This is a genomic window from Virgisporangium aliadipatigenens (genome assembly GCF_016863615.1).
Classification (GTDB): Bacteria; Actinomycetota; Actinomycetes; order Mycobacteriales; family Micromonosporaceae; genus Virgisporangium; species Virgisporangium aliadipatigenens.
In genome coordinates, this window is the sequence record NZ_BOPF01000018.1 from 114,369 (window position 1) to 169,486 (window position 55,118).

Below are 55,118 nucleotides of genomic sequence, written 5' to 3' on the forward strand. Positions count from 1 at the left end.
GTCACGATGTCGTACAGCGCGGAGACCTGGTCCAGGCGCAGCGGTGCGGAGAGCCGGGGCACGGCCTCGACGCTGGTCGGCCCGGCCGGCCCGAGCGTGATGACGATCGCCGTCGGCAGCACGATGATGCGCGCGTCGCCGGCATGGTTCGCCGCGGCGATGCGCATCAGGCGCTCCTGCGTCTCGCTGACCGCGGTGCCGGCGAGGTTCAGCGCCCGGCCGACCTCCACCACGAACGCGTGCAACGCCGCGGCGTCCGGCTCGGCCACTGGCAGCTCCGTCCCATCGCGTCCACTGTGGAGAGTGCACTGTGGAGGGTCGCCGACGGCGTGCCGTCCCGCATCATCCCTTCCGGATGAGCGCCCGCCACGGCGCGGATCCTCCGGCGCGGGCGAGGCGATCGCACCCGAGCGGCGGCATGCTCCCGTCACCGACGACGAAGGAGGTCTCATGTCGAAGACGCAGCCGTGGGGCGGCGGGCGGTTCATGGTGCTGATGGCCGGCACGGCGATGGTCGGCGCGGCGGCCGTGGTCGGCCTGACCGGGCTGGCGCTGGGCGGGGCGGCGATCGTGTCCGGGATCCGCCGGCGGGTGGAACGGATGGAGGTTCCGCCGCGCGAACTGGCGCACCGGCAGTGGCAGCACGCCCGCAGCGCGCTCTCCTCGGGCGCCCGCGCCTGGCACAGCAGCACCGTGGCCCGTCAGGACGGCAACGCGGTGCCCGCCGGCACGAGCACGTGACGACCGGTACGGGGGAGCCCACGACGGGTTCCCCCGCGCCGCGTCAGCCGACCCTGCTCCAGGCCTGCCTGCCCGTCGTCGTGCTGGTCGGCCTGCTGGTGCTGGCGATCGTGCGCTTCGGGGCCGACGCGACGGACGGGCCGATCCAGGTCGCGCTGCTGCTCAGCGCCGCGTTCGCGGGACTGGTGGCGCTGCGCGACGGGCACACCGTCGCGGCCGTCGCGGACGCGGCGATCGGCGGCGTCACCACGGCGGTCGCGGCGATCTTCATCCTGCTCGCCGTCGGCGGCCTCATCGGCACCTGGAACATGGCCGGCACCATTCCGACGATCGTGTACTGGGGCATCGGGCTGCTCGGGCCCACCTGGTTCTACCTCGCCTCGGCGGTCATCTGCGGGCTGGTGGGACTGGTGACGGGCAGCTCGTGGACGACGGCCGGCACGCTCGGCGTCGCCTTCGTCGCCATGGCGAACGTCCTGGGCCTGTCCGCGGCCGTCGCCGCCGGAGCGGTCATCTGCGGCGCCTACTTCGGCGACAAGATGACGCCGCTGTCGGAGACCACGATCCTGGTGCCGAAGCTGGTCGGCGGCGGGCTCACCGTCGGCGCCCACCTGCGCAACATGATCTGGACGGCCGGCCCGGCGTTCGGGATCAGCCTCGTCGCGTTCCTGATCCTCGGGCTGCGCGCCGAGCCGAACGGGGCGGTACCGACGGACGACGCCCAGCGCGCGCTGGCCTCGGTGTTCCACATCTCCTGGGTGAACCTGCTGCCGCTGGCGCTGCTGGCGGCGTTCGCGCTGCTGCGGGTGCCGCCGTTCCTGGCGATCCTCGGCTCGGCCGTCTTCGCCGGGGTGCTGGCGCCCTTCACCCAGGGGCCGGCGGTACGCGCCTTCGTCGACGAGCCGGACGCGTCGGCGTTCGCGACCGGCGTGGACGCGATCTTCACCGCCATGGCCACCGGGTTCGTCAGCGACTCCGGCAACGACAAGGTCGACGTGCTCTTCTCCCGGGGCGGGATGACCAGCCTGCTCACCACGATCTGGCTGATCCTGGGGGCGCTGTCGTTCGCGGCGGTCTGCGAGCACGCCGGCTTTCTCGCGCGGCTGCTCGCGCCGGTGGTGGGCTGGGCGCGCAACCGCGGCCGGCTGGTTCTCGCCGCCACCACCGCCGGCATCGGCCTGAACGTCGTCGCCGGCGACCAGTACGTCGCCGACGTGCTGCCGGCGCGGATGTTCCGGGCGGAGTTCGCCCGGCGCGGGCTCGCGCCCGAGGTGCTGTCCCGTTCGGTCGAGGACTCCGGCACGGTCACCTCGGTGCTGGTGCCCTGGAACACCTGCGGCGCCTACATCTCCGGGGTGCTCGGCGTGGCCACCGGCGCCTACCTGCCCTACTGCTTCTTCAACCTGGTGAGCCCGGTGCTCAACGTGGTGTTCGGCTTCATCGGCTTCAAGACGCCGCACGCCGCCGGACCCGAATCCGGGCCCGACGGCTGACGGTTCGCTCAGCCGAGGGTGCGCACGTACACCTGGCTCGGGTCGAAGCCCGCGGTGACGGCCGCGTAGACCAGGGTCCGGCCGTCGCTGCTGAGCTGGGTCGGCTGCACGCGCTCCGGGTCGACGGCCACGCGGACCTGCCCGCTGCGCCGGTCGCGCACCTTCACCACGCCGGTGCCCTCCACGAACGACACGTACCGGCCGTCGTCGCTCACGTCGGGAGCGGCCAGGCCGATGCCCTGCGCGTAGGTGGTGACCGCCTCGGTGGTGCCGCCCCGCACGTCGCGCAGGTAAACGCCGCCCAGCCGGTCGAACGGCGACTCCTCGGACTGGAACACGATGTACCGGCCGTCGGCGCTCATCCGGGGCATGAAGGACTCGCCGGCGAGGATCGGGCCGCCGTCCGTGGTGACCGAGACCCGCAGCAGTTCACCGGTGGTCAGGTCGGCGCGGTACACGTCGGTGAACCCGTCGGTGTCGGTCGGCACCAGGGACTGCGCCGTCTCGAAGGCCAGGTAGCGGCCGTCGCCGCTGAGCTGCGGGTTGCCCGGGTCCCGGGTGAAGCCGGGCAGCGGCACGGCGCGGTTCTCGCCCGTGGCGCTGTCGAAGACGACGAACCGGGTGACGCCCCGGGTGAGGCTGTAGTCCACGTAGAACAGGGAGCGCCCGTCGTCGGTCACCCGCGGTTCGGCGGCGTTCGCACCGACCGCGACGGTGTAGCGCACGGCGCCGGTGGCCGCGTCGTAGACGGCGAAGCCATCGGTGGAGCCGACGACGAAGTGCGTGCCGTTCGGGCTGAACCACGCGTGGTCGCCGGAGTCGTCGCCGATCGCCGAGGGCAACGCCCGCACCTGCCCGGTGCGCAGGTCGCGCAGGAAGACGCGGTTCCTGAAGTCGTCGGCGCCGGCCGTCAGGTTGGTGGCCTTCGACTCGAACACCACGTACCGGCCGTCGCCGCTCATCGCCGGGTTGCCGGCGCTCTCGTCGGCCGGCGCGCCGGTGCTCGACTCGGACACCCGGATCTCGGTCGGGGCGGCCCGATCGGCGGCTCCGGCGGGCAGGGTGAGCACCGCCACCAGTCCGCAGGCGGTCATTCCGGCGAGCGCGCCGACGGTTCGGACGATGGTTCGTCTCCGCATGGTTCATTCGACTTTCGTTCGAGGGATCCGCGCGGTGGGCCGCACGGGACGACGTCGAATGAACGCGGGTACGCCGGTGTGCCGCTGTGCCCCGACAGGCAGAGCGCCTTACCCGAACGTCACTTGATGGTGATGTCGGGGACGCCGTTCACGCAGCCGGCCTCGATCTTCACGTGCCGGTTGCCGGACTTGAACATCACGTGCACCTTCTGCCCGGGGCCGCGCTGCACGTTCTGGGTCTCGTAGTCGGCGTCCGGCTCCCAGGAGACCACGTAGGCGCCGGAGGCGGTGCACTCGAACACGGCGCTGCCGCCGGTGGTGTCCGCCGTGCGCCGCGCCGGCGGCGGGGCGGTGCCCGGCGTGGCCGGGGCGGTGGGGCCGGCGCCGCCCGTGGGCCCGTTCGTGGCGCCGGCGGGTGGCGCGACGGGTGCGCCGGGACTCGCGCCTCCCGGACCCGACGGGCCGGCCGATCCGCCGCCGTTCGCCGCCGCCGACGCGCCACCGGAACCGCCACCGGCCGTCGGCCCCGCCTGCGCCGGCTCGACGCCGCTCTGCACGCCGCGCCCGGGCTCCGCGTGGCCGGGGCCCGGCGGCGGCCATCCGGAGCGCCGCAGCGCCACCAGGAACAGGCCGGTCACCATGAGCGCGACCACCAGCGCCAGCACGGTGAGGCGGCGCCGGCGGGAGGCCGCCACGTCGACCGTCGGACCCGTCGGTTCGGCGTCCGACGCAGCGCCGCCCGCCCCGGTGGCGAGACCGGTCGGCGCGGCGGCGAGACCGGCGGCCGGTCGGGGTGCCGCGGTGTCCGACCCGGCCGCCTGGGCGTCACGCGCGGCGGCGCTCAGGAACGCGGCCGCCTCGGCGGCGGTCGGCCGGTCCTCCGGATCCTTCGCGAGGCACCGCCGGCACAGCTGCGCGATCTCCTCCGGAACGCCCTCGACGGCCGGCAGCGGCTTCGGCTTCACGTACGCGTGCGCCCGCAGCATCTGCGTGGTGGTCTGCACCGACCACGGCGTGCGCCCGGTGAGCATCCGGTAGAGCAGCAGCCCGAGGGCGTACACGTCGGAGCCGGCGACGACGACGCCGTCCTCGAGGCGTTCGGGGGCGAGGTAGGCGGGGGTGCCGTACATGAGGCCGTCCCCGTCGGTCTCGTCCGGCTCGCCGACCGCCGCGGCGATGCCGAAGTCGACGAGTTTGGCCCCGCCGGGCGTGACGATCACGTTGCCCGGCTTGACGTCGCGGTGCACGAGACCGCGCGCGTGGGCGGCGGCCAGTCCGGCGGCCACGTCGGCGCAGATGCGCATCGCGTCGGCGGGGCCGACCGGGCCGTCGTCCAGCACCTCCGTCAGCGTCGGGCCGTCGACGAGTTCCATCACCACGTAGGGGAGCGGCTCGCCGGAGGGGTCGGCCGCCTCGCCGTAGTCGTGCACGGCCGCGACGTTGGGGTGCGACAGCGCCGCCGCGGCCCGCGCCTCGGCCTGCACCCGGGCCCGCGCGGCGGCGTCGACGTGCTGGCCCGGCGCGAGCACCTTGATCGCCACCGCCCGGTTGAGCACGTCGTCGTGCGCCCGCCACACGACGGACATGCCGCCCTGGCCGAGGCGGTCGAGTATGCGGTACCTCCCGGAGAGTGACGCCAGCCCATCCACGGCCCCAGTCTGCCCGACGTCGATCGATGCCGCGCGACGTGGTCGGCCGGGTCCCGTTCGGGCACCGGCATAATGGCGAACATGATCGGTGATCAGCGGTGCCGCCTGCGCTACCACGGCGACGACCTGGACCTGGCCGGCCGGACGGAGGCGCTGCGGGCCCTCGCGGCGGTGCTGCGGGGGAGTTCCGGCGAGGCGCCGCTGGCCAACGGCACGATCGTGCAGGCCGTCACCGGCGGCGCCCTCACCGTGGCGCTGGAGGCCGGCCCGACGCTGCGCCTGACCGGCTCGGCGGCGGCCCTGGAGCCGTTCTGGGCGGCCCTGGAGACCACCGCCGAGCAGGCCGAGACGGCGACGGATCGCACCGGCGCGGAGCCGCACGTCCACGTCGGCCCGCTGGTCGTGACGGCGGAGTGGCCGGTCGACCCGCTGGCCGACGTCTGACCTACCTCAGCTGAGCACGACCGTGGAGATGCTGCGGGCGCCGACGTTCACCCGCACCTGACCGCCGTTGACCGTGGTGGCCTGCGCCGCCGCGTTGGCGGTGCGCGAGGTCAGGTAGTGCTCGGCCCGCGTGACGGTCTGCGGCACCTGGATCACCGCATTGTCGACCGCGTTGGCCGACCGGTTGAGGATCACCAGCGTGGTCTTCCCGCCGCCCCGGTAGGCGGTCACCTCAAGCGGTGCGGCCTTGGCGCTCTTGGCCAGCGCGACCCGCTGATACCCCGGTCGCACGTACTTCGCGTACTGCGAGAAGGCGTAGCCGCGCTTGAGCGGCGCCCCGGCCGTGGTGCCGTAGGCCGCCTCGCCGTCGCCGATGAACGAGTAGTAGCGCTTGCCGTACCACCAGATGTAGGCGCTCCAGTTCGCCTCCATCGACCGGTGCACCGTGCGCATGATGTCGTCGAGCGTCTCGTTCCAGGCGGCCAGGTTGCTCGGGTCGCCCCAGATGGCCGAGCCGTTGCCGTCGGCCGCGTGCAGGTTCCACTCGGTCATCCACACCGGCTTGTTGTGCTGGGCCGCCAACGGGTAGGGAGCCAGCCGGCCGGCGGACTCGGTGCCGTACAGGTGGCCGCCGATGTAGCCGACGTTCGCGCGGGCGGCCGCGTCGTTCAGGGTCGGGTCGGTGTAGGTGTAGTTGAGGTTCACCGCCTCGGCGACCATGAGCCGGGTGTTCTGCACCGCCGCGCCGTTGTTGCGCACGAACGTCGCCAGTTCGGTGCCGCTCCAGTCCATGGAGTCGTAGTCGGGGTGCCAGTCCGGCTCGTTCTGCACCGAGGTGACGTCGATCGGCACGCCCTGGCCGCGCATGTACTGCACGTAGCTGTTGAGGTGGCCGGCGTAGTCGTCGTAGTAGTCGGTGCGCAGCTTGCCGCCGCCGGTGCGGCTGTTGTTCGTCTTCCACGCCGCCGGCGCGGTCCACGGGGAGGCCAGGATCTTCACGCCGGAGCCGGCGGACTTCGCCGTCTTCAGGGCGTTCACGTGGGTCGACCACTCGCCGGAGACCGGTGAGACGCCGGTGCGCACGATCGACAGCCCGAGCTGGTTCGGGCCCATGCCGACCAGGGTCTGCGTCTCGGCCGTCGACCAGGTGCCGCCCCAGATCGCCGTCGCCGCGCCGAAGCCGTCGATCGTCTGGTAGGTGCTGGCGGCGTTCACCGTGATGTCCGGTGTGCCGGCCGGCGTGGAGGGGCCGGGGGACGAGGGGCCCGGCGAGGACGGTGCGGGGGAGGAGGGGCCGGCGGTGGCGGGCGCGCCGGTGCACGTGGTGCCGTTCAGCGCGAAGCTCGCCGGCTTGGGGTTGCTGCCGTTCTGGGAGCCGTTGAAGCCGAACTCGACGCTGCTTCCGGTGCCGATCGCGCCGTTGTAGGCCGCGTTGGTGACGGTGACGTTCGCGCCGGACTGCGTGTGCGTGCCGTTCCAGAGCTGGGTGACGGTCTGCCCGGCGGTGAACGACCAGGTGAGGTTCCAGCCGTTGACCGGGTCGCCGAGGTTGGTGATTCTGACGGCGGCGCCGAAGCCGCCCTGCCACTCGTTGCTGACGGTGTAGTCGACGCGGCAGCCGGCGGCGGCCTGCGCCGCGCTCATGTTCACCGCCGCGGCGAGGCCCGCGGTCACAGTGGCGACGGCCAGTCCGGCCACCAGCCGACGTCGGTGCTGATGCAGCTTCATGGACTCTCCCGGGGGTGTGCGAGTCGGGCGAGAGTCGCAAGGAAGCACAGCGCTTTCAAGCCGCGGCTGTGCGCGCGGGCCATTCGCGCTGCTCGATGATGAAAGGTTTTTCGGCGCGGAAAAGTGTTATGCGCGCGCGGTGCCGTTCACGCGGAGGCTCCTCCGTATCGACGCAGGCCGAGGCGCCAACACAACCGGGCCAGACCGGCGAGCGCCGCGGCCAGCGCGGCCTCCGCGGCGAGGGTCACCCACCCGGAGCGGTCGGTCAGCAGTTCCGCGGGAACGGTGACCGCGAAACCGACCGGCACGACGACCGTGAGCCCGGTCCGCAGCCAGCCGGGGTAGATACCGATCGGCCACCGGCCGGCCTGGAAGACGCCGTCGAACGTCTCCACGAAACTGTCCACCCGCACGAACCAGAACGCCGACGTGGCGAGAATCAACAGGAACGAGTACAGAATCACCACGGCGAACAGCAGCCCGGCGGCGAAGCCGAGCACCGCGAGCGCACCCGGCCGCGGGGTGAGCCGGCTCGCGCCGACGCCGAGCACCACCGCACCGACGAGAACGTCCACCGCCTGCCAGAACCGGACGGCCCGGATGCTGATCAGCAGCTGCGCGTCGACCGGCTTCGCGAGCACGAAGTCGAGCCTGCCGTCGGCGACCTCCTCCATGAACCGCACCAGGTTCGGCTTGACCACAGATTCCAGAACGCCGCCGATGATCGTGAACACGCCCAGCACCACGAGCAGTTCGGGCCTGCTCCAGCCGCGCAGCTCGTCGACCTGCGCGTAGACCAGGGCCAGCACCACCAGCCCGGTCCCGGTGGCGAGCGCCGACTGGAAGAGCTGCAGGAAGAAGTTCATCCGGTACTGCATCTCGTACATGGCGACCACCCGCAGGTGCAGGGCGATGAGGCGGAGCGCGCGCATCAGTTGCCCACCGCCGAGTACCGACGAACGGCGCCGCGCCACGCCAGGGCCAACAGCCCGGCCGTGGCGGCGATCCAGGCGGCCTGCGTGGCGAGCCCGAGCAGCAGCGCGCGGGTGCCGAGGTCGCCCACGAGCACCTCGATCGGGAAGCCGAACGTCCACTTGAACGGCAGCCAGCCCGCCACATCCCGAACCCAGGACGGCATCAGCGACATCGGCACGAGGCGGCCGGAGAGCATCAGTTCGGCGACCATGTAGATCTCGAACAGCGCGCCCACCCGGGTCGTCCAGAACGTCACCATGCCGATCAGCCACTGCAACAGCGACCGGATCAGGTAGGCGCCCACGATCGCGACCACGAAGACGAGGACCTCGACCGCCTCCGGACGCAGGGTCGGGCGGAACAGCAGCGCCAGCGCGGCGGCGATCGGCAGCCACATGACGAACCACACGACCTTCGAGCCGGCGAAGTACGCCAGGTCGTAGTGCACCGGGTGGCGCGGGCGCAACAGGCTGGCCGACATCTGCCCGGTGCGGATCCGCCACTCGAACCCGTACGGCGTGAAGACCACGTTCATGCTGCGCACCAGGGTCCACACGATGAAGTAGGCGGCCAGCGTGCCGGACGTCCAGCCGCCGACGGAGCCGCCGTTCTCCTTCGCCACGGCGGTCCACACGGCCAGGTACACGACCGGTTCGGTGAGAAACCCGACCAGCACCATGGCGTTGCGCATCCGGTACTGGAGCTGCTGCTGCACCGCCATCCGCGCCTGCACCCGGTACAGGTCGAGAAGCGCCGGCATGCTCATTGCTGCCCGCTCAGCCGGGGGCCCCGCCTCGTGGCGGTGCCCTCCTTCCGCTCCGCTTCGCTGCGCTCCCTCCGGGCCCTGCCCGGCGCCCCCGGCACGCTCATGGCGCCTTGTGCCCGGCGGCGAGGAGCAGCTCGATGATGTCCTCGACCGGTGGATCCTCGACGGTCAGGTCCAGCACGGTGTGTTCGGCCAGCAGCCGCGCGGTCACCTGCGGCGTGGTCTCCTTCGGCACCCGCAGCGTCACCCGGTCGCCGTCGCGGGAGCGCACCTCGCCGTAGCCCGACAGGTCGGCGGCGCCGTCGGCGAGGGTGACGCCCAGTTCCTTGTAGGCGGCGAGGCGGCCGCCCAGGGCGGCGAGGTCGCCGTCGAAGAGGATGCGGCCGTGGTCGATGACGATGACCCGCCGGCACAGGGCCTCCACGTCGGCCATGTAGTGACTGGTCAGCAGGACGCTCGAGCCGTGGCGGCGGTTGTGCTCGCCGATGAACTCGCGGATCCGCTTCTGCATCGTGATGTCCAGGCCGAGCGTGGGTTCGTCGAGGAAGAGCATCTGCGGGCGGTGCAGGAGGGCGCCGGCGAGTTCGACCTTCATCCGTTCGCCGAGGGAGAGGTTACGCACCGGCTTGGTGATCAACGCGCCGAGGTCGAGCAGGTCGACGAGTTCGTCGCGGGTGCTGCGGAACTCGGCGGGCGGGATCCGGTAGACGGCCCGGTTGAGCTCGAACGAGTCGGCCGCCGGCGTGTCCCACTGCAACTGGTTGCGGTTGCCCATCACCAGTGAGATCCGGCTCAGGTAGTCGGGCCTGCGCCGGTGCGGCGTCTCGCCGAGGACGCGCACCTGCCCGCCGGTCGGGTGCAGGAGTCCGGCGAGCATCTTCAGCGTGGTGGTCTTGCCGGCGCCGTTGGGGCCGAGGAAGCCGACGACCTCACCCGCGCCGATCTCGAACGTGATCCCGTCGACCGCGTGCACCTGCCGGTATTCCCGGTGGAACAGGCTGCGCACCGAGGCCCGCAGCCCGGTCTCCCGCTCCGGCACCTTGAACGTCCGGCGCAGATCGACGACCTCGACCGCGGCATCCCCCATGACGGCTCCCCCCGAACGGCGAAGCCGCCAGTCTGCCGGGTCCGAAATCGGCGCGCCACCGCGAATTTGTATCTACGTCGATGAGTACCAGGTGGAGTCGTCCGCCGCGTGGAAGCCGAGCGACTCGTACAGCGGCCGGCCCAGGCGCGACGCGGTGAGCGTGACCGGCACCTCCGGCAGCTGGGCGAGGGAGCCGAGCATGACGGCCCGCCCGACGCCCCGCGAACGGAACGCCGGCGGCGTGCCCACCCAGTAGTAGCTGCCGAAGCCGCCGTCGACGACGGTGACGCAGGCCCCGGCGACCTCCCCGTCGAGGCGCGCGACGAAGACGTCCACGCCGGGCTCAGCGATGAGGGCCGGCGGGAAGAGTTCGCCGTCGCGGTGCGGCAGGAAGCGGTTCAGCTCGAAGCCGGCGATCACCGCCCGTTCGGCGGCGTGCAGGTCCTTCTCGTCCGTCGCGCGGAGCACCTCCATCGCCGGTGCGGCGACCGGGCCGGGCGGGCGCAGCATCACCGGCATCCGCCAGTGGCGCAGGCCGAGGTGGCCCAGTTCGGTGGCGCTGAACGGATCCTCGATGTCCACCGGGCCGGTCGCCGCCGCGACCAGGCCGTCGATCTCGGCCACCGCGGCGGCGTCCAGGCCCGGTTCCTGGATCAGGATCCGCAGGCCGGCGCGCGCGTCACCGGCGACCGCGAGGTACCCCGGTCGGTGGATCACCTCGTGTCCGCGGGAACGCCCGGTCGCGGCCCAGAACGCGGCGGAGTTGCGGGCCTGGCGCCGGGGCGCCTCCGCGAGCGGCTCAGTGGACATGGCTCCCCGTTCCCTCGATGACCTTCATGATGCTCGACGGCACTCTTCGGGGGCACGGCCGGGCGTGACATCGACCCACGACAGACCGGTGCGGCGTACCGTCACGGCATGGCCGCGCACCCGCCCGACGCCGAACCGGTCGCGGTGGCGAGGTCGTCCGCGGTCGATCCGTTCCCGGTGCAGTTCCCGATCGTGGCACTGGTCGCCTCGGCCGGTGGGCTCGACGCGTTGATCCGGGTGCTCGCGCCGTTGCCGGCCGACCTGCCCGCCGCCGTCCTCGTGGCGTTGCACCAGGACCCGGCCCGGCCCAGCCAGCTGCGGCCGATCCTCGCGCGGAACACCCGGCTGCCCGTCGAGGTGGCCGTCGACCGGGCCGAGATCCGACCGGGGCGGGTCCTGATCATCCCGCCCGCGCGGCACCTGCTGGTGACGGCCGACGCCCGCATCGGCCTGATCGACACGGGTGCCGTGCCGCCGGCCCGGCCCTCCGCCGACCTGCTGCTCGTCACCCTCGCGGTGATCTGCGGCAGGCGCGCGCTCGCCGTCGTCCTCACCGGCATGGGCCACGACGGCCAGGCCGGGGTGCGCGCCGTCGCGCACTGCGGCGGCACGGTCCTGGCCCAGGACCGGGTCACGTCGAAGTTCTACGCGATGCCGTCGGCGGCCATCGCCACCACCAACGTGCAGCGGGTGCTCGCCCTCGACGACATCGCCGGCGCGATCGTCGACCACGTCATGCCGTCCTGACCGGCCCGCGGGCCGCTCGCCTCAGGCGTCGGGCGCTGGTGGCCGGACGAACCCGGCCACGGCGCTGACCACCGCCGCCCGCCGGCTCGCGACGTCGTCGAACCCGAACTCCGGCTGCAGCGCCTTCAGCGACCATGCGGCGCTCTCCCAGCTGATCACGATGCCGATCACCATGGCCATCAGCTCCGCCGCCGGGATGTCCGAACGGATGCGGCCCTCCTGCTGCGCCCGCGTGATCGCGACGAGCCGGTCGCGGTATCCGGCGACCTCGGGCTCGTAGGCCTGCTCCCGTTCCAGTCCGGCCCACAGGTAGAGGCGCCGCACGTGCGGCCACTTCTCCAGGCGGTCGAACAGGTCGCCGGCGTAGCCGATCAGGTGCTCCTCGCCGAAGGTGATCGAGGCCGCCACCTCCAGGAACACCTGGGCGTGCACGAGGTCGAACAGCTCTTCCTTGGTGCCGAAGTGCATGTAGATCGAACGCTTGTTGGCGGCGGCGTTCTCGGCGATGCGGTCGACCCGGGCACCGGCCAGGCCGTAGCGCGCGAACTCGTCGATGGCCGCCTTCATCAGGCGCCGCTTGGTGTCCGTGGCGTCGGGTGGCATGCGTCCGATCGTACATAACTATCTAGGGGTTTACATCGCCGGGTGCCGCCTGTATGAATGTATCCAGTTAGTTACCTAGCTCGAAGGGGCACATCCATGAGCCGCGCATGGTTCATCACCGGCACGTCCTCCGGCCTCGGCCGGCAACTCACCGAACAGCTGCTCGCCCGGGGCGACCGGGTCGCCGCCACCGCACGCCGCACCGAGGCCCTCGACGACCTCGCGGCCCGCTACGGCGACCGGCTCTGGCGGGCCCGCCTCGACGTCACCGACACGGCGCAGCTGCGCGCGGTCGTCGACCGGGCGTTCACCGAACTGGGCCGCGTCGACGTCGTCGTCTCCAACGCCGGCTACGGACTCTTCGGCGCGCCCGAGGAGCTCACCGACGCGCAGATCGACCGGCAACTCGCCACCAACCTGACCGGCTCGATCCAACTGGCCCGCGCCGCCACCCCGCACCTGCGCCGGCAGGGCGGCGGACGGTTCATCCAGATCGCCAGCATCGGCGGGCAGATCGCCTTCCCGGGCATGAGCCTCTACCACGCCACCAAGTGGGGGATCGAGGGGTTCTGGGAGTCCTCGGCTCCGGAGATCGCGCCCTTCGGCATCCAGGTGACGATCGTCGAGCCCGGGATGACCGCCACCAACTTCGGCGGCGGTGCGGTGCTCGGCCCGCCGCTGCCCGAGTACGCCGACGGGGCCTCCGGACACCTGCACCGCATGGCGGCCGGCGAGGTGCCGCCGTTCGACACGCCCGGCGACCCCGTACGGATCGCGGCGGCCATCATCGCCTCCGCCGACAAGCCCGAGGCGCCGTTGCGGCTGACGCTCGGCTCCGACGCCTACGCGCTGGCCACCGTCGCCCTGCGCAACCGGCTCGAGGCCATCGAGGCCGGCCGCGAACTCGCCCACTCCACCGACTTCTGAGAAAGGGGACTCCCATGTTCGACTTCACCGGCAAGAACGTCCTGATCACCGGCGCCTCCGGCGCGCTCGGCACCACCCTCGCCGTGCAGTTCGCCGGTGCCGGCGCGAACGTCGTCGCCGCCGCCCGCAGCCGCTACGACGAGGTCGCCGAGAAGGCCGGCCCCAACAGCATCGGCGTGCGGCTCGACGTCACCAGCGAGGCCGAGTGGGCCGCCGCGACGGCGCGCGCCGAGGAGCGCTTCGGCCCGCTGGACATACTCGTCAACAACGCCGCCTACCTGCGCCTCGGCAACACCGAGAGCATCCCGCTGGAGGAGTTCCGGCGGGTGATCGACACCAACCTCACCGGCACGCTGCTGGGCATCCGCGCGGTGGCCCCGTCGATGCGCGCGGCCGGCGGCGGCGCCATCGTCGTCGTGAACTCCATCGCCGGGCTCACCGCCGCGCCCGAACTCGTCGCCTACAGCAGCAGCAAGTGGGCCCTGCGCGGGCTGATGCGCGCCGCCGCCAAGGGGCTGGCCCGCGACAACATCCGGGTCAACGCGGTGCACCCGGGCATCATCGAGACGCCGCTGGCCTACGCGCCCGACGGCAGCCCGATCGTGCCGGTCGACAACCTCGCCGTGCCGCGCAACGCCGCGCCGGAGGAGATCGCCGACTTCATCATGTTCGCCGCGTCCGAACAGGCCCGCTTCGCCACCGGCACCGAGATCGTCGCCGACGGCGGCTACGGGCTCGGCCCGCTGGACTGACGCACCGGCGGCTCCGCGCCCCGCGCCGACGGCTTCTCAGGCCGCGACGCGGGGCTTCGCCAGTTCCTGGATCAGCTCGGGGAGCACCCGTTCGGCGTCCGCGTTGTCCACCTGGCAGGTGCCGGCCGCGAGGTGACCGCCGCCGCCGTAGCGCAGCATGACGGAGCCGATGTCCACCGGCGAGGAACGGTCCACAATGGACTTCCCGACCGCGAAGACCGTGTTCTGCTTGTCCTTGCCCCACAGCGCGTGGATCGAGACGCGGGTCTGCGGGAAGAGCGCGTACACCATGAACCGGTTGCCGGCGTAGATGATGTCCTCGTCGCGCAGGTCCACCACGACCACGTCGTCGTGCACGGTGCTGACCCGCTGCAACTGGGCGATGAACGGCTCGGTGTGCGCGTGGAACAGCTCCGAGCGCTCCCGCACGTCCTTCATCGCCAGGATCTCCTCGACGCTCTCCAACTGGTGGCAGGCGTGGATGAGCTTCATCATCAGGTCGAAGTTGGAGATGGTGAAGTCCTGGAAGCGGCCCAGACCGGTGCGGCTGTCCATCAGGAAGTTCAGCAGGGTCCAGCCGGTCGGGTCGAGGATCTCCTCCACCGTGTACTGCGCCGAGTCGGCCTTGTCGACCGCCTCCATCAGTTCGTCCGGCACGTTGGTGAAGAAGTCCTTGCCGCCGAACTCGTTGTAGATGACGCGGGCCGCCGACGGGGCCGACGCGTCGATGATGTGGTTCGGCTGCGGCCCGACGCGCACCGTCTCGGAGTGGTGGTGGTCGAACACCATGTGTGCCCCGGGCACGTACGGCAGGTTGGTGATGATGTCGTTCTCGGTGATTTCGACCTTGCCGTCCTGCATGTCCTTCGGATGCACGAACTTGATCTCGTCGATCATGTCCAGGTGGTTCAGCAGTGTGGCGCACACCAAGCCGTCGAAGTCGCTGCGCGTCACGAGCCTGTACTTCACGACGGTCTCCCCCTCTGGCAGGTTCACCGCCGAGATCGGCCGCGGCGGTGCCGACCTGAGCGGATCGGGTGGCCGGGGGTGGACCTCCTACCGGTGGACGGTGACCATCGCGCTGAGCTCGGCGACGACCAGGTCGGGAGGGCCGGCGGGCACCCGGCGGAGGTGTGTCGGGTGATGCCTCCCGGCGCCTGTGATGCGCGGCGGCCGGACCGATGGTTCCGTGGTGCCCGGATGGGTACGACTGATGGCATGGCATCGCTCGTACAACGACTCAAGAACTTCCTCAACAGCCCCCGAGGGCGCCAGGTCATCGACCGCGGCCGCAGGGAACTGGCGAAGCCCGCCAACCAGGACAGGCTGCGTCGACTGGCGGCGCGCACCAAGGGCCGCCGGCCGTAGACAGCCCGGGACGGACTGACCGCGCGACGCCGTCCGAAGCGGCGGCCCTCTCCCACCGGCGGAAGAGGGCCGTCATGCCTCGATCAGGCACGGGTACGGTGCCGCGCGAACCCGACCGGTCCTGCCGCCGGTATACCCCCGGCCGTGCCTCGAAAACCGCGACCGCCTGACTGCTTCGGTTCGTGCGCCGCGGCATCAACTGTCCACTATGGACGAACGGGCTGCGGCGCGTGGCCGCTACAGCACGGCACCGCGCGGTTCGACCTCGATGGCCGCGACCCCGCGTCCGTAGAGCACGACGACGCGGTTGCCGTGTCGGGCGCGGATCATCCCGGACGGCTCGGCGAGCGCGGTGAACGCGTGCTCGGTCAGTCCGTGGGTGTCGGACGTGTCGGGGTCCTCGTAGGTGACATCCAGGAAATCTCCGGTCATGAGCCGTACCCGCAACACGATGCTGGCCATCCACCGATCCTATGGCGGTGCCCGGTCCGCCGCGCGCGCGTTGCGGAGCTCTCGTGGGCCGCGGGCGCTTCGCCGGCGCACGTGAGCGCGACGGTGCGGGCCGACGGTCCGGATCGGTGGTGCGGCGCCGGCGAGATCGGTGACGCGCCCGCGATCGCTGGTGGCGGTGAGGGCGACGGCGAACAGCAGGAGTTGGTTGAGCAGGCTGAGGAAGACCAGTACGGCGACCGCGCCGGTGACGACCTGGTATGCCGGGTTGGCCTCGGTTCGGTGCACGTAGACGCGTCCGACGGTCTTCAGGCCCTCCAGCCCGGCGGCGACGAACAGCGCCGGTCCGACGACCCGGCGCAGCGGCATCCGCAGCCGGGGCAGTCCGGTGAGCACGCCCAGCGCCAGGACGGTGTTCACCCCGATCCCGAGCGTGTAGCCGGCTGCGTCGAGCAGCCACCGGCTGGTCGGGCCGGCCGCGTCGGCCGTATCGGACAGCAGCCGGTCGAGCAGTGCTTCGGTGCCGGTGGCGGCGGCGAGCGACGCGGCCAGCAGGAGTCCCAGGCCGGCCAGGATGCCGAGGTCGATCAGCTGGCGGAGGAAGAAGTTGCCGGGGTACTGGGGCAGCCGCCAGATCGCCCGGATCGAGGACCGCAGCGCGTCGACCCAGAGCAGGCCGGAGACCGGCAGGACGACGAACGCGATCACCCCGGCGGTGCCGCGGGCGTCGCGCAGGGTGCCGGCGTCGAGGTTCGGCAGGTTCTGCGACAGGTAGTCCTGCACCGCGCGAAGCACCGCGGGGTCGTCGAGTACGTGTCCGAGGACGGCGAAGCCCAGCAGCGCGGAGGAGAACGCGGCGAAGAACGCGTAGTAGGTGACCGCGGCGGCCAGCCGGCCGCCGTCGGCGCGGTCGTAGCGAACGACCGCCCGCACCAGATGGTCCAGCCGACCGGACCCTCGACGGGCACGTCCGAGAATCGCCGTCAGTCGCCGCGTCGGCCCGTTCATATCCATCGCATCGCCTTCTATCCGCGCAAGCCGGCGCCACACCTTCCGGCGGTGCCCGATCGGGATCGGCACTCTGCGTGTTCCGTGCCGGTCACGTCGACCCCCCGGACAGGATGAGAGTCGTGAGTGTCGAATCGTCGTTGCTTTTCGCCCTTGCCGCCGTAGCGGTGGTCGTCATCGTGCGGTGGGCCGCCGACCGCACCGGTCTCCCGGCGGCCGCTCTGCTGCCGGTCATCGGCATCGGGTACGCGCTGCTGCCCGGGCCCAATGTCACGCTGGATCCGGAGATCGTGCTGACGTTCGTGCTGCCTCCGCTGTTGTACAGCGCGGCTCTCGACTCGTCGCTGCTGGCGATCCGCCGCAACCTGCGTACCGTGGTGAGCCTGTCGGTCGTGCTGGTGCTGCTCACCGCGTTGGTGATCGGGTTCGGCTTCGCGTGGTTCGTCACCGGTGCGACGCTGGCCGCCGGCATCGCGGTCGGTGCCGCGGTCGCCCCACCGGACCCGGTGGCCGCGTTGGCGGTGGGGCGCAAGGTGGGCCTGCCGCCCCGCCTGCTCACCCTCATCCAGGGCGAAGGGCTGCTCAACGACGCTACCGCGCTGACGATCCTCAGCGTGGCGGTGGCGGCGGCCACCGGCGGCGGCTTCTCCGCCCCGTCGGCACTGGGCCAGTTCCTCGCGGCGGTCCTCGGCGGGATCGTGGTGGGTGTGCTGGTCGCCTACGTCGTGCGGCTGCTGTCCCGGCCGCTGGGCGGAGACCCGCTCACGGCCAACGCCGTGTCCCTGGCCACCCCGTTCGCCGCCTACCTGATCGGGGAACGCCTCCACGTCTCCGGCGTGCTGGCGGTCGTCGTCGCGGGACTGATCGTCGGACACCACCGGCCACGGTCGGCGTCGGGGGCCAGCCGGCTCCAGACGAACGCCGTCTGGCGGTTCGTCGACTTCCTGCTCGAAGGCTTCGTGTTCCTGCTGATCGGGCAGCAACTGCCCACCGTCATCCGGGGCCTCGCCGCGTACGACACCTCGACGATCGTCATCGCGGTCGTGATCACCACCGGCACCGTGCTGCTGCTGCGGCCCCTGTGGCTGATCCTCACCCAGTCCCTGCCCCGTTCGCTGCACACCCGACTGGGCGGCGACGGGACGGACGTCGATCGGTCCGAACGCCTCACCGGCCGGGAGGTTGCTGTCCTGAGCTGGTCGGGCACGCGGGGCGTGATCAGCCTCGCGGCCATCTTCACCCTACCGTCGGTCACCGACGGCGGAGCCCCGTTCCCGGCGCGTGACCTGCTGTTGTTCTGCACGTTCGTCGTCGTGCTGGTCACCCTCGTGGGACAGGGCCTCACGTTCGCGCCGATCGTGCGCAAACTCGGGCTCCGGGCCGACGAGACCGACCAGGCCCGCTTGCGCAACGAGGCCCGTTCCGCGTCCGTCGAGGCCGCTCTCGACACGTTGGACGAACTGGAGGCGCAGGCCCACGACGACCTCCGCACCCACCTCGTCGACACGATGCGCGGACAGTTGCGCGCCCGGATGGCCCGCTACCGGGGCCGTCTGGACCTGCTGCGTTCCGATGAACCGGTGTCACCCGGGTACGAGGCGGCCTTGCACATCCGACGCGTGACGATCGACGCCCAACGGGAGGAACTGCTGCGGTGGCGCGACGCCGGCCGGCTGCCGGACGAGGGGCTGCGGGTCCTGGAACGCGAACTCGACCTCGAGGAACGGCTGCTGCCGGATCGGCCGGCACGCCGGTAGCGCGGTTGCATCAGCGGGCCCGGCGAAATGGGCGTACGCTGGGCCCGTCCTTCGAGATCCGGGGACTCAAGTCCACCGTGATGGATATCTCCGCAGGTCGGGGCCGTTCACCTTCCTTCCGAAGCGACCTGCCGTGCAGCCGGGTGGACGCCGCGATGTCCGCTGGCAACGGCCGCGCCGCGACGACACGTGATCACGTCGATCGTCGATTCCGTTACTGCGCCGGCCCTCGCGTCATCCCAGGCACGACATCCCACACCCGAGGAGTTCACCGTGACACGCAATACGGCACACAGGAACGACCGCAAGAAGCAGGCCAGCACGCTCAAGGAGAAGCGTGCGGTGAAGAAGGCCAAACGTGCCGCGAAGACGGTCTCCGCCGTCCCGTCCACGGACCGCTGAGCCGGCGACGGCTGCTTGATCGTCGGGGACGGGTCGCCTGGCGGCCGTGGCGGTCAGGCGGCCGTCGCCTCTCCGAGGCCCCGCGTTCGCCTGTGCGATCGCGCCTTTGGCCTGTTCGATGATGATGCGGCTGTTGAGTGCCCCCTGGAACTGCTCGGTGAGGATCTCGGCACGGGCGATTGCGCGTTCCTGGAGGATTCCGATCGAGGCGACGTCGGCCAGTGCGTGCCGGGCGAAGCGCGGCCGGCGATGATCCTCGTCCTCTACCTGTTCACCGGATTCGGCGTCACCGTCGGTGAACTCGATCTGCCACGTCGTCGGCGCGCGGCCGTTCCACAGCAAGGACAAGGCGACGAACTTCTGGCCGCTGGCGATCCTCGCCTTCGGCGAAAGCTGGCACAACTCCCACCACGCCGACCCGACCGGAGCGCGCCACGGCGTGCTGCGCGGCCAACTCGACCCGAGCGCCGCCCTGATCCGCGTCCTCGAACGCTTCGGCTGGGTGCACGACGTGCGTTGGCCCGACGCCGCCCGGCTGGGCGCGAAACGCAACGACACGCCGGCGGCACCGCTGCGGTGACCGGCGCGGGCTCACGGCGGGTCGAGGGTCATGTCGAACCGGACGGTCGTGCCGCGACGGCAGGTGTCGACCCGCAGGTGCTCGGTCAGCGCATCGGCCATCCAGAGTCCTCGACCGCCGGTGGCCTCCGGATCGGGGAGGGCGGCCGCGACCCCGGACGGCAGGCCGGGGCCGTGATCGCTGATCTCGGCGGTGAGCCGGCGATCGCCGTCCCGGGTGACCACCACCTCGCCGCGCCCGCCACCGTGGCGTACCGCGTTGGCCGCCGCTTCGTGCACGGCGACGGCGAAGTCCTGTCCCCGCTCGGGAGCCAGGCCCGCGGCGGCGGTCAGCCGTAGCAGTCGCGTCCGCAGATCGGACAGGTCACCGAATTCGACGGTCTCGTGCAGCAGTAGCCGCACGGCGTTGTCGTCCATCGCCGGCTCAGCTCCCGTCGGGGTCACACCGCTGCCGTACCCGGATCCGAGAGCCGGAACCGTCGGGCGGATGCCGAGAAGCGCGGTCGGCGATCGCGGCGGCGGGCCTTCGTGCGGCGGTCAGGACGCGAGCCGGCGCGCCACCGCGAGGAACCGGTGCGCGGCATCGTCGTAGCGGGCCAGCCGCCAGCCGGCACCCGCGCAGGCATCGCGGAGCGGGCCCTCGGAGAGCGGCTCGTCGGGTCGCAGCGTGCGGCCGTGGCGGGCGGCCAGGGCGGCGCGCCCCGACGGGTGGAACAGCACCAGCCGGCCGCCGGCCCGGGTGACGCGGGCGAGTTCGCGCAGCCCGGCCCCCGCATCGGGCAGGTGGGTGAGCAACCCGGCGGCGAACACGGCGTCGACGGCCGCCGCGCCGAACGGCAGGTACCGGGCGTCGGCGAGCACCAGAGCGGCCCGGCAGGCGTCGGCCCGGGCGCGTGCCGCGTCGAGCATCTGCGGGGTCAGGTCGACCCCGAGGACGGTGCCGGCGGCCCCGACCGCGTCGCGCAGCGCCGGCAGGGCGCGGCCGGTGCCGCAGCCGACGTCGACGACGGTGCCGCCGACGGGCAGTTGCGCGTCGGCGACCGCGGCGGCGTACGCGGGCAGGTCGTCGCCGAACCGGGTGTCCCACGTGGCGGCGCGGGCGGCGAAGAAGGCCGCCGACTCGGTGGCGTACCAGGAGGCCTGCCCGGTCAGGTGCGCGGCGATGTGGCGGATCACCGGCCACGCCGGGTCGTGCAGGTCGACGGCGATGTCGGCGTCGTCGCCGCGACGGCCGCCGGTCCTGCCGAGGGCGGTGCGCAGCCGGACCACCACGTCCCAGCCGCCGGCGGGCGGGTCGTCCCGCCGGCGCGGCCCGGCGCCGATCACGACGCTGCCGGGCGTGCGCTCCTCGCCCTGCGGATCTTCGTCGGCGAGCCGGGCGCATGCGCGTCCCCGCGCGCGCAACGTCGCCGCGAGGCGGTCGGCGACGAGTGCCGCGTCGGCGCCGGGGCCGTCGATCACCACGGCGGCGCCGGCCGGCACCGCGTCGGCGAGGAGGTCGAGGACCCGCGCCCACCGGTGTCGTTGCTGCTCGGTGAGGCTCTCCCAGGCCGCGGCCGTGCCGGTACGCATCCATCCATCATGCAGATGCGGGCGCCGTAAGCCCAGCCTCCTCGCGGATGCTGCCGAAACGGCCGGTCCGGTGGGGCAGGTGCGCGGGTTAGAGTGCCGGTGTGACGGTGTTCCGGATCGGAGAGGCGGCGGAGCTGCTCGGGGTCAGCCCCGACACGGTGCGCCGCTGGGTCGACGCCGGCCGGCTGGCGGCCGTTCGCGACGAGCACGGGCATCGGGCGATCCGCGGGGTGGACCTGGCGGCCTTCGCGCGGGCGCAGGCCGCCGAGGCGGACCGGCGGGCCGAAGAGTCCTCCGCGCGAAACCGGCTGCGGGGCATCGTCACCGCGGTCGTCAAGGACACCGTGATGGCGCAGGTCGACATCCAGGCCGGGCCGTTCCGGGTGGTGTCGCTGATGAGCCGCGAAGCGGTCGACGAGCTGGGCCTGGAGATCGGATCCGTGGCCGTCGCGGTGATCAAGTCGACCACGGTGGTGGTGGAACGTTCCGCCCCGGCCGCGGCGCATCGGGGGAGGACCGCTTCGTGACGTCGCGTGGGATACGCATCGCCCTGGCGGGACTGGTCGTCCTGATGGTGCTGGGACTGGTGGCCTACGGCTACGGCCACGAGGACGACCCGGCACCCGGGGACGCCGCCGGCAGCGACCGGGTGAAGGGCACGGTGACCGTGTTCGCGGCGGCGTCGCTGACGGAGTCGTTCACCCGGATCGGCAGGGACTTCGAGGCGGCCAACCCCGGGGTGCGGGTGACGTTCAGCTTCGCCGGCAGCTCCGCGCTCGCCACGCAGATCAACCAGGGCGCGCCGGCCGACGTGTTCGCCTCCGCCGCCCCGGCCACCATGCGGACCGTCACCGACGCCGGCAACGCGGACGGCGCGCCGACGACGTTCGTGCGCAACCAGCTCGTGATCGCCGTGCCGAAGGGCAACCCGAAGGGCGTCAAGGGGCTCGCCGACCTGACGAGGCCGGGTGTCAAGGTGGCGCTCTGCGCCGAGCAGGTGCCGTGCGGCGCGGCGGCGGAGAAGGCCCTCGACGCCGCCGCCGTGAGCCTCACGCCGGTCACCCTGGAACAGGACGTGAAGGCGGCGCTGTCGAAGGTGAGGCTCGGCGAGGTCGACGCCGCACTGGTGTACCGCACCGACGCCAGGGCGGCATCGTCCGATGTGGACGGTGTGGAGTTCCCGGAGTCGGTGGGTGCGGTCAACGGCTACCCGATCGTGGTGTGCCGAGCCGCGCCGAACAGGGCCGGGGCGCGGGCGTTCGTCGCTTACGTGCTGTCGGACAGCGGCAGGGCCGTGCTCGACCGGGCCGGCTTCCTGGGCCCGTGAAGCGGCGTCGGGGCACGCAGCGGGTGCCGGTCGGGCTGCTGCTGCCGGCCGCCCTGGGACTCGCGTTTCTCGTGCTGCCGCTCGCCGGGCTGCTTATCCGGGCGCCGTGGAGCAGCCTGCCGCGGCGGCTCACCGAGCCCGGTGTGCTGAGCGCGCTGTGGCTGTCGTTGCGGACCGCCACCGCCGCCACCGGCGTGTGCCTCGTGCTCGGGGTGCCACTGGCGTGGCTGCTGGCCCGGGTCACCTTTCCGGGGCGGCGGGTGGTGCGGGCGCTGGTGACCGTTCCGCTGGTGCTGCCGCCGGTCGTCGGTGGGGTGGCGCTGCTGCTGGTGTTCGGGCGGCGCGGGCTGATCGGCTCCTGGCTGGACGGCACGTTCGGGGTCACGCTGCCGTTCACCACCACCGGTGTGGTGTTCGCGGAGGCGTTCGTGGCGATGCCGTTCCTGGTGATCGCCGTCGAGGGGGCGCTGCGCGGCGCCGACGCGCGGTACGAGGAGGCGGCCGCCACGTTGGGGGCGTCGCGGTGGACGACGTTCACCCACGTGACGCTGCCGCTCGTCGCGCCGGGGATCGCCGCCGGTGCCGTGCTGTGCTGGGCGCGGGCGCTCGGCGAGTTCGGGGCGACGATCACGTTCGCCGGGAACTTCCCGGGGCGCACGCAGACCATGCCGCTCGCGGTGTATCTCGCGCTGGAGACCGACCTGAACGCCGCGATCGTGTTGAGCCTGATCCTGCTCACCGTCTCCGTCGCGATTCTCGCGGGGCTGCGGGACAGGTGGATCACCGGCCCATGAGCGAGATCGTGGACGCGCACCTGGTGGTCGACCGGGGTGGGTTCCGGCTGGACGTCCGGCTGCGGATCGGGGCGGGCGAGGTGGTCGCCCTGCTCGGCCCGAACGGCGCGGGCAAGACCACGGCCCTGCGCGCGCTCGCCGGGTTGCAGCCGCTGTCGGCGGGGCACGTCACGCTGGCGGGCGTCGACGTCGACCGGCCGGACCGTCCACTGTGGACCCCGCCGGAACGCCGTCCGATCGGCGTGGTGTTCCAGGACTACCTGCTCTTCCCGCACCTGAACGCGCTGGACAACGTCGCGTTCGGCCCGCGCCGGCAGGGTGCCGACCGGCGTGCCGCGCGCGCCCTCGCCGCCCGGTGGCTGGAACGGGTCGGCCTGCGCGCGTACGAGAGGTCCAGGCCCCGGCAGCTCTCCGGCGGGCAGGCGCAGCGGGTGGCGCTGGCGCGCGCTCTCGCCGTTCACCCGAAGCTTCTACTGCTGGACGAACCGCTCGCCGCGCTCGATGCCCGGACCCGGCTCGACACCCGCGCCGCTCTGCACCGCCACCTCGCCGAACATGACGGCGCGACGCTGCTGGTCACCCACGACCCGCTGGACGCGCTCGTGCTCGCGGACCGGCTCGTCATCATCGAGGACGGCCGCGTCGTGCAGGAGGGCGACGGGGCCACGATCACCGCGCGGCCGCGCACCGACTACGTCGCCCGCCTCGTCGGCCTGAACCTGTACCGCGGCACCGGCGACGGCCACTCCGTACGCGTCGGCGCCGACCTGGTCCTCACCGCCGACGACACGGTCCACGGGGACGCGTTCGTCGCGTTCCCGCCCGCCGCCGTCGCGCTGCACCCGAAGCGGCCCGACGGCAGCCCGCGCAACGCTTGGCCGGCCACCATCACCGGCCTGCAACGCCACGGGGACAACCTGCGCATCCAACTCGACGGGCCGGTGACCGTCGCCGCCGACGTCACCCCGGCCGCCGCCGCGCACCTGAACCTCGCGCCGGGACAGGAGGTCTGGGTGGCGGTGAAGGCCGCCGAGACGCACGCCTACCCCGCGACACCGCACTAGATATCCATCCACTGTGGACGGTTTGCGGGTTGCGTCCGGACCACGGCGGGTGCGCCACGTTCGGCAGATTCGCACAAACGGGGGGCGCGCATTGCGGATGATCAATGCACTATTAGTGACATGACGGTGACCTACCGCAAGATCGCGGCCGAAGGTCGCACCAACGGCTCCGGCGGTTCGGGGGCGACCGGATCACACGCCCGCACCTGCGCGGAATGCGGAACCCGGTACGCGGTCGTCGTACGGCCGGCGACGACGATCCGCTTCGAGGTCAGCGGCCCCACCTGCGACACGTGCCGGCGCAGAGGGAGCGGACCCGCCACCTCTCCACGACCCGGAAACACCGAAGCTCCACCGGAAAGCAGGCTCTTCAAGGTCTGGTGGGCCGGCGAGAACACCGGCGGCCCACGGCTGGAAGCGCGACACGTCACGCCGGAGACCAGCACGTCGATCATCCCGGACCACCGGGCGGCCGACCCCGCCCCTGTGGAGGTCACGGACGCCGCGACGCTGACCGGGGTCGACTGGGTGTCGACGATGGCCGACGTCGCGAGGACGGTGTTGGGGGAACTCGCCTGGGAGGTGCTCGCCTCCGTGTGGCTCGGCGGCTACTGCGAGGTCCTGGCCGCGCTGGCCGACGTTCTCGACCTGATCTGGTCGACACATGCCGCCGAGGCCGACGCCACGGATCGCGTCGTCGTGCGCCTGACCGGGCTACCGCCGGTACCCGCCGCCCTGATCGGTGACCTCGCGACACGGTCGTTCCTGGCCCACGACCGGCCGCCGCTCCCGTGCGCCGCCGAGGACCTGCGGGCCGTCGGCATGCTCGTGTGCGCCGGCACCGGTCACGCGCCGGATTGCCCCTGCGCCCAAGAACGGGCCCGTCGCCTGGTGACCGGGGTCGACAGCTACCTGTTCGAGGAGTCGGCGGCCGCCGTCGGCGGGCTGCGGGTCGAGGACGGGGCGGCGCTGCCGAGCGTTCCGGAAGCCGCCCGTCCACCGGTCGAGGAGCATCCGGATCTGCCGCGACCGCCAGGGGTGCCGGGGGCGACCGTGAGCGTTCCGTTCTCCTCGCCGTTGCTCGGAGGCCGGCAGGCGTTGCGGGACGCGCAGTTCGGTACGCCGCAGGGTCCGCAGATCTTCGGCCGACGACAGCGATGACACCCGGGCAGGAACAGGCGCGGCGCGAACTGGAGCGAATCGCCCAGGTCCCACAGTCTCCGGTGCGGATCCAGGACACGTCGGAGGAACTGATCGAGGAAGGGCTTCTGCAGATCCGCCTGGAGATCGACTGTAGCGACACGCCCGTCTTGCCGTCCGGAATCAGGCTCAAGCCGGCCGAGATCTTCATCGTCTGTGTCTTCGCCGACTTCCCGTTCACCTCTCCACGGGTGCTGACGCCCGATCCGCGTTTCGCCGGGCGTCCACACGTGTTGTGGGCCCACGAGATCTGCCTGTACACGTCGCCGAACGAGTGGGATCCGAGCGCGGGGATGTGGGGTTTCGTCGATCGGCTGCTGACCTGGCTGGCGCGAGCGGCCGAGGGCTCGCTGTCGGCCGCCGTGCTGCCGTGGCACCCGCCGGTCGCACGAGATTCGGCTGCCTTCGGACCGTTGATCGTGCGGGCGGAGGTGCCCGAATGGGCGCGGGACGCGAGACTCTGGCACGCGTGGTTACTGGTCCGCAGGGTCGATGAGCGGATCCTGGAGGCGGTCGGGTGGATGCAGGACCCGAGAGAAATCCGGCGGCGCCCGGACCGTTTCGCCGTGCCGGTCATCGCCCTGGACAGACCGGCCGGCTTCACCTATCCGAACGACGGTTCAGCGCTGGTGGACGCGTTGGTCGCCCACGGATTCACCAAGCAACGGCTGGCAAGGCTGCTTACCGCGACGCGGCTCGCCAACGCTGTGAACCCCGACGCCCCGCTGATCCTCGCCGTCGGAAGTCCCGCGCCCGGCGGGGTAGATGCGCCCCAACGGATCGCGCATCTGGTCGCATGGTGGATCTCCGCCGATCCTCGTGAGGCCGAGCCGGGCTGGATAAAGGTGTTCGACCTGCGACCGAGTGCGTCCGTGCGGCGCGACTCGTCCCGTCCAGCCGGTTGGATCGCGGGCAAGACGATCCTGGTGCTCGGCTGCGGCGCGCTCGGTGCGCCCATCGCGGAACACTGCGCGCGGGCCGGTGCGGCGTCGCTCACGCTGGTCGACAGCGGCCGCGTCACCCCCGGAATCCTCGTGCGACAGCCGTACGAGTTCGCCGACGTGGGGCTGCCGAAAGCCCGGGTCCTGGCCGAGCGTCTGCGACGGGTGGCACCGGGTACCGCCCTCACGCCGGTGTGCGGTGACGCGCTCGATCAGGTGCAGCACCCCGAAGTCGATCTCATCGTCGACGCGACGGCGAACAGGTCCGTGGCGGCGCGGCTGGAGCGCGAACGGTGGCGGGGCGAACAGCGCCGGCCGCCGCTGCTGTCGATGATGGTGGGACACAACTCCGACCTCGGCATCGCCACGCTGTCGCTGCCCGGCGCGAGTGGTGCCGGCGTGGACCTCCTGCGACGCCTCACTGTGGCCGCGAGCGAGGACGACTCGCTGACGATCGTGCTCGACGACCTCTATCCCGACCCGCCCCGCACACGGATCTTCCAACCGGAGCCCGGCTGTTCCGACCCCACCTTCATCGGGTCGTCGACCGACCTGGCCGCGATAGCCGCCACCCTGTTCAACGGCGCGCTGAGCGTGCTCGGAAGCACCTCGGCCGATCCCCCGCCGGGACAGCTCCGTCCGACGCGGTTCGGCCTCGTTACCGCCGTTCCGACAGGTCTTCGGCCGGCCGGGCTGAACCGGCGCCTGGCGTGGACCGATGACGTCATCCGCCGGGACGACCGGAACGACTACGAGATCCGGGTGGATCCGGCCGTGTTCGCCCGGGTGCGGCAGGCGGCCATCGCCGCGGCGGCGGCCGACAGCACCGGTGGGACCGAGACGGGCGGCGCCCTGCTGGGGCAGGTCGACCTGGCGAGCCGCGTGGCGTGGGTGACCCGAGCGGAGGGTCTACCGCCGGAAAGCTCGGCGTCGGCGGACCGGCTGGAGTTCGACGTGACCCGCCTACGCGATCGGTTCGCTGACCACCGGCGGCATACCCGCGGCACGGTCTCTCTCATCGGGATGTGGCACACCCACCCGCACAGCCGCGCCGATGCGAGTTCACGGGACGAGGCGACGATGCGGGGGATCGTCGACGGCTTTCCGGGGCTCGCGCAGGCTCTTCTGCTGATTTTCGGCGGCGGGCCCGACGCATGGCGCGCGTGGCTGGACGGCGCGAAACTCCCTGACCTCTACGTGCGAATGTTCTTTCCGGGCGAGGCGGAACCGCGAGGATGACATGCCCATTTGCCGTGATCAGCTGGAAGCGTGGTCGCAACAGCCCGATTCGTTCTTTCCGGAGTGGACCCTGCAGGTGTTGACCGAGGCGCTCCAGGACGCGCGTCGGTTGGCCCCGCTGCGCTACGAGATCTTCGTTCAAGGTTCCTACGCGAACGACACGAACATCCGCGGCGACGGCGACGTGGACCTGGTGATACAGCTGAATCTTCCCCTCGAGGAGCAGCTCCACGAGTTGACCCCGGACGAGAAGCACGAGTTCTGGAAGTCCTATGAGTCGACCGACTACGGCTGGGAGGAGTTCCGGGAGGACGTGCTGGGTGTGCTGCGGCGCCGGTACTTCGTACATGCCGGGAGAAAGTGCGTGGGCATCCATGACCTCGACTCGTTGCTCCGGTTACCCGCCGATGTTCTCCCGGCCATCGAGTATCGCCGTTATCGCGCCTTCCCCAGCCTCGCCGGTGAGGAGTACGACGAAGGAGTCTTCTTTCGTGACCTCGGCGATCCGCAGCAGCGGGCGATCACGAACTTTCCCAAGCTGCACCTGACGAACGGGCGGGCCAAGAACCGGCGGACGGGCGGCCGGTTCAAGGAGGTGATCCGGGTGTCGAAGAACGCACGCCTGCACGAGTCGGCGGGGATCGCCAAGGGAGTCGCGCCGTCGTACTTCGTGGAATGCCTTCTCTACAACGTTCCGGACAAGATCTACAGAGCGAGTCTGTCGGGGGCGTACGTGGCGGCCTGGAGATGGCTGCTCGAACACCTGCCGGAGATCCGCACCTTCCGGTGCCAGAACGAGCTTGTCGACATCTTCGGTGACCTGCCGGACCAGTGGGACCTTCCGGCCGCCGAGACCTTGATAAGGGCGCTCAACACGCAATGGCAGCAGTGGCGGTGCCCGTAGCCGCCCAGGACACGGGTTGGACCGCGGCCCAGACGGCGATCATCGTCGCCGCATTGATCGCGATCTTCGGCGCGATCGTCTCCGCGGCGCTCACCTACGCGTTCAATCAACGCGCCGCGCGCCGGGAACGTCTGGCGCAGGTCTTCGCGGAGGCGCTCCAAGCCGTCGAGGACTACGCGGAGCTGCCTTACCGGATCCGCCGGCGGCGCGGCACACCGGAAGCGCGCTACGAACTGACCGAGGAGGTCAGCAGGATCCAGTCACGGCTTGCCTACCACCAGGCCCTCCTGCGGATCGAGGCGCCCACCGCCGCCAACGCGTACACCCGGCTGGTGCGCGTCGTCCGGAGACGGGCCGGCAGCCAGATGCGGGACGCCTGGGGAAAACCGGTGCTCCTCGCCGACACCGAGATGAACCTCCGCATGGCGTATCCGCGCCGCGACATCGACAGCGAACGTGCACGCTGCGTCAGGGAGATGCGCAAGGCGCTCGGTCGCCGACGCAAGTAGGCGGCGGCGGGTGTATCCCCAGCGGGCACATCGCGCGGCGGCCGCCCGCCCGGTCCCCTCCGCAATGACAATGTCCACTGTGGAATGATGTCGATGCGTTGCGGCGCCTAGGATGCGCACCCGTGATTCTCCGACGATACCGCGCCGTGGTCCTGATAGGACTGTCGGCGTTCCTGCTGCCGTGGTGTGCGGGCCCGGCCTCCGCGCGGGAGCCCGAGCCGACCGAGGCGCCGAAGGTGGAGCTCGTGCTGGACGTGAGCGGCTCCATGAAGGCCGCCGACCTGGACGGGCGCACCCGCATCTCGGTGGCCCAGCAGGCGTTCAACGACGTGGTCGACGCGTTGCCGGAGCAGACCGAGCTGGGCATCCGGGTCCTCGGCGCCACGTACTCCGGCTCGGACAAGGCCACCGGCTGCAAGGACACCCAGCAGCTGCTGCCGGTCGGCCGGGTCGACCGGGGCCGGGCGAAGGACGCGATCGCGGGGCTGAAGCCGACCGGGTTCACGCCCGTCGGGCTCGCGCTGCGCGGCGCCGCCCAGGACCTCGGGACCGGAAACACCACCCGCCGGATCGTCCTCATCACCGACGGGGAGGACACCTGCGCCCCGCCGGACCCCTGCCAGGTGGCGCGGGAACTGGCGGCGCAGGGCACCCACCTCGTCGTCGACACGCTCGGGCTGTCGCCGGATGACAAGGTGCGCCAGCAGCTCACCTGCATCGCGAACGCCACCGGCGGCTCCTACTTCGCCGCCCGCAACGGCGCCCAGCTGACCGAACGCATCAAGCAGCTGGTGAAGCGCGCCGGCGACACGTACACGAAGGCGCCGACCCAGGTCGCCGGCACCGACCGCTGCGAGACCGCGCCGACGTTGAGCCAGGGCGTCTACAACGACCGGGAGAAGTTCTCCGAGCACCGCTACTACAAGGTGCCGGTCCCGGCCGGGCAGGAACTGCGCGCCTCGGTGAGCGTGACGCTGGACCGGCCGGTGCGTAAGGACTTCGGCGTGCTCGTGCGCGCCACCACGGCCGACGGCCGCGAACTGGTGCGCGGCACCGATGCCGGCAGCGGCCGCACCGACGTGCTGTCGGCGGGCGTGCGCTGGTCCACGGAGTCCGACGACGACAAGCCGACGTCGGTGTGTCTCGTGGTCAGCAACTCCCTCGCGCCGCAGGCCGGCGTGGACGAGGCGACCGGCATGCCCGTCGAACTCGTCGTCGGCACCGCCGACCTCTCACCCACGCCGGCGTCGCCGGGGCTGGGGCGGGGACTGTTGTTCATCCTGCTGCTGACCCTGGTCGGGTTCGGCACGGGACTCGTCGCCGGATGGCTGTTCCGGTGGCGGCTGAGCCTGCGGAGGGTGGCATGAGGCGTCTGCTTCGGGTGCTCGGGGTGACCGGGCTGGTGCTCATGGCGTTCCCCCTGATGGTGGAACCGGCCGCGGCCGACAGCGCGGTGAACACGGCGGGGACCTCCTTCCTCACCGCCGCTCCGATCGACACCGCGAAGCCGGTGAGTGTCGCGGCCTCGACCGGCGACTACCTGTACTGGTCCTTCGACGCGACGGCCGGCCAGACGAACACCGTCTCGGTCGCCGTCACGCTGCCGCCGCAGGCGGACCGGCACGGGGCGCAGGTCTGGGCGGTCGACGTCTTCGACGGGCTGCGGCGCAGGCAGTCGTGCACCGCCGGGGCGCAGGCGCCGGTGGCCGCACCCGCCGATGCGACCGTGCGGATGGAGTGCACCCTGCGCGAGGTCCGCTCCTGGGCCGAACCGTGGTCCGGCGACCCGCTGCCCGGCCTGTACTACGTCCGGGTCTCCGCCTCCGAGCTGCCCGAACAGGACCAGGGCCTGCCGGTCAAGGTGGACCTGAAGCTCGCCTCGACGGACAGCGGGGATCCCGCGCCGGAGGGCGGCGACCTGCGCGCCCCGCTCGCGCCGCCGGACCGCCCCGGTGCGGTCCAGAGCCCGGCGCCGAACCCGACGGCGTCCCCGGCGCCGGACGAGGACGACGACCTGGTCAGCTTCGACTGGTGGCCGGGCGCGACGTCGCGCTGGACCTGGACGGTGGTGGGCGCGGTGCTCGCCGCGGTGGCCGGCGTCCTGGGTTACACGCTGGCTCGCCGCCGCCGCCTCTGACCGCCGCCGATCTTGCAGTTGTGGCGCCCGGCATGCCCGACCTCGCGCCGGTATGTCCCCGCCATAACTGCAAGATCGGCGCTGCGCCGCCCACGCGCCGCGCCGCCGCGCCGGCCGAGGGGGCGGAGCCAACTCATCGCGCGCGGACTGCAAGATCGACGGGCCGCGGCGCTAGCGTCACGACCATGCACGAGCTGCTGCGCCGCGCCGCCACCCACGCCGCCGACTTCCGCGCCTCCCTCCCGGAGCGCCCGATCCCCGCCCGGGGCGAGCCCGGCTTCGGCGGCCCCCTGCCGGCCGCCCCCACCCCGCCCGACAAGGTCCTCGAGGAGCTGATCGAGGCGGCCGAGCCGGCCCTGATGGCGACCCCGGGCCCGCGCTTCTTCGGCCTGGTGGTCGGCGGCGCCCTCCCGGCCGCGACGGCGGCGGACATGCTCGCGGTGGGCTGGGACCAGCTGGCGTTCAACGATCTGGTCGGGCCGGCCCCGGTCGCCGTCGAGGAGGCCGCCGGAGCCTGGCTCAAGGAACTCCTCGGCATCCCGGCGACCGCGTCGTGCGGCTTCGTGACGGGGGCGCAGGGCGCCAACACGGTGGGGCTGGCCGCCGCGCGGCACCACGTTCTGCGCGCGGCGGGCTGGGACGTCGAGCGCGACGGCCTGATCGGCGCCCCGCGGGTGCGCGTCGTCGCGAGCGCCGAACGGCACGTCACCGTCGACCGTTCGCTGCGCCTGCTCGGCTTCGGCGCGCGGATCGTGGAAGAGGTGCGCGCCGACGCCAACGGCGCGGTCGACACCGAAGATCTGGCGCGCGTGCTGGACAGCCGGGAGCCGGCGCCGACGATCGTCGTGCTGCAGACCGGCAACGTGAACACCGGCGCCTGCGACGACCTGCGCACCGCGATCCCGATCGTGCACCGGCACGGCGGCTGGGCGCACGTCGACGGGGCGTTCGGGCTGTGGGCCGCGGCCGCGCCGCAGCGCCGGCACCTGACCGACGGGGTGGAGCTGGCCGACTCGTGGGGCTGCGACGGCCACAAGTGGCTCAACGTTCCCTACGACTCGGCGTTCGCGTTCGTGTCGCGGCCGCAGGTGCACGCGGCGGCGTTGTCGATGACGGCCGCTTACCTCACCGGCGCCGGTGGCCGCCAGGTCGCCGACCGCACCGTCGAGTCGTCGCGGCGGGCGCGCGGGTTCGCGGTGTGGGCCGCGCTGCGGGAGCTGGGCCGCGACGGGGTCGCCGAGTTGGTCGAGCGCTGCTGCCGGCTGGCGCGCCGGTTCGCCGACGGGCTCGCGGACGCGGGCTTCGAGGTCGCCAACGACGTGGTGCTCAACCAGGTCCTGGTGAGCTTCGGCGAGGGGGAGCGCACCGACGAGGTGATCGCGGCCGTGCAGCGCGACGGCACCTGCTGGATGGGCGGGACGACGTGGCGCGGCCGCCGGTTCATGCGGATCGCGGTCTCCAACTACGCCACCACCGAGGCCGATGTCGACCGGAGCGTCGCCGCCGTCGTGCGCTGTGCTTCCCGGTAGAGCTGCCGCGATGTCCGTCGGGGGCGCGGCCCGTTCCTCCCGGGGCCTCGCCCCGCGTCGTCAGTCGCGGTCGGGGTCGTAGCGCTGCCGGAAGCCGTTGTGCGCGCCGCCGGGGTCGAGCCGGTCGAGAATCGCGTCGGTGATCTCCCGCAGCTGGTCGAGCTGTCGCGGGCTGAGCGCGTCGATGACGAGGCCGCGCACCGTTTCCACGTGACCGGGGGCGCTCTCGCGCACCTTCGCCATGCCGTCGTCGGTGAGGCGGGCGTTCGTCGCCCGGCGGTCCTGCGGGCACGGGAAACGTTCGACCAGTCCGCGCGCCTCCAGCCGCTGCACCACGTGGGAGAGGCGGGCGAGCGTGGCGGTGGTGCTGTCGGCGAGCGCGGTCATCCGCAGGGTGCGTTCCGGCGCCTCGGAGAGCATGGCCAGCACGTAGTAGTCGAAGTGGGTGAGCGCGGAGTCGCGGCGCAGCTGCGCGTCCAGGGCCCCGGGGAGAAGTTCGACGACGGCCACCAGACGCACCCAGGTCGACAGCTCTTCCGGCGTCAGCCACTTCGTGCCCATGGTCACATCCTCGCACAGATGGTTGTCACGACAACTAATTGCGCCTTCAATGGTTGTAGCGACAACTAATGGAACGAGGAGAACACCATGACGCACGTCAGCATCATCGGCACCGGCACCATGGGGCAGGCCATCGCCGGCCTGGCGACGAAGGGCGGCCACACCGTCGAACTGCTCGGCAGCTCCGACCATGACCGGCCGGTGACCGGCGACGTCGTCGTGCTCGCCGTGCTGTACCCGGCGGTCGCGCAGGTCCTGGAGACGCGCGGGGCGCAGCTCGCCGGGCGGGTGGTGGTCGACGTGACCAACCCGCTCGACTTCACGACGTTCGACTCGCTGGTCACGCCGGCCGACTCCTCCGCGACCGCGACGATCGCCGCGGCCCTGCCGCAGTCGCGCGTGGTCAAGGCGTTCAACACCAACTTCGCGGGGACCCTCACCGCCGGTGCGGTCGGCGGGGAGCCGGCCACCGTGCTGATCGCCGGCGACGACGCCGACGCCAAGGCGCTGCTCGCCGGGATCGTCGCCACCGGCGGCCTGCGCGCCGTCGACGCGGGCAACCTGACCCGCGCCCGTGAACTGGAGGCCCTCGGCTTCCTGCAGATCACGCTCGCGGCCCGGGACAAGATCTCGTGGACCGGCGGCTTCGCCGTCGTCGCCTGAGCGCGGTGAGCCGACCGGTACGTTCGACCCATGGCGGCGAGCGGCAAGTCACCGGCGGTCGAACTGGACATCGACGGGTACCCGGTCCGGATCTCGAATCCGGACCGGGTGTACTTCGCCGCCCGCGGCGAGACCAAGCTCGACCTCGCCCGCTACTACGAGAGCGTCGGCGAGGGCATCGTGCGCGCACTGCGCGAACGCCCGTGCATGCTGCACCGCTTCCCGGACGGCACCGGTGGCGAGAAGGTGCACCAGAAGCGCGTCCCGCGCGGTGCGCCGCCGTGGCTGGAGACGGTGCGGCTGCACTTCCCCCGCTTCGACCGCCACGCCGACGAACTGTGCGTCACCAAGCTCGCCGACGTGATCTGGGCGGTGCAGATGTCCACAGTGGAGTTTCACCCGTGGAACTCCCGCCGGGCCGACACCGAACGCCCCGACGAGTGGCGCATCGACCTCGATCCGATGCCCGACTGCCCGTTCGACCGCGTCCGTCGGGTGGCCGGGGTGGTCCGGGAGGTGCTCGACGAGCTCGGGGCGGTCGGCTGGCCGAAGACCTCGGGCGGCCGCGGCCTGCACGTGTACGTGCGGATCGCACCCGAGTCGGAGTTTCGTGACGTGCGGCGGGCGGCGCTGGCTTTCGCGCGCGAGGTCGAGCGCCGCGCGCCGCGGGACGTGACGACCACCTGGTGGCGCAAGGACCGCGAGCCGGACGTGGTGTTCGTCGACTACAACCAGAACGCCCGCGACCACACGATCGCCAGCGCCTACTCGGTGCGCGGCGTGCCGGAGGCGACGGTCTCCACCCCGATCGGCTGGGACGAGATCGACGCGATCGATCCCCGCGACTTCACCATCGCGACCGTGCCGGCCCGGTTCGCGGCGCTGGGCGACCTGCACGCCGGCATCGACGACGCGGTGTTCTCGCTGCGGCCGCTGCTGGAGTGGGCCGAACGCGACGAACGGGCCGGCGCCGGCGACCCCGACCCGAGCGCGGGTGCCGACGCCTGACGGCACGGGATGGCACGCCCGTCCGGTATGACGAAGCTCGACATCACCAACGTGCCCCGCGAACTCGACGAACTGATCCGGTCCTCCGCCGACGCCCGGCACCGGCGCATCCTGGAGAACGTCCGCCGGCACTACCTGCTGGAGCAGACCGGCCGGATCGACGAGATCCTCGCGCCCGACATGACCGTGGCGGCACCGGTCTACTACCTGAACCTGGACGGCGCCAGCCGGACCCTGCGCGGCCGGGCCGAGGTCCTGGCGTTCTACAAGGAGGTGGTGGGTGTGGTGTTCGCCTGCGAGGAGACGGCACACGCGATCACCGACGCCGGATACTGGTTCGAGGCGTGGTTCAACTTCTTCGTGCCCGGCAGAACGCCCGACGAGTGGTTCCGCAAGCGTCAGTGGATCACGATGCGCTGGCCGTACGACGCGCACGCCCGCCTCATCGGGGAACGCGTCTTCGAGCACGTCGACATCGGTGAGACGGTCCCGATCGACCCGGCCGAGGCGATCACCGCCGCGGAGGCGAAGAAGATCCTGGAACCGCTGATCCGGCCGCTGCCGACCGTTTGACCGGGCCGCTCACCGGTTGGTGCGGGGCCGTACCGCCGGGGCGCCCGCCGCGCGGGCGCCCCCGACCGTGGTCACTTGGTGGACGCGCTCGGCGACGCCTCCGGGCGGGCACCGCCGCGGCCGCCGCCCGGGCGGCCCTTGCCCTCGGTGACGGTGCCGAGGTCGGCGGAGACGTCGTACTTGACGCGGTTGCCGTCCTTGGTGCCGAAGACGTGGTAGCTGCCGTCCGTTCCCTTGTGCACGCCGCCGACGGTGACGCCGGGGAACTTGGCCGTGACGGCCGCGGTGACCTTGGTGGCCTCGTCGCCGGTGACCGGCGTGCCCGGCGCCCGCTTGCCCGGGGCGGCGGAGCCGGTCGGCGACGGGGTGCCGCTGTCGGCGCTGGCGAGCGAGGCCCCGCCCAGCACGAACATCGCGGCCGCCGCGGTGCTGGCGAGGACAAGGCCGACCTTCTTCAACTTCATGCTCTGGCTCCGATCGCCACCGGATCGGCACCGTGCCGACCCGCTGATCAAAGAGTGGCGAGCGGAGCTGTGGAGAACCTGTCACGAAGCTAGGTCGGAGGCGGTAGTCCGGGTGCCGGCCGGGTTGGCGAAGCTCGTGGAGGAGGCGAACCAGTAGGCGGCCCCGAGGTAGGCGCCGACGGCGGCCGGTGCGGCGGCGGCCCGACCGCAACGGGCGAGGGCGAACACGAGCAGGAGCAGTCCGACGGTGCCGACGATCTCGCCGAGTCTGTTTAGACAAACGTCTGGACAGCGGGGTGTGATGAGTCACCGGCCGGCTGGTGGTGACGGCCGGGCGTGTCCAGCCTCGCCTCGCCCAGCCTGCTCGCCGACCGGTACGGCAGCACCGGGTACGCCACCGTCGCCGGCACCCTCGCCACCCCGGTCACGCTCGCCAAGGCGGGTGGGCCGCTCGGCGCCGCCTGCGTGCTCGCCACGGCCGGCGTGCTCGCCCGCGCCGCCACCGCGCCCCCGTAGCCGCGTCTCTAGAGGGCGTCGAGCGAACGGGTCACGTCGGCGACGAGGTCGGCGGTGTCCTCGATGCCGGCGGAGAGCCGGATCAGGCCCGGGCTCATCGCGGCGTCCTCGACCTGATCCGCGTGCAGGATCGCCTGCCACATGGTGGCCGGGTGCACGACCAGGGTCTCGACGCTGCCGAGGCTGGCGGCGCGGCGGGCCAGGCGCAGGCCGTCGACGAAGCGTTCGGCCGCCGGGTAGCCGCCGGCGAGTTCCAGGCTCACGACGCCGCCGTAGCCGTCCATCTGCGCGGCGGCGGTCGCGTGCCCGGGATGGTCGGGCAGGCCCGGGTAGTACACGTTCGCGACGGCGGGATGGGCCCGCATCGCGTGTGCGAGGGCGAGGCCGTTGGCGTTGTGCTGGCGCATCCGCAGCGGCAATGTCCGGATGCCGCGCAGCAGCAGCCAGGCGTCGAACGGCCCGAGGACCGCGCCGGTGATGACGGCGGTGTCCCAGATCCGGTCGAGGAGCGCCGCCGGTCCGGCCAGCACGCCGGCGGAGAGGTCGCTGTGGCCGCCGAGATACTTCGTCGCGCTGTGCCACACCAGGTCCGCGCCGAGCGCCAGCGGTCGGCTGTTCACCGGGGTGGCGAAGGTGTTGTCCGCGACGGTCAGCGCATCGCTGTCGCGAGCGAGCGCGGAGACGGCCCGCAGGTCGGTGATGTCCAGCAGCGGGTTGCTCGGCGACTCCACCAGCACCAGCCGCGTTCTCGGCCGCAGCGCGGCGGCGAACGCCCGCACGTCGGTCTGGTCCACCTGCGTGCACGTCACCCCGAACTTCGGCAGCAGGTTCAGCAGCAGCGAGGGGACCCCGCCGTAGTGCCGCCGCTGCAGCACCACATGGTCACCGGCCCGCACCAGCGCCAGCACGGTCGTGGTGATCGCCGCCATGCCGGAGGCGAACACCGTCGCGGCCTCCGCGCCCTCCAGGTCGGCGAGCACGGCGGCGACCTGGGCGTGGTTCGGGTTGCCGTAGCGGGTGTAGAAGCCGCTGCCCCGCTTCTCCAGCGCCAGGTCGGCGAACTCCCTTGCCGAGTCCGCGGCGAACGTCGACGTCTGCACGATCGGCGGCGACACCGCCCCGGCCGTTCGCGGCACCTGCGCGTCGCCGTGCACGGCCCGCGAGTTCCACCCGTCCGACATGCGTTGCTCCTCTCGCCGGGTCACCGGGAGCACCATCATGTCCGCGGGCGTCACCGCGCCGTCAGGAGTTGAGCTTCGCGACGGTCGCCGCGGCCATCCCCCGTTCCCCCGAGGCATTTGGATGGAACGGCGCCGCCGGCGCGGCCGGCAGCAGACCCTCGACCCATCTCGTGCCCGCGCCGCGGCAGGCGTCGTGGCCGATCGACGGCGCGTAGGTGTCGACGTAGCCGGCGCCGTTGGCGGCGGCCGTGGCGGCCAGCATCGCGTTGAGCGCCTTCGTGACGCCGCGCAGGTACGGCACGTCGCCGAACGCGATCGGCACCGTCGGCCAGCATCCGTAGCCGGAGTCCGGCAGGATCGCCGGGTAGCCGACGACGATCACGCGCGCACCGGGTGCGGCGGCGCGCACCGCCCGCAGCACGTCGGCCACCTTCGGCGCGGTGGCGTCGATGCGGGCCCGCAGCTGATCGGTGCCGCCGGCGGTGTACCGATCGCGGCACGGCGAGCCGAACGGGTCGTCGACGCTCTCCTCGGTGCAGGTGGAGATGATGTCGGTGAACCCGATGTCGTTGCCGCCGATGCCGATGCTCACCAGTGCGGTGGCGGCGGTGACGGCACTGATCTGCGCCGGCACGGCGATGCCCAGCTGGCCGCTGCCGGGGGAGAGGATGTCCTCGGTCGTCGCGCCGCCGCAGCTGACGTCCACGAACGACGAGGAGCCGACGGCGGCGGCGGTCAGCGACGGGTAGTTGCGGTTGGACCGGACGCAGTTGAGGTCGACCTGGGTCGGGATGAGCGGTCCCGAGGTGAACGAGTCTCCCAGCGCCGCGTAGCGCCCGGTCGGAGCGGCGGCCCCGGCGGTGCCGGGGAACGCGACCACGAGTGCGGCGACGGCGAGGGCGGCCACGCCGGCCCTGCCCAGTCTTCGGAGTACGGCGATGTCAGGTCCCATGGCTACCCCCGGGGCGGCGACGGAGCAGGGTGACTCGGAGTGTGCGCCTGGATACTCGCCGACGTCAATACGTCCGGGGTGGCGGCCAGCCGCGCGCCGTCGACGTCGACGCTCGGCACGAGCCGGTCGAGCCACCGCGGCAGCCACCACGCCGAACGCCCCAGCAGCGACAGCACCGCCGGGCCGACGGTCATCCGCACCAGCAGCGCGTCGACCGCGACACCGAACGCCAGGGCGAACCCGAGCGACTTGATGATGACGTCGTCGGAGAGGACGAACCCCGCGAAGACGCTCATCATGATCAGCGCTGCGGCGGTGACCACGCGGGCGCTGTGCCGCATGCCGGAGACGATCGCCTCGTCCGGGCCGGCATCGCCGCGGAACTCCTCCCGCGTCCGGGTCACCAGGAAGACCTCGTAATCCATGGCCAGGCCGAACAGGATGCCGACCAGGAAGATCGGGGTGAAGCTGACGATCGGCCCGGTCGACTCGATGCCGAGCAGGTCGGCGAGATGGCCCTGCTGGAAGATGAACACCAGCGCCCCGAACGAGGCGGCCACCGACACCAGGAAGCCCAGCGCCGCCTTGATCGGCACCAGCACGCTGCGGAACACCAGCAGCAGCAGGACGAACGCGAGCCCGAGCACGATGCCCAGATAGGGCAGCAGGGCCCCGTTGATCTTCTGGGCGATGTCGATGTCGATCGCGGTCCGCCCGGTCACCGAGAACGTCGCGCCGTCATTGGCGGCGGTGAAGCCGGCCTGCCGGGCCCGGATGTCGTGCACGAGGTCCCGGGTCTGCGCGCTCGTCGGACCGCTGCGCGGCACCACGGTGAACATCGCGGCGTCGCCGGCCGCGTTCGGCCGCACCGGCGTGACCACCACGACGTCGTCCAGCCCGGACACCAGGCTCCGGGCCTGCTCGGCCGCCGCGCCGGCCCGTCCGGCGGTGGTCTCCACCAGGATGACCAGCGGCCCGTTGACGCCCGCGCCGAAGCCGTTCGCGAGCTGGTCGTACGCCTTGCGCTGGGTCGAGTCGGGCGCGGCGGTGCCCTCGTCGGGCAGCGCCAGTTCCAGGTCGGCGACGGGCAGCGCGACGACGCCGACCGCGAGCAGGGACAGGATCAGCGCCGGGACGCGGAACCGGAGCACGCCGCGCGCCCAGCGTTCGCCGAACGGCGTCCGGACCCGCCGGGCGGCGGCGCCGCGCCGGGCCGCGCGCGGCAGGATCCGGCGGCCGGCGAGGCCGAGCAGGGCGGGCAGCAGGGTCAGGCTGATCACGACGGCCACGGCGACGGTGCCGGCCGCGGCGATGCCCATGGCCGCCAGGAACGGTATGCCGATCACGGTGAGCGCGGCCAGCGCGATGATGACCGTCAGGCCGGCGAAGACGACGGCGGACCCGGCGGTGCCCACGGCGCGCCCGGCGGCCTCGTCGCCGTCCCGACCGGCGGCGAGTTCGTGCCGGTAGCGCGACACGATGAACAGCGCGTAGTCGATCCCGACGGCCAGGCCGAGCATGGTGGCCAGGGCGGCGGTGTTCGAGGCCAGGTCGAGGAAGCCGGTGGCGACGGAGATGCCGAGCAGGCCGACGGTGACACCGAGGATCGCGGTCAGCAGCGGCAGGCCCGCGGCGAGGATCGAACCGAACGTGATCAGCAGCACGACGGCGGCCACCAGGATCCCGATCCCCTCGGCGGCGTTCGAGGCCTCGGCCGTCGCGGTGACCTCGCCGGAGTACTCCACGCCGAGGCCGGCGCGCCGTGCGGCCTCCCCGGCGGCGAACAGCGCCTCCCGGGACGCGGCGCGCACCTCGGTCTCCGGCACCGGGTAGGTGACCGAGGCGTAGGCGGTCCGCCCGTCCGGCGCGATGTTCCCCGTCTGGAAGGGGTCGCTGACCGCGCCGACCTGGGGCGCCGTGCGCAGCGCCGCCACGGTGGCCGTGACGGCCGCGCGCCGTTCGGGGTCGGTCAGCGTGCCGTCGCCGGGGACGGTGATGACCACCCTCGCCGAGGCGGAGTTCGAGCCGGCGCCGAACTTCTCCCCGAGCACGTCCATGGCCCGCCACGACTCGGTGCCGGGGATGGAGACGGCGTCGTCCGTGGGGCCGGACAGGGTGGCCGCGCCGAAGCCGATCGAGGCCAGCAGCCCCAGCCACAGCACGAGCGTGAACGCGCGGTGCCGGAACGAGAACCGCCCCAGCCGGTACAGCAAGGTCGCCACGAGACTCCTCCATCGGTCGTGAACCCCGTTCGGGCCGTTCCACGATCGCCGCGCGGACCGGACCCGTCGTCCCGTGAGCGCAGGCGGCGGCATACCGCGAACGCGGTAGATCCCGTGACGCGCGATACCGCGTCCGGGGGTCGAGGAACGGCGGCCGCCGCTCTACCGTCGTGGTGGTGCGCGCGTCAGGCAGCGAGAAGAGGCCGCCGGCCCTGGACCGGTACCGCGGCCCGTTGGGTGACCTCGCCCTGACCGCCGTCGGTGTCCACATCGTGCTGTTCGTCGGGTACACCGCGGTGCCGACCGGCATGATGCTGCTGTCGGTGCTGTGCCCGGTTCTCCTGCTGGGGCGCCGGCGCTTCCCGGTGCCCGCGGCGCTGGCCGCCACCGCCGTCGCCGTGCTCGCCGTCGTCCTGGGCCGGCCGCCGGACGGGCTGTTCGTCGCCGCCGGCCTGGTGAGCTACTCCGTCGCGGTGTACAGCCCGCGCCGGCGGCCCTGGTTCTACGCGTGTGTCGTGTGGGGCTCGCTCATGGTGGTCGGGACGGTGGTGCACGGGGGCGACTGGTGGAGCGCCGACCAGTTCGCGCCGTTCGCGTTCATCTTCGGCGGCGCCGGGGTCGGCGACTCGATCCGGCTGCGCCAGGCCTACATCGCCGAGGTGACCGAACGGGCCATGCAGGCGGAGGTGACCCGCGACGAGGAGGCCCGCCGCCGGGTGATCGACGAGCGGCTGCGCATCGCGCGGGAACTGCACGACGTCGTGGCCCATCACATCGCGGTGATCAGCGTGCACGCCGGCGCGGCGGATCACGTGCTGCGCGCCGAACCGGAGAAGGTGTGGCCCGTGCTCGGGCACATCCGCACCGCGGCCGACGCCGTTCTGGAGGAGCTCAAGTCGGTGATCGGCGTGCTGCGCGATCCGGACGAGGTGCGCGACGTCGGGCCGGCCCCCGGGGTGGAACGCCTCCAGGAACTGCTGGCCGGGTTGCGCACCACCGGGTTCGCCGTGCGGCACGAGCAGCACGGCGAGTCCCGGCCGCTCCCGGCGGTGGTGAGCCTGGCCGTGTACCGCATCGTGCAGGAGGCGCTGACGAACGCCCACCGCCACGGCGACGGCGGTGCCGTGCTGTACCTGGAGTACACCGCCGACCTGGTCCGGATCGAGGTGACGAACCGCGTGGCGGGGTCCGGCGGCGGGCGCACCGGCAGCGGGTTCGGCCTGATCGGCATGCGCGAACGGGCCGCCGCCGCGCACGGGAGCATCGTGGCCGGGCCGGTCGCCGGAGGCCTGTTCCGGGTGCACGCCGAACTGCCCACCGACGGCCGTCGCCGAGGAGGCGTGACGTGAACATCCGCGTGCTGCTCGCCGACGACCAGGCGCTCATCCGGGCGGGGTTCCGGATGATCATCGACGCGACGCCGGGCATGGAGGTCGTCGGTGAGGCCGCCGACGGAGGCGAAGCCGTCGAGTTGTGCCACCGGCACCGGGTCGACGTCGTGCTGATGGACATCCGGATGCCGCTGACGGACGGCATCGAGGCGACCCGGCGCATCGGCGCGGACGAGCGGCTGGCCGGCGTGCGGGTGCTGGTGCTGACCACGTTCGACAACGACGACAACGTGATCTACGCGCTGCAGGCCGGCGCGAGCGGGTTCCTGGGCAAGAACGTCGCCCCCGGTGACCTGGTCAACGCCGTGCGGGTGGTCGCCGCGGGGGAGGCGCTGCTGTCGCCGCGGGCCACCAGCGGGCTGATCAGCCGCCTGATCCACCACATCCAGCCGCCGGTGCACCCGCCGCAGCTGGACCTCGTCACCGAACGGGAGCGGGAGATCCTGCTGCTGGTCGCGCACGGGCTCTCCAACGACGACATCGCCGAACGGCTGTTCCTGTCGCCGTTGACGGTCAAGACGCACATCAACCGCACGATGACCAAGCTGAACACCCGCGACCGGGCCCAGCTGGTGGTCTTCGCCTACCAGCACCACCTGGTGCGCCCCGGCGACCCGCTGCCCTCATAGAAATCGGGCGATGTCGCAAAAAACTTTGAAATTTGACCAATCCGGCACCTGGCCTGGCACCGAATCCCCTCGCGACGGACCACCCCGACATCCAACCGAGGGAGCACCCAATGTCACGGCGCCTTATCGCGACCATCGGAGTCGTCGCCGTTCTCGGCCTGTCCGCGTGCGGGTCCACCGACGACGGCGACGCCGCCGCCACGGGCGGCGACAGCACACCGACCGCCGCCGCCACGACCGGCGCGGCCTCGCCGAGCGCGATGGCCGCGCAGTTCGGGGCCGGCTGTGCCGCGGTCCCGACCGACGCGTCGAACCCGGGCAGCTTCGCCGCGATGGCGAAGGTGCCGGTGGCCACCGCCGCCTCCGGCAACCCGGTGCTGAGCACGCTGGTCACGGCCGTCAAGAAGGCCAACCTGGTCGACTCGCTCAACAGCGCCCAGGGCGTCACCGTGTTCGCGCCGACCAACGACGCGTTCGCCAAGATCCCGAAGGCCGACCTCGACAAGGTCCTCGCGAACGACGCCACGCTCAAGAAGATCCTCACGTACCACGTGGTGCCGGGTCAGCTCACGCCGGCGCAGCTCACCGGCACGCACAAGACCCTCGAGGGCGGCAGCGTCGAGGTGAAGGGCGCGGGTACCGACTTCACCGTCGGCACCGGGTCCAAGGTGGTGTGCGGCAACGTCTCCACCGCCAACGCGACGGTGTACATCATCGACACCGTCCTCATGCCCGTCTGAGCATGACGGTCACGGATCCCCGGCCGGTTCGCCGCCGGCCGGGGCTTTCGCCGATCCTGCGCGGGGCCGCCGTCGGGCTGCTCACCGCCGGCGTCTCCCTCGCCGTCGCCCGGTTCCTCTCCGCCTTGCTGGAACATCCGGAGTCCGGCCCGGTGCTCGCTGTGGGTTCCTTCGTCATCGACCACAGCCCGCGGGCGTTGAAGGAGTTCGCGATCCGGACGTTCGGCGCGGCGGACAAGCTCGTGCTGCTGTCGAGCGTGTACGTCGGGCTCGCCGCGGCGGCGATCGCGCTCGGCCGGGTGGCCCTGCGGTGGGGCCTCGTCGCCCTGGGCGCCTTCGGCGCGCTGGGCGCGGCGGCGGTCCTGACCCGCCCGGGAACGTCCACAGTGGACATCCTGCCGACCCTCGCCGGCGTGCTCGCCGGTGCGCTCGCGCTGTGCCTGCTGCGGCGGGCCGCCCGCACCACGGATGTCCACGGTGGACGGCCGCGGCTGCTCAACCGGCGGCAGTTCCTCGCCACGGCGGGCGGTGCGGCGGTGGTCGCGGCCGGAACGGCGGCCGGGGCGCGGGCACTGTCCGGGCGGGCCGGCACCCGCTCCCGCGCTCAGGTGCGCCTACCGGCACCGGCCGACCCGGCCCCGCCCCGCGCACCCGGCGTCGACCTCGGCATCGACGGCGTCGCCCCGTGGGTGACGCCGGTGGCGGACTTCTACCGCGTGGACACCGCCCTGAGCGTGCCGCAGGTCGACGTCGGCACGTGGCGGCTGCGCCTGCGCGGCGCGGTCGAGCGCCCGGCGACGTTCACCTTCGAGGACCTGCTGCGCCGCCCGCTGATCGAACGCGACATCACCCTCAACTGCGTGTCCAACGAGGTCGGCGGCCCCTACGTCGGTTCCGGCCGGTGGCTCGGCGTGCCGCTGGCGCCGCTGCTGCGCGAGGCCGGCATCAGGGCCGGGCAGGACCAGCTGGTGAGCACGTCGGTGGAGGGCATGACGACCGGCACCCCGCTGGCGGCGATCCTCGACGGCCGCGACGCGATGCTGGCGCTCGGCCTGAACGGCGAACCCCTGCCGCTGGTGAACGGTTTTCCGGTGCGGCTGCTGGTGCCCGGCCTGTACGGCTACGTCGGCGCGTGCAAGTGGGTGAGCGAGCTGCGCGTGACGACGTTCGACCGATACGACGCCTACTGGGTCGAACGCGGCTGGGCCGCGGACGCGCCCGTGAAGACGGCCTCGCGGATCGACACCCCCAAACCCTTCGCCCGACTGGGAGCCGGACCGGTGACGGTCGCCGGGGTGGCCTGGGCGCAACGGCGCGGCATCGGCGGCGTGGAGGTGCGCGTCGACGACGGCCCCTGGCTGCCCGCCCGGCTCGCCGACGGACCGACGCCCGACACGTGGCGCCAGTGGGTGCTGCGCTGGGACGCCACACCGGGCCCGCACACGCTGCGGGTGCGCGCCGCGGACGGCAGCGGGGCCGTCCAGCCCGAGGAGCGGGCGACGCCGTTTCCGAGCGGTGCCACGGGCTGGCACACGGTCACCGTCACCGTCGACTGACGGGGCGCCCCCTTCGGTCGCCCACGGTGAATCGACGGTCGACGATGTAGGCTGACCGGCGATCCACTTCTCGGGAGGTGCCATGCGTGGCTGGATGTCGGCGGTCCTCGCCGCCGGAGCGCTCGCCGTCAGCGTCGTCGCCGTGCCCGCCCCGGCCTCGGCCGAGGGCACGCGGCCCCCGGTGACCCGCGGCCCGTGCGGGTACACCGCGACGCCCGAGGAGCCGGCGGCCCGCCCCGTCCCGCTGCCGCCGGACCCGCCGCGCACGCCGGACCGGGGCACGGTGGCCACCTCCCTGTGGACCGACTACGGTCGCATCCCGATGCGGCTCGACCGTTCCCTGGCGCCGTGCACCGTCCAGAGCCACCTGCACCTGACGCTGTCCGGCTTCTACCACCACACGATATGCCACCGGCTGACCGCCTACCCGACGCTCAGCGTCCTGCAGTGCGGCGACCCGAGCGGCACCGGCGAGGGCGGTCCGGGCTACCGCTACAAGGACGAGCTGCCGACCGACCTGCCGCCGGCGCCGACGGATCCCACCGGCGTGCGCAAGCTCTACAAGCGCGGCACGCTCGCGATGGCCAACGCCGGCCCGGACACCAACGGCAGCCAGTTCTTTCTCGTGTACAAGGACTCGGCGCTGCGGCCCAACTACACGATCTTCGGCACCGTGGACCCGGCCGGCATGGCGGTACTTGACCGCATCGCGGCCGCCGGTATCGCGCCCACGCCGGAGGATCCGGCCCCGGTCGACGGCGCGCCCGCGCGGCCGGTGCGGATCAGGCTGGCCACCGCCTTCTTCTGACGCCGATCCGCCCGCGGCTCACCGGTAGCGATCGGGGAGGGACAGCCCGGGTCGTTCGTCGTCCCACGCCATCGAACTCATCTTCCAGCCGCTCGGCGTGCGGACGAACTGCGTCGAGACCACGCCGCGACCGGTGAACGGGACACCGTCGAGGACGCCGGACTTCGTGTAGGTGCTGAGCCGGTGCGCGATGTTGCCGAAGACCTCGGTGATCTGCGCGATCTCCGCCTCCCGGAACGCACTGAGCCGCCCCGCGTCGACGGCGGGCTGCCGCGCCTCGACGAACTGCCGCACCGTCGCGATCTCCGGTTCGGGGCCGCTGTTGCGGATGAGCCTCCCGCCGTCGACGAACAGTTCGTGGATCGCGTGGTACCCGGGGCGCCCGCCGGGCTCGAAGGACACCGCCGCGAAGAACCGTCCGATCAGCTCGTCGAGTGCGGCACGCGCCGGGTCCGGGCTGTCGGTCATGGCAGCGAACTGTAGCCGCGACGGGGCCGTTCGGTCAGGCGGCGAGGGCGGCCCGACGTTCCAGCAGCTCGGCGATGCGCTCCGGCGGCACCGGCCGGCTGAAGTGGTAGCCCTGCGCGAGCGAACAGCCGAGCCGCCGCAGCAGTTCGGCCTGCGCGCCCGTCTCGACCCCCTCGGCGACCGTCGCCAACCGCAGGCTGCCGGCCAGGTCGACGATCGCCCGGGTGACCGCGGTGCCCTCGGCCCGGGGCGAGTCCGTGTGCCGCATGATGAAGCTGCGGTCGATCTTGAGGATGTCGACCGGCAGGGTGTGCAGGTAGGCGAGCGACGAGTAGCCGGTGCCGAAGTCGTCGATCGCGATCCGGATGCCGTGTGCGCGCAGCGTCCGGAGCTGGGCGATGGCGGACTCGGCGGTGTCGATCAGCGCCGACTCGGTGATCTCGAGGACGAGCGCGGGCGCGGGCAGCCCCGACTCGGCCAGGGCGCTCAGCACGGACTCGACGAAGTCGGGACTGCGCAGCTGGTGGACGGAGACGTTGACGGCCAGGTGCAGGCCCGAGCGCAGGTGCCAGTCGAGGGCCTGCCGGCAGGCCGTGAGCAGGGCGTGGCGGCCGAGCGCGTCGATCATGCCGGTCGCCTCGGCCATCGGGATGAACGTGGCGGGCGGCACGGCCTGCCCGTCGCGGTCCCAGCGCATCAGCGCCTCGACACCGGCCATCTCGCCCGTGGCGGTGTCCACCACCGGCTGGTAGTGCAGGTACAGGCTGCCGTCGTGCAACGCCCGGCGCAGGCCGTCGGCGATCTCGGTGCGCTCCCGGTGGGCGGAGCGCAGGGCGTCGTCGCACCGGACGGCCCGGTCGCGTCCGGCCTGCTTGGCGGCCGTGAGCGCGAGATCCGCGTTGGCCAGCGTGACGGTCGGCGACGGGCTGTGCCGCTCGGTCTCGACGATGCCGATGCTCACGGTGAGGTGCAGCCGGTGCCCCGCGACGACGACCGGCCGGGCGACGGCCTCGCCCACCGACCGGGCGAGTTCGCCGGCCCGCCCCGGGTCGCGGGTGAGCAGGACGGCGAACTCGTCGCCGCCGAGCCGCGCGAGGGTGTCGGTCGCGTCCACCAGGACCCGCAGGCGGGCGGCGATCTCGGTCAGGATGCGGTCGCCCAGCCCGTGCCCGTGCGCGTCGTTGATCTCCTTGAACCCGTCGAGCCCGCACAGCACCACGCCGTGCGGCTCCCCGGACGCCGCGGCGACGTCGAGCCGTTCGAGGAAGAGATCGCGGTTGGCGAGGCCGGTCAGCGTGTCGTGCGTGGCGCGGTGGGTCAGCTGATGCTGGAGGGCCTGCTGGCGGTGCAGCGCGGCGCGCAGTTCGTCCGCCTGCGTGTCCAGCCGCCGGGCGCGGTGCTGGGCGATGCGCACCAGCAGCCAGATCCGCGACATGAGCAGGCCGCACAGCGCGGCGCTGATCAGCGAGGGAACGAGCAGCTCGGCGTCCGCCCCGTCGAGCGTCAGGCCGGCGAGGACGGGCAGCAACGGGCTGAGCACCGCGGTGACGAGATAGGCGATCAGGACCGGCCGGTTGATCAGCCGGGTCTCGCCGGTGTCGAGCCGTCCGAGTTCGGCCGCGCGGGGATGCAGCGCCGCCGCGGTCAGCAGCACCCCGGCGACCTGCGTCAGCAGGAACGCGACGCCGCCGGGCAGGAACGCGGCCGCGCCCTGGCCGCTGGTCGCCGCGTAGACCAGGTGACCGGCGAGCAGGGCGGCGGCGGCACCGCCGAGCAGGCGTTGCGGGGCGCCGCCGCGTCGCCCGAGCCCGCGGAGCACCACCGCCAGGATGGCCAGGTCGATCAGCGCGTACACGGCCGCCACGCCGGTGTCGACCTGGCGGCCGCTCGGCTCGGCGAGGTACGGCCGGACCACGAACGACCACGCCAGCATCGACAGGAACAGCACCACCGCGCCGGCCTCGACGCCGTTCTCGGCGGTGCTCCCGGCGCGCCGCCGTCGGGTCAGCAGCAGGCCGGCGAACGCGAACAGCGCGTACTGGGCGGCCAGGCTCAGCCCCATCTGGGTCGACGTCGGCGGCACGCCGTTGACCAGGCCCTGCCAGGCCCAGTAGCCGACGGCCGCCAGCCCCGCGGCGCGGGCGGACAGCAGTAGCCACCACCCGAGCGGCGAACCGGCCGGCCGGCGCCACAGCATCGCGACGGTGGCCACGAGCCCCAGGGCCTGCGGCAGCGACCACAGCGCCAGGGCCACCCCGGGAGGCGCGAGCTGGGCGGCGCACACGACGAGCACGCCGACGACGAGGAACCGCCACCAGCGGTTGTGGCGCGTCGGCGGGCGCAGGGCGTTCGTCCAGGGGCGTGGCACCGTCTCAGCGAACCAGGCCCGGGTTGCACGACCGGCTGCGAAACGGGAGCCGAACGCCTGCCCCGACCGGGGCCGGGCGGCGCGGCCTAGACTGCCTGCCAGCCGAGATCGCGAGGGGTCGCATGCTGCACGTACGGGTGATCACTCCGGAGGGCGTCAGCGAACGGGTGCGCGAGATCCTCGCCGCCGACGACGCCGTGACCCACGTGGTGGTGCTGCCCGGCGTGGCGCTGTCGCCGGCGGGGGACCTGGTGGAGTTCGACGTGGTGCGCGAGGGCGCCAGCTCGGTGCTCGACCGCCTGCGGGAGCTCGGCCTGGAGCAGGACGGCTCGATCGTCGTCGAACGGGTCGACGCGGCGCTGTCCGAGGCCGCCGACCGCGCCGCGCGGAACACCCCGGGGCTGGGCGTCGACGCCGTGGTGTGGCACGAGATCGAACAGCAGACCGGCGAGGAGGCGCAGCTGTCCGCCTCGTATCTGGCGTTCATGACGATCGCCATGATCATCGCCGCGGTGCGGGTGCTGCTCGATCAGCCGATCCTCATCGTGGGGTCGATGGTGGTCGGGCCGGAGTTCGGTCCGCTCGCGGCCCTGTGCGTGGGGCTCGCGCGGTGGCGCCCGGTGCTGATCCGGCGATCCGCGCTGGCGCTCGTGGTGGGGTTCGTCGCGGCGATGTTCCTGACGGTCGGCGCGGTGTGGCTGTTGACGGCGTTCGGGCTGGTCGACCGGTCGATGCTGCTGGCCGAGCGGCCGTTGACCGACTTCATCTGGCGGCCGGACGCGCTGTCCTGGGTGATCGGCTTTCTCGGCGGGGTCGCCGGGATGCTGTCGCTGACGTCGGCCAAGGCCGGCACCCTGGTCGGCGTGCTGATCTCGGTGACGACCATCCCGGCGGCGGCGAACGCGACGGTGGCCCTCGGCTACGGCGTGCGTGAGGAGGCGGTCGGCTCCGCGCTGCAGCTGCTGATCAACGTGGTCGCGATCGTGCTCGCCGGCGTGCTGACGCTGCTGGTGCAGCGGCTGCTCTGGCGGTTCCTGCGGCCCGATCCGTTGAAGGGCTCCGGGCCGGCCCGTTAGCCGGCGCTCAGGCCGTTCTGGCTGCCCTTCTTGATCTTGCGATCGTCGCGCAGTTCCAGGAACGGCTCGTCCGTCGGGTCGTGGCCGGCGGCGATCGCGCGGCCGCGCTCGAGTTCGGCGTCGAGCTCGGCCCCGAGCAGGATGGCGATGTTGCTGATCCACATCCAGACGAGGAACGCGATGACGCCGCCGAGCGTGCCGTAGGTCTTGTTGTAGTCGGCGAAGCCGGCGAGGTAGACCGCGAACGCGGCGGAGACCAGGATCCACACCAGCACGGCGAACAGGCCGCCCGGGCTCACCCAGCGGAAGCCGCCGGTGCGGGCGTTCGGCGACGCCCAGTACAGGACGGCGAACATCAGGCTCACCAGGATGACCAGGACCGGCCACTTGGCGATGTTCCAGGTGGTGACGACGACCGAGCCGAGCCCGATCTTCTCGCCGACGACGCGGGCCAGATCGCCGGTCAGGACGACGATGGCGGCGGAGACGATGAGCATCACGCCGACGATCGCGGTGACCCCGACGCGGATCGGCAGGGTCTTCCAGATCGGGCGCCCCTCCGGAACGTCGTAGACGGCGTTCGACGCGCGCATGAACGCGGCGATGTACCCGGAGGCCGACCAGAAGGCCACGACGATACCGACGATCGCGGCGACGCCCGCCGTGCCCGGCTCCTTCACCTGGTTGAGCACGGTGTCGACCAGGCTCTGGAGCTGCCCGCTCGGGGCGATCTCCTTCGCGGCGTCCTGGACGGTCCGCTGGCCGTTGTCGCTCAACATGCCCAGGAGCGAGACGATGACCAGCAGGCCGGGGAAGATCGACAGGACACCGTAGTACGTGAGCGCGGCGGCCCAGTCGGAGATGTTGTCCGCCGAGAACTGCTTGAAGGTGCGCTTCAGCGCCGCGAACAGCCCCTTGCCCCGCAGCGCCGCCGGGCTGTCCGGACCCGCGTCGGGGCCGACGGTCGACCCCTCGACGGGTCGGTCGTCGCCGGTGCGGGTGGTGGCCGCGGCCTCCACGTCGACGTCGCGCCGGTCGTTGCCACTCCTGCGGCCGAGGGCCATGTCGCATCTCCTCCGTGCTCAGCGGCCTCCTGGGGGACGGGCCGCTGTCGTTCCTTCTGCCGGGCGGTGTACCCCGGGGCGCTCCATTGATGCCGGGCACTGGTGTCGGGATCGGCTCCGGCGCGCGGACCGGCCGACGGCCGAAATTGTCCGGGGCGTCGGAGTGGGCGGGCGCGCCCTGGGTAGCGGTGGCCCCGGCCGCACGAGTGCGCGGGAGGTGGGGTGGCCGGACATCGGAGGTTCGGGGACGCCGTGGTGCTGGTCACCGGGGCGTCCAGCGGGGTCGGCCGGGCGACGGCGCTGGCGTTCGCCGCCGAGGGGGCCGCTGTGGTGCTCGCCGCGCGCGGTGCGCAGGCGCTCGCCGAGGTGGCCGGGCTGTGCCGGGAGCGGGGCGCGCAGGCCCTGGTCGTGCCGACCGACATCGCCGATCCGGCGGCGGTCGAACGCCTGGCGCGGCTGGCGGTGGAGCGGTTCGGGCGGATCGACGTGTGGGTCGAGGCGGCGGCCGTCGGCATCGTCGGACCGCTGGGCTCGGAGTCGGTAGCGGAGTTGCGCCGGCTGGTGGAGACCAACGTGTTCGGCTCCGCGCTGTGCGCACGGGCCGCGCTGGCCACGTTCCGCGCGCAGGACCGGGGGGTGCTCGTGCTCGTCGGATCGCTGCTGTCGCTGTTCCCGAACCCGCTGGTGCCGCTCTACTCGATGTCCAAGTTCGCGATCCGGGGGCTGGCGCTGAACCTCCGGCAGGCGGTCGCGGGCCATCCCCGAATCGGGGTGTGCCTCGTGCTGCCCGGGCCGGTCGACACGCCGTTCTTCGCCCGGGCCGCGAACCACTCCGGCCGCCGGCTGCGGGCCATCCCGCCGGCGTACGCCCCGGAACGGATCGCCGCCACGATCCTCGCGTGCGCCCGCCGCCCGCGCCGGCAGGCGACCACCGGCGTGGTCTCGCACGTGGCCCTGTTCGCCCACCGGGTGGCGCCGCGGGTCACCGAGTCGCTCGTGGCGCGGTGGAGCGCCACGTTCGTGACCGGGGCCGCAGCGGCCGCGTCCGGGCCGGGGTCGCTGTTCGATCCGCCGCCGACCGGGGCGGTGCACGGTGGACACCGCCGTGGACGGCTCCGCCGCCGGCTGGGCGGCTGGCTCGGCAGCGTGCGCGTGGCGACGTTCCGCCGATGAATCCGGCAGCGCTCGCGCGGCGGTCCGGCCGGTGTTTGTCGGGCTCCGGCCCGGGTAGCCCGGCGCAGGCCTCGGACCCGAACGGGTCGGGGCGCCCGCGACGACGAGGTCTCAGGAGGCCCGTGATGCAAGCGATGACCTACCGAGGGCCCTACCGGATCGCTGTGCGGGAGAAGGACCGCCCGACGATCGAGCACCCGAACGACGCGATCGTGCGGGTCACCCGCGCCGCGATCTGCGGCTCCGACCTGCACCTCTACCACGGCATGATGCCGGACACCCGGGTCGGCATGACCTTCGGGCACGAGTTCATCGGCGTGGTCGACGAGGTGGGCGACTCGGTGCGCCACATCGCACCGGGCGACCGGGTGATGGTTCCCTTCAACATCTTCTGCGGGTCGTGCTACTTCTGCGCCCGAGGGTTGTACGCCAACTGCCACAACGTCAATCCCAACGCGACCGCCGTCGGCGGCATCTACGGCTACTCGCACACGTGCGGCGGCTACGACGGCGGCCAGGCGGAGTTCGTGCGGGTGCCGTTCGCCGATGTGGGGCCGAGCGTCATCCCCGAGTGGATGGAGGACGACGACGCGGTCCTGCTGACCGACGCCCTCGCGACCGGCTACTTCGGCGCCCAACTCGGCGACATCGTCGAGGGCGACGTCGTGGTGGTGTTCGGCGCCGGGCCGGTGGGCCTGTTCGCGGCGAAGTCCGCGTGGCTCATGGGCGCCGGCCGGGTCATCGTCATCGACCATCTGCAGTACCGGCTGGACAAGGCGGCGAGCTTCGCGCAGGCGGAGACCTACAACTTCGTCGAGTACGACGACATCGTCGTGCACCTGAAGCGGCTCACCGATCATCTCGGGGCCGACGTCGTCATCGACGCGGTCGGCGCGGAGGCCGACGGGAACTTCCTCCAGCACGTCACCGCCGCCAAGCTCAAGCTGCAGGGCGGCTCCCCGATCGCGCTCAACTGGGCCATCGACTCGGTGCGCAAGGGCGGCACCGTCTCGGTGGTGGGCGCCTACGGGCCGATGTTCAGCGCCGTCAAGTTCGGCGACGCGATGAACAAGGGGCTGACCCTGCGGATGAACCAGTGCCCGGTGAAACGACAGTGGCCGCGCCTGTTCGAGCACGTGCGCAACGGTTACCTCAAGCCCAGCGAGATCGTGACGCACCGGATCCCGTTGGAGCACATCGCCGAGGGCTACCACATCTTCTCCGCCAATCTCGACGACTGCATCAAGCCGCTCATCGTGCCGAACGCCGCCTGACCGGATCGGAGACCCGCCATGCCGTACACCGCCGACAAGCCGAAATTGGCCGAGTCCAGCGCCGCGCTGCGCGCGCGGATCCCCGGCTGGGGCGTCGACCTGGATCCGAAGGACCGGCCGTCCGTGCCCCGTGAGCAGTTCGACCCCGGCCTCAACGGCGCCGCATGGGACTTCCCCGAGCGGCAGCCCGAGCGCTGGCCGCGGGAACGCTCGATCGAGCACAAGTTCCTCACGCCGGTCTTCGGCACGTCCACTCCGCCCAAGGGACTGTCCGGGGTGATGCGCCGGTTCGCCTACGCGCGCTACAGCGAGGGCCGGGCCGCGCACTGGCTGCTCCTGTTGGCCGCCGACCGGGTCGACGCCGTCGAGAGCACGCTGCGCTCGTTCGTCAGCACCCGGCCGGACGATCCGATCACGCAGACCGGTGTGCTCAGCGAGTTCACCCACCACGGCTTCGCGTCGCGGGTGGGGCGCCGGCGCACCGACCTCGTGCACCAGCCGCTCGACCTGATCATCGTGGCGGCGCCGTGGGTGGCGGCCGCCGGCCTCACGTACGCCGCCGTCAAGCGGGTGGCGGGTCGCCGCCGGGCGTGAGCGCCCGCCGCACCCCGGCCGGACCGCCCGGCGGAACCTTCGCCCGGCAAGCCGGTCAGTCGCCGCCGCCGCCCCCGCATCCGCCCCCGCCCCCGTCGCTGCCTCCGTCGCCGCCCCCGTCGAGGTCGAAGTCGCGGCCGCGGCGGCCGTTCGACGGCGGCGGCGGGTGGTGCACGCCGAGCGCGTGGGCGAGTTCGACGTCGCCGTCCAGCAGGGCCGCGTCGCCGTGCAGGGCGACCGTCGTGCGCACCACCGTCGGGCCGCGGTGTGCCCAGCCCCGTTCCAGCGGGTAGCGCCGCCGGCCGCGGGTGAGCACGCTCCGGGCGAGGAACGGCCGCTCGCCCACCTTGATGAAGATCATCGCCAGGCCCACGAAGAAGACGAAGGTGCCGACCAGCACCCCGCCGATGCCGCCGACGACGCTCACGATGCGGGCCGCCCGGCGCCGGCGCGGCGACAGCAGGAGGTGCTCGCGGCGCAGTTCCTCGATGTGCGGGATCATCGCGGCGATCACGGCGGGGTCCTGGGACAGCAGCACGGGTCGCACGCCGACGGACAGGGCGTGCAGGACGGCGACCTCCACCGGTTCGGCGTAGGGCTGCGGTGCGCTCGCGTGCAGGATGTGGCCGGGGAGCACGGCGATGCCGCCCTGCGCGCGCAGTCCGGCCAGCGCGGCCCGGGTCACCCGTTCGGCGCCGCCGGCGAGGTACGCCCAGGCGAACGCCGACAGTCGGGGATGCCGCAGCCGGGGCCGCCCGAGCTGCAGCAGCAGCCTGCCGAGGAGGCCGGCGGCGGCCAGGGCCAGCAGGCCGGGCACGCCGAGCCAGGAGTTCTCGTCGAAGATCGACCAGTCTTCCGCGGCGACGATGGATCCGGTCATGGGGCGCCCCCTACGGGCATCGATGACGGGCCGACCCATCGTGGGGCACCGGTGCAAGGGCTGACGATCGGCCGGGCGTTCTGGTAGATCGGCAGATCCGGGCCGGGCCGTCGGACTCGTAGTGTCGCGCGGCATGTTGGAGTTCCACCGGGTCAGCAAGACCTATCGAGACGTCCGGGCGCTGCGGGACGTGAGCCTGGAGGTGGCGCCCGGGACCGTGGTCGGCATGGTCGGCCACAACGGCGCCGGCAAGAGCACCCTCATGCGGATGGCGGTCGGCCTGGTCCGGCCCGACACGGGCCGCGTCCACCTCGCG

Annotated in this window: 58 protein-coding genes and 1 pseudogene (2 of these 59 cut by a window edge); 35 read left to right on the forward strand and 24 right to left on the reverse strand. The window is 72.6% G+C overall.

The genetic code is table 11. The features are described 5' to 3' along the window. Positions 1-269, reverse strand: the beginning of a protein-coding gene (locus Val02_RS23890; RefSeq protein ID WP_203901413.1) for a threonine/serine exporter family protein. It extends 964 nt beyond the left edge of the window; 269 of the gene's 1,233 nt are visible here — the first part of the coding sequence; its start codon is at positions 267-269; the stop codon falls past the left edge of the window. A 181-nt stretch (positions 270-450) separates the two neighbouring features. On the opposite strand from Val02_RS23890, the gene Val02_RS23895 reads away from it, so the two are divergent. After that, positions 451-741, forward strand: a complete 291-nt coding sequence (locus tag Val02_RS23895; protein ID WP_203901414.1) for a hypothetical protein — start codon at positions 451-453, stop codon at positions 739-741. Next, complete coding sequence (locus tag Val02_RS23900) at positions 738-2,234, forward strand: Na+/H+ antiporter NhaC family protein (protein WP_239153293.1); 1,497 nt, start codon at positions 738-740, stop codon at positions 2,232-2,234. The genes Val02_RS23895 and Val02_RS23900 overlap by 4 nt, the downstream gene beginning before the upstream one ends. A gap of 8 nt (positions 2,235-2,242) precedes the next feature. Here the strand turns inward: Val02_RS23900 and Val02_RS23905 are convergent, their stop codons facing one another. Both Val02_RS23905 and Val02_RS23910 read right to left on the reverse strand, forming a co-directional pair. After that, complete coding sequence (locus Val02_RS23905; protein WP_203901415.1) at positions 2,243-3,373, reverse strand: TolB family protein; 1,131 nt, start codon at positions 3,371-3,373, stop codon at positions 2,243-2,245. Positions 3,374-3,492: 119 nt separating this feature from the next. Continuing rightward, entirely contained in the window at positions 3,493-5,022 is a 1,530-nt protein-coding gene (locus tag Val02_RS23910; protein ID WP_239153294.1) for a serine/threonine-protein kinase, read from the reverse strand. Between the two features lie 81 nt (positions 5,023-5,103). Here Val02_RS23910 and Val02_RS23915 point away from each other — a divergent pair, with 81 nt between their 5' ends. After that, the gene (locus Val02_RS23915) at positions 5,104-5,466 is read left to right on the forward strand and encodes a hypothetical protein (protein ID WP_203901416.1); all 363 of its coding nucleotides are present in this window, start codon (positions 5,104-5,106) and stop codon (positions 5,464-5,466) included. A gap of 6 nt (positions 5,467-5,472) precedes the next feature. Here the strand turns inward: Val02_RS23915 and Val02_RS23920 are convergent, their stop codons facing one another. The 5 genes from Val02_RS23920 to Val02_RS23940 form a co-directional block, all read right to left on the reverse strand. Beyond that, the gene (locus Val02_RS23920; protein WP_203901417.1) at positions 5,473-7,194 is read right to left on the reverse strand and encodes a cellulose binding domain-containing protein; all 1,722 of its coding nucleotides are present in this window, start codon (positions 7,192-7,194) and stop codon (positions 5,473-5,475) included. Positions 7,195-7,340: 146 nt separating this feature from the next. Beyond that, the gene (locus Val02_RS23925; protein ID WP_203901418.1) at positions 7,341-8,126 is read right to left on the reverse strand and encodes an ABC transporter permease; all 786 of its coding nucleotides are present in this window, start codon (positions 8,124-8,126) and stop codon (positions 7,341-7,343) included. Continuing rightward, the gene (locus tag Val02_RS23930) at positions 8,126-8,929 is read right to left on the reverse strand and encodes an ABC transporter permease (protein WP_203901419.1); all 804 of its coding nucleotides are present in this window, start codon (positions 8,927-8,929) and stop codon (positions 8,126-8,128) included. Before Val02_RS23930 ends, Val02_RS23925 begins: the two co-directional genes overlap by 1 nt. 106 nt (positions 8,930-9,035) lie before the next feature. Further along, the gene (locus Val02_RS23935) at positions 9,036-10,022 is read right to left on the reverse strand and encodes an ABC transporter ATP-binding protein (protein WP_203901420.1); all 987 of its coding nucleotides are present in this window, start codon (positions 10,020-10,022) and stop codon (positions 9,036-9,038) included. A 72-nt stretch (positions 10,023-10,094) separates the two neighbouring features. After that, positions 10,095-10,832 (reverse strand): GNAT family N-acetyltransferase, encoded by a 738-nt coding sequence (locus Val02_RS23940; protein ID WP_203901421.1) that lies wholly within the window; start codon positions 10,830-10,832, stop codon positions 10,095-10,097. Positions 10,833-10,940: 108 nt separating this feature from the next. Here Val02_RS23940 and Val02_RS23945 point away from each other — a divergent pair, with 108 nt between their 5' ends. Next, positions 10,941-11,579 carry a chemotaxis protein CheB gene (locus Val02_RS23945; protein ID WP_203901422.1) on the forward strand — a complete coding sequence of 213 codons (639 nt, stop codon included), beginning with the start codon at positions 10,941-10,943 and terminating at the stop codon, positions 11,577-11,579. 21 nt (positions 11,580-11,600) lie between these two features. Here Val02_RS23945 and Val02_RS23950 read toward each other — a convergent pair whose 3' ends face one another. Beyond that, the gene (locus tag Val02_RS23950) at positions 11,601-12,182 is read right to left on the reverse strand and encodes a TetR/AcrR family transcriptional regulator (RefSeq protein ID WP_203901423.1); all 582 of its coding nucleotides are present in this window, start codon (positions 12,180-12,182) and stop codon (positions 11,601-11,603) included. A gap of 96 nt (positions 12,183-12,278) precedes the next feature. Between Val02_RS23950 and Val02_RS23955 the strand changes: the two genes are divergently transcribed. Together Val02_RS23955 and Val02_RS23960 are read left to right on the forward strand one after the other, a co-directional pair. Then, positions 12,279-13,109, forward strand: coding sequence for an SDR family oxidoreductase (locus tag Val02_RS23955; RefSeq protein ID WP_203901424.1), 831 nt, complete (start codon positions 12,279-12,281; stop codon positions 13,107-13,109). Positions 13,110-13,123: 14 nt separating this feature from the next. Continuing rightward, complete coding sequence (locus Val02_RS23960; protein WP_203901425.1) at positions 13,124-13,861, forward strand: SDR family NAD(P)-dependent oxidoreductase; 738 nt, start codon at positions 13,124-13,126, stop codon at positions 13,859-13,861. A gap of 36 nt (positions 13,862-13,897) precedes the next feature. Here the strand turns inward: Val02_RS23960 and Val02_RS23965 are convergent, their stop codons facing one another. Then, complete coding sequence (locus tag Val02_RS23965; protein ID WP_203901426.1) at positions 13,898-14,830, reverse strand: exopolyphosphatase; 933 nt, start codon at positions 14,828-14,830, stop codon at positions 13,898-13,900. A 249-nt stretch (positions 14,831-15,079) separates the two neighbouring features. Here Val02_RS23965 and Val02_RS23970 point away from each other — a divergent pair, with 249 nt between their 5' ends. Beyond that, complete coding sequence (locus tag Val02_RS23970) at positions 15,080-15,229, forward strand: hypothetical protein (protein ID WP_203901427.1); 150 nt, start codon at positions 15,080-15,082, stop codon at positions 15,227-15,229. A 237-nt stretch (positions 15,230-15,466) separates the two neighbouring features. Here Val02_RS23970 and Val02_RS23975 read toward each other — a convergent pair whose 3' ends face one another. Both Val02_RS23975 and Val02_RS23980 read right to left on the reverse strand, forming a co-directional pair. Beyond that, positions 15,467-15,691 carry a hypothetical protein gene (locus Val02_RS23975; protein WP_203901428.1) on the reverse strand — a complete coding sequence of 75 codons (225 nt, stop codon included), beginning with the start codon at positions 15,689-15,691 and terminating at the stop codon, positions 15,467-15,469. A 9-nt stretch (positions 15,692-15,700) separates the two neighbouring features. Further along, positions 15,701-16,612, reverse strand: coding sequence for a YihY/virulence factor BrkB family protein (locus Val02_RS23980; RefSeq protein WP_239153295.1), 912 nt, complete (start codon positions 16,610-16,612; stop codon positions 15,701-15,703). A 188-nt stretch (positions 16,613-16,800) separates the two neighbouring features. Here Val02_RS23980 and Val02_RS23985 point away from each other — a divergent pair, with 188 nt between their 5' ends. The 3 genes from Val02_RS23985 to Val02_RS23990 all read left to right on the forward strand — a co-directional run bounded on the left by Val02_RS23985 (position 16,801) and on the right by Val02_RS23990 (position 19,426). Then, entirely contained in the window at positions 16,801-18,444 is a 1,644-nt protein-coding gene (locus tag Val02_RS23985) for a Na+/H+ antiporter (RefSeq protein WP_203901429.1), read from the forward strand. Positions 18,445-18,717: 273 nt separating this feature from the next. Continuing rightward, positions 18,718-18,846 carry a hypothetical protein gene (locus Val02_RS48275; protein WP_275415605.1) on the forward strand — a complete coding sequence of 43 codons (129 nt, stop codon included), beginning with the start codon at positions 18,718-18,720 and terminating at the stop codon, positions 18,844-18,846. A 295-nt stretch (positions 18,847-19,141) separates the two neighbouring features. Next, on the forward strand, positions 19,142-19,426 hold the full coding sequence (locus tag Val02_RS23990) for a hypothetical protein (protein WP_444546002.1): 285 nt from the start codon (positions 19,142-19,144) through the stop codon (positions 19,424-19,426). Positions 19,427-19,437: 11 nt separating this feature from the next. Here Val02_RS23990 and Val02_RS23995 read toward each other — a convergent pair whose 3' ends face one another. Next, the gene (locus Val02_RS23995; RefSeq protein ID WP_203901430.1) at positions 19,438-19,842 is read right to left on the reverse strand and encodes an ATP-binding protein; all 405 of its coding nucleotides are present in this window, start codon (positions 19,840-19,842) and stop codon (positions 19,438-19,440) included. Positions 19,843-19,962: 120 nt separating this feature from the next. Beyond that, positions 19,963-20,997, reverse strand: a complete 1,035-nt coding sequence (locus Val02_RS24000; protein ID WP_203901431.1) for a methyltransferase domain-containing protein — start codon at positions 20,995-20,997, stop codon at positions 19,963-19,965. Positions 20,998-21,098: 101 nt separating this feature from the next. Here Val02_RS24000 and Val02_RS24005 point away from each other — a divergent pair, with 101 nt between their 5' ends. The 11 genes from Val02_RS24005 (at position 21,099) to Val02_RS24055 (ending at position 32,641) form a co-directional block, all read left to right on the forward strand. Then, positions 21,099-21,524 carry a TOBE domain-containing protein gene (locus Val02_RS24005; RefSeq protein ID WP_203901432.1) on the forward strand — a complete coding sequence of 142 codons (426 nt, stop codon included), beginning with the start codon at positions 21,099-21,101 and terminating at the stop codon, positions 21,522-21,524. Continuing rightward, positions 21,521-22,324: a molybdate ABC transporter substrate-binding protein gene (gene modA, locus Val02_RS24010; protein ID WP_239153296.1), complete on the forward strand. Its 804-nt coding sequence runs from the start codon at positions 21,521-21,523 to the stop codon at positions 22,322-22,324. The genes Val02_RS24005 and modA overlap by 4 nt, the downstream gene beginning before the upstream one ends. Next, the gene (locus Val02_RS24015; protein WP_203901433.1) at positions 22,321-23,118 is read left to right on the forward strand and encodes an ABC transporter permease; all 798 of its coding nucleotides are present in this window, start codon (positions 22,321-22,323) and stop codon (positions 23,116-23,118) included. Before modA ends, Val02_RS24015 begins: the two co-directional genes overlap by 4 nt. Further along, entirely contained in the window at positions 23,115-24,182 is a 1,068-nt protein-coding gene (locus tag Val02_RS24020) for an ABC transporter ATP-binding protein (protein WP_203901434.1), read from the forward strand. The genes Val02_RS24015 and Val02_RS24020 overlap by 4 nt, the downstream gene beginning before the upstream one ends. Before the next feature lie 120 nt (positions 24,183-24,302). Further along, complete coding sequence (locus Val02_RS24025) at positions 24,303-25,343, forward strand: hypothetical protein (RefSeq protein ID WP_203901435.1); 1,041 nt, start codon at positions 24,303-24,305, stop codon at positions 25,341-25,343. Next, positions 25,340-27,562 carry a ThiF family adenylyltransferase gene (locus Val02_RS24030; RefSeq protein ID WP_203901436.1) on the forward strand — a complete coding sequence of 741 codons (2,223 nt, stop codon included), beginning with the start codon at positions 25,340-25,342 and terminating at the stop codon, positions 27,560-27,562. Before Val02_RS24025 ends, Val02_RS24030 begins: the two co-directional genes overlap by 4 nt. A 79-nt stretch (positions 27,563-27,641) precedes the next feature. Then, a complete protein-coding gene (locus Val02_RS24035; RefSeq protein ID WP_203901437.1) occupies positions 27,642-28,466 on the forward strand; it encodes a nucleotidyltransferase domain-containing protein in 825 nt (274 codons plus the stop codon). Beyond that, positions 28,451-28,975 (forward strand): hypothetical protein, encoded by a 525-nt coding sequence (locus Val02_RS24040; RefSeq protein ID WP_203901438.1) that lies wholly within the window; start codon positions 28,451-28,453, stop codon positions 28,973-28,975. The genes Val02_RS24035 and Val02_RS24040 overlap by 16 nt, the downstream gene beginning before the upstream one ends. Positions 28,976-29,097: 122 nt before the next feature. Next, positions 29,098-30,342 (forward strand): VWA domain-containing protein, encoded by a 1,245-nt coding sequence (locus Val02_RS24045; RefSeq protein ID WP_203901439.1) that lies wholly within the window; start codon positions 29,098-29,100, stop codon positions 30,340-30,342. Continuing rightward, positions 30,339-31,112, forward strand: a complete 774-nt coding sequence (locus Val02_RS24050) for a peptidase (protein ID WP_203901440.1) — start codon at positions 30,339-30,341, stop codon at positions 31,110-31,112. Before Val02_RS24045 ends, Val02_RS24050 begins: the two co-directional genes overlap by 4 nt. A gap of 185 nt (positions 31,113-31,297) precedes the next feature. Continuing rightward, on the forward strand, positions 31,298-32,641 hold the full coding sequence (locus Val02_RS24055; RefSeq protein ID WP_203901441.1) for a pyridoxal phosphate-dependent decarboxylase family protein: 1,344 nt from the start codon (positions 31,298-31,300) through the stop codon (positions 32,639-32,641). Positions 32,642-32,701: 60 nt separating this feature from the next. On the opposite strand, the gene Val02_RS24060 is transcribed toward Val02_RS24055, so the two are convergent. Beyond that, positions 32,702-33,202: a MarR family winged helix-turn-helix transcriptional regulator gene (locus Val02_RS24060; RefSeq protein WP_203901442.1), complete on the reverse strand. Its 501-nt coding sequence runs from the start codon at positions 33,200-33,202 to the stop codon at positions 32,702-32,704. 87 nt (positions 33,203-33,289) lie between these two features. Here Val02_RS24060 and Val02_RS24065 point away from each other — a divergent pair, with 87 nt between their 5' ends. The 3 genes from Val02_RS24065 to Val02_RS24075 are packed head-to-tail and all read left to right on the forward strand — an operon-like array spanning position 33,290 to position 35,446. Beyond that, on the forward strand, positions 33,290-33,865 hold the full coding sequence (locus Val02_RS24065) for an NADPH-dependent F420 reductase (protein WP_203901443.1): 576 nt from the start codon (positions 33,290-33,292) through the stop codon (positions 33,863-33,865). 30 nt (positions 33,866-33,895) lie between these two features. Further along, positions 33,896-34,873 carry a non-homologous end-joining DNA ligase gene (gene ligD / locus Val02_RS24070; RefSeq protein ID WP_203901444.1) on the forward strand — a complete coding sequence of 326 codons (978 nt, stop codon included), beginning with the start codon at positions 33,896-33,898 and terminating at the stop codon, positions 34,871-34,873. Between the two features lie 27 nt (positions 34,874-34,900). Next, complete coding sequence (locus tag Val02_RS24075) at positions 34,901-35,446, forward strand: hypothetical protein (RefSeq protein WP_203901445.1); 546 nt, start codon at positions 34,901-34,903, stop codon at positions 35,444-35,446. A 71-nt stretch (positions 35,447-35,517) separates the two neighbouring features. On the opposite strand, the gene Val02_RS24080 is transcribed toward Val02_RS24075, so the two are convergent. Then, positions 35,518-35,910: a hypothetical protein gene (locus Val02_RS24080; RefSeq protein ID WP_203901446.1), complete on the reverse strand. Its 393-nt coding sequence runs from the start codon at positions 35,908-35,910 to the stop codon at positions 35,518-35,520. 111 nt (positions 35,911-36,021) lie between these two features. Continuing rightward, positions 36,022-36,177: pseudogene (locus tag Val02_RS24085) on the reverse strand (aquaporin family protein); the annotation flags it as partial. A 69-nt stretch (positions 36,178-36,246) separates the two neighbouring features. Here Val02_RS24085 and Val02_RS24090 point away from each other — a divergent pair. Further along, the gene (locus Val02_RS24090) at positions 36,247-36,426 is read left to right on the forward strand and encodes a hypothetical protein (protein WP_203901447.1); all 180 of its coding nucleotides are present in this window, start codon (positions 36,247-36,249) and stop codon (positions 36,424-36,426) included. A gap of 8 nt (positions 36,427-36,434) precedes the next feature. On the opposite strand, the gene Val02_RS24095 is transcribed toward Val02_RS24090, so the two are convergent. The 3 genes from Val02_RS24095 to Val02_RS24105 form a co-directional block, all read right to left on the reverse strand. Further along, positions 36,435-37,607, reverse strand: a complete 1,173-nt coding sequence (locus tag Val02_RS24095; RefSeq protein ID WP_203901448.1) for a trans-sulfuration enzyme family protein — start codon at positions 37,605-37,607, stop codon at positions 36,435-36,437. A gap of 61 nt (positions 37,608-37,668) precedes the next feature. Next, positions 37,669-38,559 carry an SGNH/GDSL hydrolase family protein gene (locus Val02_RS24100; protein WP_203901449.1) on the reverse strand — a complete coding sequence of 297 codons (891 nt, stop codon included), beginning with the start codon at positions 38,557-38,559 and terminating at the stop codon, positions 37,669-37,671. A gap of 2 nt (positions 38,560-38,561) precedes the next feature. After that, entirely contained in the window at positions 38,562-40,781 is a 2,220-nt protein-coding gene (locus Val02_RS24105; RefSeq protein ID WP_203901450.1) for an MMPL family transporter, read from the reverse strand. A 176-nt stretch (positions 40,782-40,957) separates the two neighbouring features. On the opposite strand from Val02_RS24105, the gene Val02_RS24110 reads away from it, so the two are divergent. The 5 genes from Val02_RS24110 to Val02_RS24130 all read left to right on the forward strand — a co-directional run bounded on the left by Val02_RS24110 (position 40,958) and on the right by Val02_RS24130 (position 45,905). Beyond that, the gene (locus tag Val02_RS24110) at positions 40,958-42,130 is read left to right on the forward strand and encodes a sensor histidine kinase (RefSeq protein WP_203901451.1); all 1,173 of its coding nucleotides are present in this window, start codon (positions 40,958-40,960) and stop codon (positions 42,128-42,130) included. After that, positions 42,127-42,801, forward strand: coding sequence for a response regulator (locus tag Val02_RS24115; RefSeq protein ID WP_203901452.1), 675 nt, complete (start codon positions 42,127-42,129; stop codon positions 42,799-42,801). Before Val02_RS24110 ends, Val02_RS24115 begins: the two co-directional genes overlap by 4 nt. A 110-nt stretch (positions 42,802-42,911) precedes the next feature. Beyond that, on the forward strand, positions 42,912-43,541 hold the full coding sequence (locus Val02_RS24120; protein WP_203901453.1) for a fasciclin domain-containing protein: 630 nt from the start codon (positions 42,912-42,914) through the stop codon (positions 43,539-43,541). 2 nt (positions 43,542-43,543) lie between these two features. Next, on the forward strand, positions 43,544-45,097 hold the full coding sequence (locus Val02_RS24125) for a molybdopterin-dependent oxidoreductase (protein WP_203901454.1): 1,554 nt from the start codon (positions 43,544-43,546) through the stop codon (positions 45,095-45,097). Positions 45,098-45,179: 82 nt separating this feature from the next. Further along, positions 45,180-45,905: a peptidylprolyl isomerase gene (locus Val02_RS24130; RefSeq protein ID WP_203901455.1), complete on the forward strand. Its 726-nt coding sequence runs from the start codon at positions 45,180-45,182 to the stop codon at positions 45,903-45,905. Between the two features lie 18 nt (positions 45,906-45,923). Here Val02_RS24130 and Val02_RS24135 read toward each other — a convergent pair whose 3' ends face one another. Both Val02_RS24135 and Val02_RS24140 read right to left on the reverse strand, forming a co-directional pair. Continuing rightward, on the reverse strand, positions 45,924-46,373 hold the full coding sequence (locus Val02_RS24135) for a DUF4440 domain-containing protein (RefSeq protein ID WP_203901456.1): 450 nt from the start codon (positions 46,371-46,373) through the stop codon (positions 45,924-45,926). A gap of 34 nt (positions 46,374-46,407) precedes the next feature. After that, positions 46,408-48,741, reverse strand: a complete 2,334-nt coding sequence (locus Val02_RS24140; RefSeq protein WP_203901457.1) for a putative bifunctional diguanylate cyclase/phosphodiesterase — start codon at positions 48,739-48,741, stop codon at positions 46,408-46,410. A gap of 122 nt (positions 48,742-48,863) precedes the next feature. Here Val02_RS24140 and Val02_RS24145 point away from each other — a divergent pair, with 122 nt between their 5' ends. Beyond that, positions 48,864-49,817, forward strand: a complete 954-nt coding sequence (locus Val02_RS24145) for a DUF389 domain-containing protein (RefSeq protein ID WP_203901458.1) — start codon at positions 48,864-48,866, stop codon at positions 49,815-49,817. Here Val02_RS24145 and Val02_RS24150 read toward each other — a convergent pair. Further along, positions 49,814-50,881, reverse strand: a complete 1,068-nt coding sequence (locus tag Val02_RS24150) for a YihY/virulence factor BrkB family protein (protein ID WP_203901459.1) — start codon at positions 50,879-50,881, stop codon at positions 49,814-49,816. The genes Val02_RS24145 and Val02_RS24150 overlap by 4 nt on opposite strands. A gap of 222 nt (positions 50,882-51,103) precedes the next feature. Here Val02_RS24150 and Val02_RS24155 point away from each other — a divergent pair, with 222 nt between their 5' ends. From Val02_RS24155 to Val02_RS24165, 3 genes are all read left to right on the forward strand, one after another. Then, positions 51,104-52,054: an SDR family NAD(P)-dependent oxidoreductase gene (locus Val02_RS24155; protein ID WP_203901460.1), complete on the forward strand. Its 951-nt coding sequence runs from the start codon at positions 51,104-51,106 to the stop codon at positions 52,052-52,054. A gap of 134 nt (positions 52,055-52,188) precedes the next feature. Further along, positions 52,189-53,328 carry a zinc-dependent alcohol dehydrogenase gene (locus Val02_RS24160; protein ID WP_239153298.1) on the forward strand — a complete coding sequence of 380 codons (1,140 nt, stop codon included), beginning with the start codon at positions 52,189-52,191 and terminating at the stop codon, positions 53,326-53,328. A gap of 18 nt (positions 53,329-53,346) precedes the next feature. Continuing rightward, positions 53,347-53,922 carry a hypothetical protein gene (locus Val02_RS24165; RefSeq protein ID WP_203901462.1) on the forward strand — a complete coding sequence of 192 codons (576 nt, stop codon included), beginning with the start codon at positions 53,347-53,349 and terminating at the stop codon, positions 53,920-53,922. 55 nt (positions 53,923-53,977) lie between these two features. Here the strand turns inward: Val02_RS24165 and Val02_RS24170 are convergent, their stop codons facing one another. Then, positions 53,978-54,802 carry a TIGR04222 domain-containing membrane protein gene (locus tag Val02_RS24170; RefSeq protein ID WP_203901463.1) on the reverse strand — a complete coding sequence of 275 codons (825 nt, stop codon included), beginning with the start codon at positions 54,800-54,802 and terminating at the stop codon, positions 53,978-53,980. A 133-nt stretch (positions 54,803-54,935) separates the two neighbouring features. Here Val02_RS24170 and Val02_RS24175 point away from each other — a divergent pair, with 133 nt between their 5' ends. Continuing rightward, a protein-coding gene (locus tag Val02_RS24175; protein WP_203901464.1) for an ABC transporter ATP-binding protein crosses the window boundary here: on the forward strand, positions 54,936-55,118 show its start. Its footprint extends 702 nt past the window's final position; 183 of the gene's 885 nt are visible here — the first part of the coding sequence; it begins with the start codon at positions 54,936-54,938; its stop codon lies off the right edge, out of view.

Bases quoted from the DNA above. Each gene is read 5' to 3' on its own strand.
- Val02_RS23895 (WP_203901414.1), top strand. From the start codon at position 451: ATGTCGAAGACGCAGCCGTGGGGCGGCGGGCGGTTCATGGTGCTGATG.
- Val02_RS23905 (WP_203901415.1), bottom strand. From the start codon at position 3,373: ATGCGGAGACGAACCATCGTCCGAACCGTCGGCGCGCTCGCCGGAATG.
- Val02_RS23915 (WP_203901416.1), top strand. From the start codon at position 5,104: ATGATCGGTGATCAGCGGTGCCGCCTGCGCTACCACGGCGACGACCTG.
- Val02_RS23920 (WP_203901417.1), bottom strand. From the start codon at position 7,194: ATGAAGCTGCATCAGCACCGACGTCGGCTGGTGGCCGGACTGGCCGTC.
- Val02_RS23925 (WP_203901418.1), bottom strand. From the start codon at position 8,126: ATGCGCGCGCTCCGCCTCATCGCCCTGCACCTGCGGGTGGTCGCCATG.
- Val02_RS23930 (WP_203901419.1), bottom strand. From the start codon at position 8,929: ATGCCGGCGCTTCTCGACCTGTACCGGGTGCAGGCGCGGATGGCGGTG.
- Val02_RS23935 (WP_203901420.1), bottom strand. From the start codon at position 10,022: ATGGGGGATGCCGCGGTCGAGGTCGTCGATCTGCGCCGGACGTTCAAG.
- Val02_RS23940 (WP_203901421.1), bottom strand. From the start codon at position 10,832: ATGTCCACTGAGCCGCTCGCGGAGGCGCCCCGGCGCCAGGCCCGCAAC.
- Val02_RS23945 (WP_203901422.1), top strand. From the start codon at position 10,941: ATGGCCGCGCACCCGCCCGACGCCGAACCGGTCGCGGTGGCGAGGTCG.
- Val02_RS23950 (WP_203901423.1), bottom strand. From the start codon at position 12,182: ATGCCACCCGACGCCACGGACACCAAGCGGCGCCTGATGAAGGCGGCC.
- Val02_RS23955 (WP_203901424.1), top strand. From the start codon at position 12,279: ATGAGCCGCGCATGGTTCATCACCGGCACGTCCTCCGGCCTCGGCCGG.
- Val02_RS23960 (WP_203901425.1), top strand. From the start codon at position 13,124: ATGTTCGACTTCACCGGCAAGAACGTCCTGATCACCGGCGCCTCCGGC.
- Val02_RS23970 (WP_203901427.1), top strand. From the start codon at position 15,080: ATGGCATCGCTCGTACAACGACTCAAGAACTTCCTCAACAGCCCCCGA.
- Val02_RS23975 (WP_203901428.1), bottom strand. From the start codon at position 15,691: ATGGCCAGCATCGTGTTGCGGGTACGGCTCATGACCGGAGATTTCCTG.
- Val02_RS23985 (WP_203901429.1), top strand. From the start codon at position 16,801: ATGAGAGTCGTGAGTGTCGAATCGTCGTTGCTTTTCGCCCTTGCCGCC.
- Val02_RS23995 (WP_203901430.1), bottom strand. From the start codon at position 19,842: ATGGACGACAACGCCGTGCGGCTACTGCTGCACGAGACCGTCGAATTC.
- Val02_RS24000 (WP_203901431.1), bottom strand. From the start codon at position 20,997: ATGCGTACCGGCACGGCCGCGGCCTGGGAGAGCCTCACCGAGCAGCAA.
- Val02_RS24020 (WP_203901434.1), top strand. From the start codon at position 23,115: ATGAGCGAGATCGTGGACGCGCACCTGGTGGTCGACCGGGGTGGGTTC.
- Val02_RS24025 (WP_203901435.1), top strand. From the start codon at position 24,303: ATGACGGTGACCTACCGCAAGATCGCGGCCGAAGGTCGCACCAACGGC.
- Val02_RS24030 (WP_203901436.1), top strand. From the start codon at position 25,340: ATGACACCCGGGCAGGAACAGGCGCGGCGCGAACTGGAGCGAATCGCC.
- Val02_RS24050 (WP_203901440.1), top strand. From the start codon at position 30,339: ATGAGGCGTCTGCTTCGGGTGCTCGGGGTGACCGGGCTGGTGCTCATG.
- Val02_RS24055 (WP_203901441.1), top strand. From the start codon at position 31,298: ATGCACGAGCTGCTGCGCCGCGCCGCCACCCACGCCGCCGACTTCCGC.
- Val02_RS24060 (WP_203901442.1), bottom strand. From the start codon at position 33,202: ATGGGCACGAAGTGGCTGACGCCGGAAGAGCTGTCGACCTGGGTGCGT.
- Val02_RS24065 (WP_203901443.1), top strand. From the start codon at position 33,290: ATGACGCACGTCAGCATCATCGGCACCGGCACCATGGGGCAGGCCATC.
- ligD (WP_203901444.1), top strand. From the start codon at position 33,896: ATGGCGGCGAGCGGCAAGTCACCGGCGGTCGAACTGGACATCGACGGG.
- Val02_RS24075 (WP_203901445.1), top strand. From the start codon at position 34,901: ATGACGAAGCTCGACATCACCAACGTGCCCCGCGAACTCGACGAACTG.
- Val02_RS24080 (WP_203901446.1), bottom strand. From the start codon at position 35,910: ATGAAGTTGAAGAAGGTCGGCCTTGTCCTCGCCAGCACCGCGGCGGCC.
- Val02_RS24095 (WP_203901448.1), bottom strand. From the start codon at position 37,607: ATGTCGGACGGGTGGAACTCGCGGGCCGTGCACGGCGACGCGCAGGTG.
- Val02_RS24100 (WP_203901449.1), bottom strand. From the start codon at position 38,559: ATGGGACCTGACATCGCCGTACTCCGAAGACTGGGCAGGGCCGGCGTG.
- Val02_RS24120 (WP_203901453.1), top strand. From the start codon at position 42,912: ATGTCACGGCGCCTTATCGCGACCATCGGAGTCGTCGCCGTTCTCGGC.
- Val02_RS24125 (WP_203901454.1), top strand. From the start codon at position 43,544: ATGACGGTCACGGATCCCCGGCCGGTTCGCCGCCGGCCGGGGCTTTCG.
- Val02_RS24130 (WP_203901455.1), top strand. From the start codon at position 45,180: ATGCGTGGCTGGATGTCGGCGGTCCTCGCCGCCGGAGCGCTCGCCGTC.
- Val02_RS24135 (WP_203901456.1), bottom strand. From the start codon at position 46,373: ATGACCGACAGCCCGGACCCGGCGCGTGCCGCACTCGACGAGCTGATC.
- Val02_RS24145 (WP_203901458.1), top strand. From the start codon at position 48,864: ATGCTGCACGTACGGGTGATCACTCCGGAGGGCGTCAGCGAACGGGTG.
- Val02_RS24150 (WP_203901459.1), bottom strand. From the start codon at position 50,881: ATGGCCCTCGGCCGCAGGAGTGGCAACGACCGGCGCGACGTCGACGTG.
- Val02_RS24160 (WP_239153298.1), top strand. From the start codon at position 52,189: ATGACCTACCGAGGGCCCTACCGGATCGCTGTGCGGGAGAAGGACCGC.
- Val02_RS24165 (WP_203901462.1), top strand. From the start codon at position 53,347: ATGCCGTACACCGCCGACAAGCCGAAATTGGCCGAGTCCAGCGCCGCG.
- Val02_RS24170 (WP_203901463.1), bottom strand. From the start codon at position 54,802: ATGACCGGATCCATCGTCGCCGCGGAAGACTGGTCGATCTTCGACGAG.